Here is a 46,477-nt window from a genome sequence, read left to right on the forward strand (position 1 = left end):
AAGTTGTGGTGACTATATTTTACAAGGACTCAGGCTGTGAGTCTTCTTTTTGATCATTTGTTGCACTTCAATTGTAAATTCGTCCTATAAAAAAACGGCTATCTGCTAAGATAGCCGCACTGAATCTTAAATTATTTTTTCGTCTTATCAGCAGGTAAGTGTGTCTGGTCAATCGCTAACTGCATCACCTTCGTGAACCGTTCATCAAGTTCAGTCCCCTGCATCTTAAAGAAGCCGCCAATCTCTTGGATAATGAATCCGAACAACGTGGAACGGTACAAGGTATTCTCCACCCGCGCCGAATCATCCAATTGTAATGGTTTAAACATATCCTGGTATAACTGCACAATTGCTTTACGAGACCGTGGGATTCTTAGGTTATCATTTAAGTCAAGTAATAACGGTGCCAACCCCCGATGCTGGTTGCAGGCCGCCCGGAATTCTTGAGCAAATGCCATCAAAGCCTCATCACCGTCAACGTCTGAGATTGTTTCAGTTAAACGATCCGCAACATTTTGAACAAATTGGAGGCCAACCTGATCTAATAAATCACTCAAGCTATCAACATAATTATAAATCGATTGCGGCCGCACATCCAAAACTAACGCTAAATCCCGAATTGTTAATCCGTTAATTCCCTTGCTTTCAATTAACTGATTAGCTGTTGCTAATACTTTTGCCTGTGTCAGTGTTCTTCTCTTTACCATCATGCTCCCCCATTTATCGGTTTATTTCGTTTATCATTATAACCCAAACTGGTCAAAAACCGAGATGAAATACATACTTTTATCAAAAGTAATACAATTGATGGTTTTTGTGGGTGTTTTTTGACCAATAAATACAATTATTTAATTTAATACGCTAAATTTGACTCAAACAGCTCCAGTGAACTAGTTTACAGCAATTACAGCGCATTATTTATTAAATTATTTAAAGCAATAATTATAATTATCAATAAACTGTTTTATTAGCCGATTCTAAATGATCTGTCTATTAAAATCGGACGAATTCAAATCAATATCAGCGCTTAAAAACGGTTATTTTGTGCTTCTAATTCAAAGTTAGCCCTCAAGCTGAGTAAAAAAGTGTGTTGGTTGCCCGACAAATAATCAGGCACCCAACACACTTTTCATAATTTCATTAATAATCCAGTTTTAAAATGCTTATTGTTCGCGTTCTAACACCGTTACCGATTCAATATGTGGTGTTTGTGGGAACTGGTCCACGGGTTGGACTGGGGCACTAATATGGTAGCCGTATTCTGCAAACCGTTGGACGTCTCGAACTAAGGTTGATGGGTTACAACTAATGTAAACCACCCGTTTAGGCGCCATTTCACCGGCACTCTTGATAAAGTCGGCGTCCAAGCCCTTACGTGGCGGATCAACGACGATCACGTCCGGCTTAACGCCATCTGCTTGCCATTTAGCCATGGCTTTTTCAGCGCTATCCAAAACAAAGGTCGCGTTCGTAATACCATTCTTATCCGCATTCTGCCGTGCGTTATCGATGGCTGCTGGCACGATTTCAACACCATACACTTGCTTGGCATGTTGGGCCATTGTTAACGAAATCGTTCCGATACCGGAATAAGCATCGATCACTGTCTCATTACCCGTCAAACCAGCTTGATCAATGGCTAACTGATAAAGCTTTTCGGTCTGTTGTGGGTTCACTTGATAGAAGGACTGGGCTGAAATGGCGAATGTCAGGCCCAGTAACTGATCATCGATAGTGGCCTTACCAGCTAACACGTTGTTAACTGGCCCTAAAATCACGTTAGTCTTCTTAGAATTAACGTTTTGAATCACACTGACAACTTCAGGTAACGCTGCTTGAATCTCTTGTGTGACCACGTCAGCCATTGGTAAGTGTTTCGTTCGCGTCACAATAACAACCATCATCTCATGGCTGTAATACCCACGCCGCACCATGATCGTCCGAATCGTCCCACTATGATGGAATTCATCGTAGGCTGCCTCATGATATTTCCGTAAAATGTCGCGCACTACCACGATAGCCTTATCAATTGCAGGATCTTGAATATAATAATCTTCAATTGGCATCAATTGATGACTGTTCTTCTTGTAAAAACCAGTCGTTAGTTGTCCTTGGACTTGTCGTACGGGTACTTGGGCCTTGTTCCGATACTGCGTCGGGTTGGCCATACCAATCGTTGGTAAAACTTCGACATCATCCATGTGGACCTTTGCAAATAATTCGGCCACCTGGTGCTGTTTAAACTTCAATTGTTCACTGTATTCCAAGTGTTGTAGTGGTGCAATCCCGGTTTGACGATAAACGCGCCCTTTAGGATTAACCCGATGAGGACTCACTTGGTTAATCTTTTCCACATCACCAAACGCAAAGTTCTTCGTCGTCTTCGTGACCTTGACCGTAATTTTTTCTTCTGGCAATGCATTTTCGATAAAGATTGGGTAATTATCGACTTTAGCAACACCCATACCCTGATAGGTTAAATCCATGATAGTGACGTCTAAAACTTCACCCTTGTGCACTGGTAAATTAACTTTCATTTGTTTCCTCTTGCTTTCTTTGTTAGTGACTTATTATTTTTTAGTTACTGCCTGGTAGCCACTGCTCCGGGCAGCGAATGATATGGCCATTAATACTGCCACACTTGGCAGTGTCGTTAACATTTACTGATTAAACATGCTATTCAAATTGCTTACTGTGAGTGTCAAAACGCGCGAATTTGAGCTGTCTCATGCTTTGCACCACTGACAAATCATTGCTAAACCGACAAACGATTAAATCGTCAGGCAATGCTCAATCGTGTCCCTGTGACGGTAACACTTTTAAAAAAATTACCGTCCACCATTGTATCGGTAAACGGTAATTTAAGCAAGTTATTCTGTTTTTTCGTCGTCCTCAGTTGCAGCTGGCAACTGATCAACAGCTGAGACAAAGTGTCGCTCAGCGTCTTCCAACTCTGGATCCGTATCCGTGATTGCCTCATCGGGGATCCGATCCGTATCGGCAAACATTTCGATATGTTGCTTCAAATTCCGGAACGTCATCGGTGCATCACCACCGTACTCCCCATCCAAGTTGATCATTAAGCGATCCTTGTCAGCTGGTTTGGCGACGACCTTGCTCGTCTTCACATAAATAATGCTTGGATCATTGATATGCTTGCCACCATTGAGCACTAATGTCATTAAGTGAAGCATTTTAGCAAGGTTGCTCGTCTTCACAATAATCATGGTAAATTTACCATCATCTAATGACGCGTCCGGCACTAACTGCTCAAAGCCACCAACTGAATTAGTCAGCGCTAAGAAAAACATCGAAGCCTTGCCCTGATAATGACCACCATCATATTTCAAATCCATCTCAACTGGTTTTACTCGTGGTAATAACTCAGCACCCTTGGCTAAGTATGCCGCGTACCCAAAAATCGACTTCAATTGTGATGGTACGTCATAGGTCAGCTCCGTTAACATGCCCCCAGCCGCAATGTTAATGAAATACTGTTCACCAGCCTGACCGATATCCATCTTAACCGTCTGGTTCTTTAGGACTACCTTGGCCGCCGCAACCGGATCATTGCGCGGAATCCGCAGTGCCCGGGCATAATCGTTGGTCGTACCCGCCGGAATAATAGCCATCTTAGGTCGCCGCTTTAACCCGGCTAACCCGTTTACTACTTGATTGATGGTCCCATCACCACCAGCTGCTACAATCAGTTCAAACCCGTCCTTGGCACAACGTCGCGCTTCATCAGCCGCCGAATTAGGGGCGGGCGTCGTTGCGAACGCACTGGTCTCATAACCAGCTTGTTCAAAGATACCAAGAATTTCAACTAAATCGTGGGCCAATGCCTCACGTCCAGAAGTCGGGTTATAAATAAGTCGTGCCCGTTTACGCATGTTTCCTATTCCTCCGCTCACACGGTCAAGCGTTCAGCGTCTCATCTCTACCCCAACGCTGGACATGCATCAATCGAGGCTCAACACCTTATCGACCAACGCTTCTACCGTGCTTTTAATGATGTCATTAATAGTTGGTTGACGACTTTCGGGTTAGCTTGACCACGTGTCTTCTTCATGATTTGACCCACGAGGAACCCAACGGCCCGGTCTTTCCCGTTCTTAAAGTCATCAATTGATTGTTGATTATTATCCAATACGTCGTCAACGATTGGTTGTAACTTCGCCGGATCAGACAATTGGACTAAGCCCTTGTCGTTGACCCATTGGACAGGTTCTGAGCCCGCCATAATGGCCTTAAAGACCTTCTTAGCAATCTTACTTGAGATGGTTTCATCTGAAATCATCTTGATCATCCCAGCTAAGTTAGTTGGCGTTAAGTCAGTCGCTAACAAATCAACTTTATGCTCGTTCAAGTACGCGTTAACGTCCCCTTGCAAGTAGTTTGAAGCTAATTTAGGATCCGCACCTTCAGCAACGGTTGCATCAAAGAAGTCAGACATTTCCTTAGTTTGGGTCAACACACCCGCATCATAAGCAGTTAAACCAAATTCATTGATGTAACGTTCACGCCGCGAACCAGGCATTTCTGGAATGGTCTTCTTAACGGATGCAATCCAGTCATCATCGATATCGACTGCTGGAATATCAGGTTCTGGGAAGTAACGGTAATCATCGCTACCTTCCTTGACCCGCATCAAGATCGTTTGGCCCGTTGTTTCATCAAAACGCCGCGTTTCTTGTTGGATCTTGCCACCCGCCATGAGAACTTGTTGTTGGCGTTGTTCTTCATATTCTAACGACTTGCGCACGTAGTTGAAGGAGTTCAAGTTCTTCATTTCGGTCTTCACACCATACTTGTCGGAACCGGCCGGCCGAATTGAAATGTTAACATCGACCCGCATTGAACCTTCTTCCATCTTAACGTCCGAAACGCCCGTAAATTGGATCCGTTGCCGCAACGCTTCACAGTAAGCATAAGCTTCTTCTGGGGAGGCAATGTCAGGCTTAGAAACAATTTCAATTAGCGGTGTCCCTTGCCGGTTCAAATCGACATAGGAATAGTCGTTTTCATGGGTGTTTTTCCCGGCATCTTCTTCAATATGCATCTCTTCGATACCGATTTTTTTCTTTTTACCATCAACTTCGATTTCAATCCAACCATCATGCGCAATTGGTTTTTCATGTTGCGTAATTTGGTAGGCCTTCGGGTTATCCGGGTAAAAATAGTTCTTCCGGTCAAAGTACGTGTGATGTTCGATTTCAGCATGTAAAGCCGTTGCTGCTTTAATCCCAGCTTCGACCACGCCCTTGTTAGGCGTTGGCAATACCCCCGGATACCCCCAGTCGATCACGTTCGTGTTGGCATTTGGTTCGGAACCAAATTGCACGGGTGAAGGACTAAAGATTTTTGAGTTCGTTTTTAATTCAACGTGGACTTCCAAACCAATCGTGGTTACAAAATTCATTAGTTAGCACCTCCGACTTTCGGGGTTTGCTTGTAAACTTGCGTTGCTTGTTCAAAGGCATAGCCCGCTCGATACATTGTGCTTTCATCAAACGCCTTACCAATTAATTGCAAGCCAACTGGTAACCCGTCTGCAAACCCAGCTGGTACTGACATTCCTGGTAACCCAGCCAAGTTGACTGGAATCGTCAAGACATCGTTCATATACATCGTAATTGGATCAGATAATTCGTCACCCAACTTAAAGGCCGGTGTTGGTGCAACTGGTCCCATAATCAAATCGTAATCTTCAAAGACCTTATTAAAGTCATTGATAATCATCGTCCGAACTTGACCAGCTTTGTGGAAGTACGCATCGTAATAACCAGCTGACAAGGAGAAGGTCCCTAACATAATCCGGCGCTTAACTTCATCACCGAAGCCCTCGGAACGACTACGGACATAGACATCTTCCAAATTCTTAACATCGTCAGCCCGGAAACCATAACGAATCCCGTCAAACCGTTGTAAGTTTGAAGAAGCTTCTGAAGACGCAATGATGTAATAAGCAGCCACACCGTAGCGACTGTTTGGTAAGGAGACTTCTTCAACCGTAGCACCTAAGTCTTCAAACTGCTTGACTGCTTGTTGAATGACTTCACGAACTTTAGGATCGATCCCGTCGCCCATGTATTCTTTTGGTAACCCAATCTTCATACCCTTGATATCACCCGTCAAACCAGCCGTAAAGTCTGGTACAGTTTGTTTGGATGACGTGGTATCATGCACATCGTTACCTGCAATCATATTCAAAGCGGCCGCGTTATCCTTGACTGTCCGTGTCATTGGGCCAATTTGATCTAATGAAGATCCAAAGGCAATCAGCCCCCAGCGTGAGACCCGACCGTACGTTGGTTTCATACCGACAATTCCGTTAAATGATGATGGTTGCCGAATCGAACCACCCGTATCAGAACCGAATGCAACTGGCACTTGTCCAGAAGCCACTGCGACAGCTGAGCCACCTGAAGACCCACCGGGCACCCGGCTGATGTCCCAAGGATTACGAGTGACATGGAACGCCGACGTTTCAGTTGACCCTCCCATGGCAAATTCATCCATGTTGGTCTTACCAACGATCAACGCGTTGCTTGCTAATAGTTTGTCAACCACCGTGGCATTATAGACCGGCACGAAGTTTTCCAACATTTTAGAAGCCGCCGTCGTCGTTAGGCCCTTCGTCACAATATTATCCTTGACTGCCATCGGAATCCCAGCAAAAACGTTGTTCGCGTCGATGCCATTCTGATCCAAAGCAGCCGCCTGTTGTAAGGCCTGTTCTTCATTTAAATTCAAGAACGCCCCTAGCTTAGGGTCAACCTGATTCATATTCGCAAAAGTGGCCTTCGCTAGTTCCGTGGCACTGATCTTCTTGGCTACCAAGTCAGCGTGTAGACTAGTTAGATCTTGGTCGAAATAAGTCATTATTCACCGTCCCCACTTTCATCAATAATTGCTGGCACTTTGATCAAGCCATTGGCCGTTTCTGGGGCATTCTTCAGCAATGCTTCCCGGAGTGCTTCATCACTCTTAACTGCCACGTCTTCACGTAGCGTATTCGTATGATCACTCATCCGTGACGTAACGGGTACACCCGTGGTATCAACTGTGCTTAATTCTTCGAACATGCCGATAATTTTTTCTAGTTGCGGTGTGAACATCGCTAATTGGTCTGGTGTAAACTCCAATTTGGCTAAGCTCGCCACGTGTTGCACTTGTTCGGCATTAATTCGTTCTTCAGCCATCAGATTTCCTTCTTTCTCAAATCTTACTCAATATTATTGTTTAATCGTCGCCCTGGTCACTAAAGACATGGGTGTAATACGAACTACCCTTCGCCGTTCTGGCTAAGAAGCTTTGAATGTCACCATTGGCACTCTTAACCGTAATTTCAACCGGTACACCAGATGGCAAGTACCGTTTAGCAGCCGTTGCTAAGTACTGCGTGAAACTGATGATTTCCGTTTCGCTGTAGAACTTAGTCGTGATGTTGACACTTAATTTACTCAACGATTTGTCCTTGTAATGAGCATTCGCCGTTACGCCAGACAAGTTCGGGAAGAAATTCTGCACGTGGGACTTAAACTGACTAAAGTCCGACTCATCATTACTATTCGCACCTGAGTTCTTTGACTCAGAGGTCGCTGGGAAGACATAATTCTTCCAATTCAACGACGTCCAGTTTGAGATCGAAGTGGAGCCGTTCTTAGAAACCGCGTAGGCAATCATGTCGCCCCCAACTAAACTATCATTCGAAGACTGCTTATAGAGTGCCAAGACAATCGGCACATTCTTCAAAGCTGAACGTTGCCGCAACCGCTGTAAGACAGTATTCGCCATCTTCTTACCTTGCGCCGTTAACTCAGTCGTTGAGATGTCCGTTTCGTATGTTGCCCCATATTCGACCTTAGTATAATAATCGGCCGAGTTCATTCCCAAGCCAATCGTGACCCCGCCAAGCGATAACTTACTACCATTTTGAACCATATAATCTTGTTCTTCAAGCTGTTGTAAGTAAATCGGATTCCGAGTATTCGGATCCTTCTTACCGTTATTCTCTGGGTTCAAGCCCTCCGAATTGCTGCTTGATTTCCGTCCGAGCCAATTTTCAACTGTCGATGAGCTCAAATACTGCCCTTCTTGAAAGACATACTTACTCGTTGGAAAGACCTTTTTAGACACGTCCAATAAGCCACTTTCGAAGCTCTTCAAATTCATGACGTTATCATTTTGCGAAACGACCACGCCTCGCGACTTACTCGTCCGATAACGGCCATTTTTGATGACGCCTTGATAGAACTCACTATCAGCAGTTCCAGTGGTGGTCGTTGTTTTCGTTCCGGTCGTTGTGGTGCTACTACTAGTCGACCCAAAGGACGAATTCTTTAAATTACCGCAGGCGGCTAGAACAATGGCAGCTACTGCCACTAAGCCAATCGTGCGTATGCGTTTAACATTCACGCTTGTGCATCCTCCCTCATTGTTTCGCTGAACCGGGCTTCATCCCATACAGTAATGTCCAGCTGCTGTGCTTTTTGCAACTTGCTTCCGGCATCGCTACCTGCAATCACGAGATCCGTCTTTTTAGAGACGCTTCCCGTAACCGTGGCGCCGTGAGCTTGTAGCCATTGAGTCGCATCTGGCCTCGTAAAGCTTTCCAGCTTACCAGTTAACACGACCCGCTTGCCTGCAAACCAACTGTTACTATCTTCTGCCACGGTGGCACTAGGGCCTTGATAAGTGGTATTCACGTTGACTGCTTGCAATTCGCGGATGAGTGTATGAACTTCGTCGCTCTCAAAATATTGAACCACTGCGTTCGCAATCACATCGCCCATCGAATCGATCGCCGCAATCTCTTCTTGGCTAGCTGCCATCAACGCCTCAATCGTCCCAAAATGCTGCGCGATTAACCGCGCCACTTTAGCACCAACGTGCCGAATACCAAGACCGAACAATAACCGTTCAAGTGAATTATCACGGCTACGGTCAATTGCTGTCAAGAGCTTTTCAGCAGATTTATCTTTTATTTTATCTAATGTTAACAGTTGTGCCTTAGTTAATCGGTACAAACCAGCAACGTCACTAACCAGCCGATTTGCATAGAGTTGCGCAATGATTCGTGGTCCCAAGCCATCGATATTCATGGCATTGCGAGAGGCAAAATGAACCAGCCCTTCTTGGACTTGTGCTGGACATTTCGGGTTAATACACCGTAAAGCCACTTCGTCTTCCAAATGAACCAGCGGCGCCCCACAAGACGGACACGTGGTTGGAATAACTAATGGTTGCGCATCCTTGGGTCGTTTGGCTAAATCAACCGATGAAATTTCCGGAATAATATCGCCAGCCTTGTGTAGCAAGACCGTATCACCGATGCGGACATCTTTGGCCGCCACGTAATCGGGATTGTGTAACGAAGCCCGCGCAACCGTCGTCCCAGCTAGTTGAACGGGTTCCATAACCGCAGTTGGCGTAACGACTCCTGTACGGCCAACGGTCCATTCAACATCCTTTAAAAGGGTCGGCTGCTCATCAGGTGGAAACTTAAAGGCAATCGCCCATCGTGGCACCTTGACTGTCGCTCCTAGTGAGCGTTGCAGCGGTAACGGGTTAGCTTTGATCACGATGCCATCAATGCCATATGCTAATTCTGGCCGTTCATTTTGATAATGGTCAATGTAACTAAAGACATCGGCCATCGAATGGGCCACCTTAAAGTCAGGATTGATGGCAAAACCAAGATCTGCGAACTCCGTTAACATGTCACTCTGCGTACGGGCGGTTAACGGTTCGTAGTCGGCAATGTTATACATAAACGTGCTGAGCTGTCGTTCCGCCACGACTCGTGAATCTAGCTGCCGTAACGTACCGGCCGCAGCATTGCGTGGATTCGCAAAGACTGGTTCTCCCGCTGCTTCTCGGCGTTCATTCAAGGCAGCAAACGCTGCCTTAGGCATATAACATTCCCCACGTACATCGATCGTCAGTGGTCGGGTCAACCGTTGTGGAATCGACTTGATTGTCTTAATATTAGCCGTAATATCTTCGCCAACCGTACCGTTACCCCGCGTGGACCCTTGAACGAGCACCCCATCTTCGTAACGTAACGACAGCGCTAAACCATCAATTTTCAACTCACAATTATAATCGACTGGATGACCAACGTTTTGTTCCAAGCGATCAACAAACTCTTGTAACTCAGCTTGTGAAAAGACGTCGCCCAATGACAACATCGGAATCTCATGGGTCACTTTATCAAAGCCTGCTTTAACCGTTCCACCAACTAATTGCGTCGGTGAATCCGGTGTAACGAGCTGTGGAAAAGTTTGTTCGAGTTCGACCAACCGTTCATACTTTTGATCATACACACTATCTTCAACGTTCGGCGCATCTTCGTCATAGTACTGCCGACGCCATTCATTTAACGTTTGCCGTAAAGCAGCCGCTTCATCAGCCGCCTGCTCAACCGTCATTGTGTTGGGTTTGTCCGCCATCAGCCAGTCCTCCTAACTAGTCCTGTACTTTTTGGATCGGTGCAAATGCGGCTAATAACCGCTTGATTCCTTCAGATTTGAAAGCAATGTCTAGTTCAGCATCTTCACCAGCACCGGAGACCTTCACGACCGTTCCGGTTCCCCACTTACGATGCTTGACTTTATCACCGATCGACCAACTATTCTTGTCAGCACCCGTGCCACTAGCCTTCTTGACCGTGGCCCGCGTCCCCACTGGATTCTTTTTATATGAAGGTGTAAAAGCACGCCGTTCACGATCCGCACCAAATGGAACTTTAGGACCAGTGCTACTTGCACCATCCAACGTATTTTCATTTTTGAGTAATTCTGGTTCGATTTCTTCAACGAAACGGGAAGCCGGATTATTCTGCCGCCGACCGTAAAGCATCCGTGAGTATGCATTGGTCAAGTACAGCTTCTTCTCAGCCCGCGTAATCCCAACGTATGCTAACCGCCGTTCTTCTTCCAGCTCGTCTTCATCCATCATTGCCCGGGACAGTGGGAAGATACCTTCTTCCATCCCAATCAAGAAAACAACCGGAAATTCTAGCCCCTTCGCTGCATGTAACGTCATCAGCGTCACGGCTTGGGGTTCTTCCTCAACGTTATCCACATCCGAAACCAGTGCTAAATCCGCTAAGAAGTCCACGAATTTGTCACTATCTTCATCTTCAGGTTGATAACTATCATCGAATTGTTTGGTGACAGACAAGAATTCTTCAATGTTTTCGATACGGGCTTGTGCCTCTAACGATTTCGTTGCCTTAGCATCTTTCAACGCCTTCATGTAACCCGTGCGGTCAAGAATCTCTTGTGTTAAATCCGTCACGGATAAGTATTCCCGCATAGCGCGCAATTCATTCATTGTCGCTGCAAACTTCGCTAAAGCACCCTTCGCTCGTGCTGAAATGCCATTAGCCATATCAACATTGCTAGCTGCTTCCAACATGGAATAACCCGCTTCATCCGCGAACAACCGCAATTTTTCAACACTCGTTTGACCAATGCCGCGCTTAGGTTCATTAACGACCCGTTCAAAGTTCATTGAATCTTGATCGTTCACTGCCAAAGTCAAGTAGGATAAGACGTCCCGAATTTCTTTACGGTCATAGAACTTATTACCACCGACCATTGTATAGGGGATGTTCGCCTTAACGAGTGACTCTTCCATTACCCGGGATTGTGCGTTCGTCCGATAAAGGATCGCAAAATCGCCGTAGTCCATTTTGTCCTGCTGCATGCTTTCTTGAATCTTGGCAATGACAAAGTGAGTTTCATCACTTTCACTCTGACCACGATAATAAGAAATCTTGTCACCCGGTTCATTCTCAGTCCATAATTTCTTCGGCCGCCGCGTTGAATTATTGTTAATAACTGCATTAGCCGCCGACAAAATTGTCTTTGTCGAACGATAGTTTTGCTCCAACATCACCGTGTCAGCTTGCGGATAATCCTTTTCGAAATCGAGAATATTTTCCATGTTGGCACCCCGCCAACCATAGATGGATTGATCCGCATCCCCAACTACACACAAATTTTTATATTTGTCAGCTAACAAGTTGACTAACGTATACTGTGCGTTATTAGTATCTTGATATTCATCCACGTGAATATAATGGAATTTGTTTTGGTACCACGCCAGCGTTTCTGGATTCTGCTTGAATAATTGAATCGTCAGCATGATCAGATCATCAAAGTCAACGGCTTGATCAGCCGCTAATTCACGTTGGTATTGCAAATAAACGTCTGCCACGACACTCTCAAAGGGACTGGCAGCCGATTCTTTATACATCTCCGGCGTTTGTAAGTCATTTTTCGCATTTGAAATTGCGGATAAGATTGACCGTGGATCAAATTTTTTCGAATCGATATTTTGTTCCGTCAAGATTCGTTTGACTAAGGTCCGTTGCTCGCTAGTGCCGGCGATTGTGAACGCTCGGTTATACCCGATTTGTTCAATGTCACGTCGTAAAATTCGGACACACAGGGCATGGAACGTTGAGACCCAGACCTCCTGCGCCGATTCACCTAACAGCTTACCAACCCGTTCACGCATTTCGCGTGCGGCCTTGTTCGTAAACGTAATCGCTAAAACATTCCAGGGGTTGACCCCTTGCTCTTCAATTAAATAAGCTACCCGGTGCGTCAATACACGGGTCTTCCCCGAGCCCGCACCGGCCATAATTAGTAGCGGTCCTTCTGTGTCTAAAACGGCTTCTTGCTGCTTGTCATTCATTCCTGCCAATAGGCTTTCTTTCGACACGCTGTTCGCCACCCTTTCTAAAAATCAGTCACCAAACATTATAGCAAATTTTGGCCGTGATTGCTGTACTTTAAGGTCAGCATCTCATACAAAAATCGCGGTTTTTCCATTGTCAGTGACACCTATGTTAATTTTACAACTTCTACTATTCACGGGAAACGAATTGACGGCAATATTGCGTAACTTTAAGTAATTTTGAGACTCCCTCAATTTCTAACCAAAATACCCGCCACGCCAATCTCAACGATTCCCCCTCAGATAACCGTATCTCGCCATTTGGCTGGCTTCTCCCCAACCGCTAAAAAAATCCAATTCACAAAATGAATTGGATTTCGAACTTTATTTATTCACGACGGTTACCCATAATAGCTGGTCACCCGGTGCGAACAGTACGATTAGTTTAACCGTAATAATCCGTAAAACTAGGTTCTGATCATACACTACTCAGCTTCAGGTTCATTATCAGCCGGCGTCGTTTGCCCAAACTGCCAAATACTTGTGTCTTCGATCTGTTCGAGTGCTTCTTTAACACTTGGTGCTTCGACTAGCACGTGGCCAGCGACTGGTGCCCGGTGCGCTTGTAACAACGTTCGGTGATAGAAATTAAAGAACCAGTTCGTCTTAATCTGCCACTGCGTGCGAATGCCACTCTCCTGAGCCGGTGTAAAGTAAGCAGCAACCACGGGCATCAACTGCTTGACTGGCATTAACGGCAGTCCCGCAATTGCTCGCAAGTGTTGTTCTGCCATACTAATATTCGTAGCACGTTCGAAGACATAACCCGCCTGATGCATCGCAGGGACAATCCGCTTCACGTATAAATTACCACTCTTCGTTAAGAAGAAGGCAACTTCAAAGACACCCGTATAACTCAAGTTATCACTAATTTCCTTTGTGATCCGCAGCATTTCGTCATTCACAGCTGAATCAATTTGAGCTGGCACAATCGAGGCAACTAGCTCATGATTACGATACCGGTTTTCAACGGTTGGGAAGAAAGCTGTCGTATCACCACTCTTAGCGCCAAAAACGGAGAGTTCCTTATCATATGGAATCAATGACTCTAACAAGTATGTGCCCCAATCCAACAGATCAGCCGCCTTGACAATATCCGTCTGCGTCTTAATGACCAGTTGCCGATTTTGACCCAAGCCCTTTTGAATCGGCTTCAAAATACTAGGATATCCAATTGACCCGATCGATTGATAAACATCATCCAAACTGACAATTGTCGCTGACGGTGCTACATTCAAGTTAAGTTGGCTGAAAAACGCCCGTTCCAAAGAGCGGTCCTGTGTAATCTCAAGCGCATCGGCGCCTTGTGGAACCCGGGTATGGGCCGCCAAAAAATTAATGACCGACGCATCAATGGTTTCCGACTCGTAAGTCACCATATCACAACGTTCTGCGAAGTTCTGTAACTGTTGTTGATCATTGAGGGCCCCGACAACGCGAAAATCTGCCAGTTCCATGGTCTCAGTATTTTCGTTATCGCCGTATACCCCGACATTGATGCCAGCATTACGCGCGGCAATTACTAATCCAACACCATTAGTACTACTTCCAATAATGCCAAGCGTACCACCTGGGTTTAAAATCGAGTTGTCCACTTCAGTCCCTACTTTCCTATGCTTTAAATAATTATAATCTGATTATTGAATTATTTTAACGCTCATTATCCTGTAACAATCATACTTGCTGACACGCACAGTTGCAAGTTTATCACTGCTTTTTTCGGCGAGCATTGCGTCGCTTAACTCGCTTGAGCCAAAAGCCACCGGAGATATAGCGTGGTTCATACGCAATCACAAACGCATTGGGCGCCGCGTCTTTGATCAGGCCATACAGCCGCCGTTCGTTCTTCCGTGGGGCCAGAATTTCCAGTTCTAGCCGCTCACCTTCTAAGCCATAAGCAGCGTGTTGTGTGACCCCAAAGCCATTTTCACGGAGCACTCCCGGTAACGACGACTTGGGATCAGGTAAAATGACTGAAATCATTGTATACCCTAACGCTAATCGATCTTCAATTACCATCCCAACATACACCCCGACACCGTAACCTAACGCGTATACGACTAAATTAATCGGATTATTGAGACGATTTAAGACCAATGATAATCCTAGCACATAAATCGTAATCTCAATGACACTTGCAAAAGCTGCAAAATACCGATAACCCCGCATTACAAGCAAAAAACGTACGGTGTTTAACGTAATGTAAGCAAAGTTGATGATGAAAATAAGGACTAGCATCCCCATGTCAATGTGCATCACAATCCCCCGCTTTCTTAACTTAAGCCTGGGTGTCCTCCGATGCAAAGTGCACCCGGTCACCATCAAATGACGTAATCTGTGCTAGTGATTCTAAACGGACACCCCGATCAGCAATCAGTTGATGACCCGTTTGGAAGACTTTTTCAATCACAATACCGACACCCGCAATTTTTACGTGCGCTTTATCACAGATTTCAAACATCCCTTGAACCGCCTGACCATTGGCCAAAAAGTCGTCAATTAACAAGACTTTGTCATCCGCCTGTAAGAACTTCTTGGCAATCGAGATGTGGTTAGACGTCTTCTTCGTGTAAGAATAAACTTCGGCTGTATATAAATCATCAATTAACGTGACTGATTTGTGCTTACGTGCGAACACAACGGGCACGTGCATTGCTAACCCCGCCATGACTGCCGGCGCAATTCCTGATGATTCAACCGTCAAGATTTTCGTTACACCCGCATCTTGAAACAAGTGGGCAAATTCCGTTCCCATGGCAAACATCAGGTCGGGATCAACTTGGTGATTCAAAAAGCCGTCCACTTTCAATACTTCACCGGGAAGTACCCGGCCATCTTTCAAAATGCGTTCTTCAAGTTCTCGCATAGTACCCTCCTAGAATTATAAGCGACATTGAAATACTGCTATTAATTTCATTACTTTCTATCATACCGTTGTAAGTCATATTTTTGAATAATATTAATTAATTTTTGTGCATAACTTGGATCAGTCGCATATCCAGCCGTCTGCAATGCTTGCGCAGCTGTCTGATAATCAGTTGCCTTAATCACCGCAGCGTAGTGCTGAGAATCCCAAGTCGTTCCGTACGCCAATTTCTTGGCATGATCGACCAGCGAAGCGTGCCAGCTATCATAAACGGCGAAGCGCCGTTTGACCGTATGATAGGCCCCGTCATAATACTCCTGCGTCGTCATGAGCCGTCCCGACGTGGACTTAACCCCAAATAAATTATTATTCTCTGTCGCATTGGTACTTTGTCCCCAATCCGATTCCAAAATCGCCTGACTTAGCGTGATACTAGCCAGCACGTGGTATTGCTGATCAAGCTGTTGCGCAGCTGGTACTAGCTTTTTAATAAATGCCGCATGCGTTGTTGTAGGTGCTGTCGCCGTAACCCGCGACTTAACCGCCCAATTATGCTGAATATACCAAACCATCCCCACCATCGCCGCCAACACTAATAAGATATTGACCCACTGAAGGCGGCCCTTCTTCACAAATAATTGTGTCTTTGTCCGTTGCTTCCGGCGCGATTTTCGCCGCTTACCCGCCATCATAGCCGCCTCCTTTCTGGTAATTACCTTACAGATTACACCTGTTCATTTATCATGAATTAGGATTAAAACATGCTGGTTTCTTAGTTCAAAGCTGCCAGCTTAGGCCCGCTGTAAAAAGTTCGAGTTAGCGTAAACGTGCTTAGAATAAGACTCGTATTTGAGATGAAGCGGCTTGGGCGTTAGCTCAAATCGACATCGGCTGCGTTCCAGTAATTGTCACCCGGCCCCGAAAGTCGGCATAAGACGCGCACGTGCTGACGAATAAGAATCCAACTAACCAACATGTTTTAATTCTAAGTAAGCCTAAATCGCAATGAGCATCGGTCATATTACACTCTATTTTACCGACTTTTGAATTAATTTTACATGATTATTGGGCGCCAATTCCTTATTTTTTTGCTAAAATGTAAGTGGTCACATTCGATTAATCCTAGGAGGAACCTATAATGTCGAAAACTTATCGCTGGGCCATTGTTGGCCTTGGTAACATCGCGCACAGTTTCGTTAAATATTTTGATCAACCTGACGGAGAAATCTACGCCGTTTGCTCACGTTCGCAGGAAAAAGCTAACGCCTTTGCTGCCGAACACAACATTCCCAAAGCTTATGGTAATTTAGACGAGCTACTGGCTGATGAACAAGTCGACATCGTTTACGTGGCAACGCCCCATAATTATCACATTGACACGATTTTACCCGCCTTACGTGCTGGCAAACACGTCCTCAGTGAAAAGGCCATCACAATGTCTAGTACCCAACTCGCAATCGCCAAGGAAGTGGCTGCTAGCAACCACCTTATCTTAGCGGAAGCGATGACCCTGTATCACATGCCATTATACGAGAAGCTCCATGATTTTGCGGCAGAACGTCATCTTGGTGATCTGAAAATGATCCAAGCTAGCTTTGGTAGTTTTAAAGAACCAGACCCAACTAATCGCTTCTTTAATCCCGACCTTGCCGGCGGTGCTTTACTGGACATTGGTGTCTATGCCCTAGCCTTCGTGGAAGAATTCTTGACTGCTAAACCATACATTACCGGAACAACCATGCACCGATTCAGCAGTGGCGTCGATGAATCTTCGACAATCACGTTACGAAACGCCAATGATGAACTGGCCACCGTTGCCTTAACGTTCCGAGCTAAAATGCCTAAACGCGGTATCGTCGCGTATGAGAATGGTTACTTTACCGTTGATACCTATCCACGTGCCGACAGTGCCACTTTCACCGACAGCGAAGGCCATACTGAAACCATCACAGCCGGCGATAGCACTAACGCCATGAATTACGAAATTGCTGACATGCAAAAAATGGTTGCTGGCGAATTACACAACACGAGTCTTGCTAAAACGACTGACGTTATGGATATCATGACTGCCGCTCGTGCACAATGGGACTTCCGCTATCCATTTGAAAACTAGTTATGAATAACATCTTTATGTAAATTAAAAAAGCTTAGATACCGTGTGTTTTTTCACACGATATCTAAGCTTTTTTTACCCCCGTGAAATACCATTGAAAAACCCTAAGCCATAAAATCAGAAAGCCAGCTTGGACTCGCTGGGAAAAATACTGCTTAGTATCAACTTGGTTAGTTGGCGCTTTCTCAAAGCCATACTCGTTTATTGAAGGACTAGTTAAAAATCAGTCCTAAGCCCATGAAAACGATAAATGAAAGACAAATCAACGTTGCGTTTTTAATTGAAATCGTGAAAGTTTCTCGTTTGACCTGTTTGTGCAAGAAGACCCGCGTATTTTTCCAAACTGGAATAATACTGAGCAACGTTAGTAAACTAAACTTTGGCAGCACACCCATCAAGACCGCGATCACCAGACAAGCATAACCAGCAACGTAACTCCATGCAAATACCTGAAGCATCACCGGTTTGCCAAGGTAATACAAAATCGTGTGTCGGCCTAACGCAATGTCCTCGTCCATATCACAAATATTATTAGCTAACATAATGTTAAAAATTGCAAAAATGGCCAGACCTGACGCAATTAAAACAGCCAGCGTTGACTGCCAAGTAATGGCTGCCGTGTCATACGTATTAATAAAGACGGCAATCCAGAAGATCATAAAGCCCATCGTAAAGCCCGAGAAAAATTCGCCAAACGGGCCTTGTGAAATTGGCTTCGGACCGCCAGCGTAAAAGTAACCGACCGCATATGAATATAGCCCCATCCACAACAACGGCAACCCGGTTTGTGTTACTAACCATAGTCCGATAATCAATGAGATTCCGGCTAAACCAAACGTAATCGTCCGGGCCTGACCAATGGAAATCTGGTTAACACCGACCACATTAGTCTCTTGCAAAAATTCTTGATTGTCGTCATTACGTGGCGCGTGTAGGAAGTCTTGGTAATTATCATTCGCATTAGTCGCCATATGAAAAAGTGAAGATGCAATGAAAAATAGCAATAAATAACCAAGATGTAACTGATGATAATTATAATAGGCGTACATACTCCCCAAAACGAACGGTAACACGCTCGCAATTAATGATTTAATTTCAACAAATTCAAGAAACACTTTTGGTTTCAATGATTTACACCATCCTTTTGTTTGACAACGAAACAAGTTATTTGTACCTTTAATATAGATTGTATTTTAGAATGTGACTGGCTGCAAGTGTTGGCGTCAAAACGTCCCGGAGCCATCTCTCAAATAAAGCGGGGTATTTTGATTATGATGCAAACCATTTGGCAACCGGAAAGTCTTGTCGCAAAGGAGCTAGCAGCGCTGAAGCCGTATCTAGCTACTAACGTAAAAATTGATAACGCCGCCATTAATGACCGCGTACACGACTTACTCGCTGCGGGTGGTAAGTTTTTACGCCCGGGCTTCTTTTACTTGTTTAGTCAATTTGGACCGGATCATAACACGGCCCGGTTACGTGCTGGCGCAGCGGCTATGGAACTACTACACGTGGCAACACTGATTCACGATGATGTAATTGATGAATCGCCAGAACGCCGCCATGTGACAACGATCCACCAAGACTACGGTCAACGTAATGCTATTTACGCCGGTGATCTGTTGTTTACCTGCTATTTCGATCAAGTCCTGATTGCTGCCAAGACAGCTGACGACGTTAAAATCAATACTGCGGCGATGCGAGCCATCCTCCAAGGCGAACTGGATCAAATGGCACATAACTTCGATCCGACGACCACGGTCGATGACTACTTGGCAATTGCTCGTGGCAAAACGGCCCGTCTGTTCAGCCTCAGTTGTGAACAAGGTGCCCACTTCGCGGGTGCCGACGCAAGCGTCGTTAAACTAGCGCAACAGATTGGTGAAAGGATGGGGTTAGCCTACCAGATGTTAGATGACGTCCTTGACTACGCCGGTGATGAGGCCTTAACTCAAAAGCCGGTGCTTAATGACTTACGGGACGGCGTTTATTCACTGCCACTTATCTACGCCCTGACCGCTGAACCACAATTGGCCGAACAATTACCCCAACCCGGCGACCACATCAGTAATGAACAGCTACTGACAATTCGCGATCAGGTCATTGCTTTGGGGGGCGTTACCCAGGCACAACAATTGGCTACTCACTATACCAAAACCGCACTGAACCTAATCGATCAGCTACCAACTGGTGAAACACAACAAACTTTACGCCGGCTAGTGACTGAATTACTGGTTCGCAACCATTAATACACAAATTAAATCAGCGCGTCAAAGTAACCTATTACTCTGACGCGCTGTTTTTTCAGCTACAACCATTACTCACCCTACACCGCCGCGATTTAGTCAAAATTGTTATCCATTCCGCCGAGATAAATAGTATTATAGTGTTTGTATAAAAATTGTAATAACGGGGCTATTTTTACTAGGAGGGGTTTCATGAAAAAGATTGTTAATTGGTTGCTGGGGAGCGTACTAATGATCGCAGCGGTCACAATGCTAAGTTCAGTATCTGCGAATGCCAGCACTTACTATCATCGCACGCCAACGCGGGCAACGGCTAGAAAGGCCTATTATACGACCGATACCAAATCACATACCTTTAGGGCTAATGGTAATTATAATCGTTGGACATTCAGGGCCAATCATGATTTGAAGAACTATCGCAACACCGTCTGGACAACGACTCAGCAAACTGATATTATCATGCACGGCAAAAAGGTTCGTTACTACTGGGTTCACAATAGCTAGAATGGGGCCACTGGCTGGATTTGGAGTGGCTACTTAAAGCCAGTTAAAGCCAAAGCTGCCACCCCATCCGAAGCAACACTCGTCTCCAGAATGCGCGTGTCCAAAAAGGCTCAGCAAATCGTGACGGTCATTCAAAATGGCTCATCCACGGCCACTCTTAAACTTTGGCAAAAAACCAATCGCGGCTGGAAGAATACACTAACTTCCGCAAGTCGCATCGGGGCCGCTGGCATCGGCAATTCTCACGAAGGCAGCAGTACCACACCCAAAGGCGTTTATCACTTAAGCTTCGCATTTGGTAAAGCTGCCAGTGCAAGAACTAGTGGTATGGCCTATCGACAGATCAACCGGAAATCTTACTGGATTGAAGATCCACATGACCGGCAATATAACACTTGGCAGAACCGAAACTGGGCCAATAATAAGAACGAGCATCTGATCGATTACACGAAGGCCGCGCCCCACAATCAGTATCAATTAGCGATTGTGATGGACAATCACGGTCAGCATAATGGCTCGGGCTTCTTTATTCACGTCAAGAATCAATGGGCAACGGCTGGTTGCGTCTCAATCAATTACAATGATGTACGGACCTTACTCAGCCGCTTAGGCACGAAAGCCTACGTGGTCGACGTTCAGAATCGGGCACAATTACAAAATTACTAACAGGTTAAATCATAACCTGGCGATTAATTGCATATAAAAAGGACTTGGTCACAGCGACCAAGTCCTTTTTACGCTCTAAATCGGCGGTGTAATCAGTAATGGTCATCATGACCACTACATTCGTAGGCTGAATACCCATTCAGCGCAGTAATTAAAAGTCTGTTTCACAAGCCCAAGGTGCACGTGAAGACTGCTATCAACCGGATTACCGATCATTGTTCGCATCATCACGCCCTTGATCCAAATCATAAAGGCGTTTAAACCGCGGTGCGTTCGCATACAATTCGCTCGGCGTACCGGCCATATCGAATTGACCATCTTCCAAGAAGCGAACTTGGTCGACATGGTTGACCCCGGCCAAATGGTGCGTGACCCACAGAATCGTCTTATCATGCAAGACCCGGAACACCGTGGTCAGCAAATGGGCCTCGGTAATCGGATCAAGACTAACTGTCGGTTCATCTAAAATGATGATGGGCGCATCTTGTAATAAGATGCGGGCTAGCGCGAGCCGTTGTCGTTCGCCACCAGAAAAGCGCGCACCGCCCTCTTCTACAACTGTCTCGTAATCATCGGGGAGCGTGTCGATCAAGGGCGCTAACTCGACTGCTGCTAGTGCGGCTTTAACTTGTTCGTCAGTCGCTTGCAAGTTACCCATCCGCACATTGTTCATAATCGTGGTATTGAACAAGTACGGCTGCTGATCCAAGACGCCGAATAACTGGGCGCGCTCATTTTGTAACCGTGTGATGGGCACATCATTCAATTGAACCGTCCCACTATCCGGTGTCAGGTCACCTAAAATCAGCTTGAGCAAGGTACTCTTTCCCGTTCCGGAAGGTCCTAGCAGGGCTAACTTTTCACCGGCTTTTAAAGTCAGATTCAAACCGTCAAAAATCGCGTGACCACCTTCCGCATATTTAAAGTCAAGGTCCGCAATACGCAATACTTGAAATGGCTCCGTTAAGACTGTCTGATCGTGTTCATCTTCAGGCGTGGTGTCTAAGGCGTTGACTCGTTTGATTGACCGTTGATAACTTGGCCACTCACTAACACCCTGACTAACAGACTGCATGGCATCGACCAACGGGAATACGGAGAGGACAAACGCCGCAATCCAATTGGAACTAGCCGCATTCGTTGTCCAGTAAAAACTACTCCAGATCAAGAGCGCCAAACAAATCACCCCGAAAATGATCTGAATCGTAAAATCTCGCCACCACTGAAAGCGATGGTCCTGTTTACGAAGTGCCGCAATTGCTTCGATAGGCTGGGTTTGCCGCTCATAGAAATCCGTTTGACGTCCGGCAATCAACCAATCACCGAGCCCCATTACCGAATCAGTCAGCTGCGTATAAAAGCCCTGTTGAATCTGACGACTGCGTGATTCACGAGCACCATTCAGTAAGACCGACCATAGCGGCATTATCACAACGACCAATCCTAACATCAACAACATCAATAGCCCGAACCACCAGCTAAAGTAGCCCAGACCAATCACAATCACTAGCGTCATCAACCAGGCAATCACCGTTGGAAAAACGGTCCGTAAATATAAATTTTCAATATGGTCAATATCGTCAGCTAAAATGCTCAGGACATCACCAGTCTGGAAATTTTGGCGAATCGCTACGGCGTGCTTGGCGACGGATTGGTACAGTTTCTTACGAAAATCTGACACGATCCGTAGCACCCAGTTATGACTCGTAATTCGCTCCGCATAGCGAAAGGCAGGCCGACCAATCCCAAACGCTCTCGTTAGAACGATTGGCACATAAATCATCAGAATATTATACGGGTGTCGTGCGGCTTTACTGATCAAGTAGCCCGAGTTGAACATCAGCGCTGAACCGCAGAAAAATGTCATTAGACCCAAAAACAGCGTCAGGGCTAGTAACTTTTTATACTTGCGCAAATACGGCATGACCCAAGTATCATTTTTAAAAGTTGCCAAAAAATCTTTCATTAGATCGCACCTACCATTTCATCACGTAACCGAACGTACGCCCCGTCATGCGCGGCCAATTCCGTCGGTGTCCCTTGTTCAACGATTTCCCCATGATCCATCACTAACACGTAATCCATCTGATTAATCCAGTGTAACCGGTGAGTCGCAAAGAAAACTAAGTGATTATCAAGTACGGGTAAAATCGTCGTTTTCAGTTCCGCTTCAGTTTCAATATCCAAGTGGGCAGTTGGTTCATCAAATAACAGAACTCGCCGCGAGTCGTCAAGAAAGGCCCGCGCCAAAGCAATCCGTTGCGCCTGACCACCACTGACACCACGGGAGCCTTCACCAATCGCCGTATCCAACCCCGCTGGTAACGTTGCAATCCAGGCCGTTAATCCGGCGTTTTCAGCAGCTCGTTCAATCGCTTGACGTGAAGCGTCTGGCTGATAAAAAGCGATGTTCTCTGCTAACGTTGCATGGAACAGATATGGGTTTTGCGGAATGTAGAAAAAGCTCTGCTGCCAGGCGTCCTGGCTCAAATGCGAGACTGTTTTCCCGTTGACTTGAATTTTACCCTGATCAGCGACCGGGGTTAGAAAGCCACCTAACAAATTGATCAAAGTTGATTTGCCGGATCCGGATGCCCCAATAATCCCGATCCGTTGGTAACCATGCACATCAATATTAATGTGTTTTAAGGCCAGCTGATCATCATCATACTTAAAATCAACGTCATGTAAACTTAACGTACTATCACTTTGCCATTGCACAGGCTGAGTACCGAGCTGTTGACGTTCAGTTGGCACCGGCAAAGCTAGCATCTTCTGGACATCCGCAAACGCATTCTTGCCATTTAAAGTGGCATGATAATCATTAGCAAATGTTCGTAATGGCAAGAAATAGTCTGGCGATAAGACCAAAATAACCAACGCTGGTAGCAACGTAATCGTGCCGTTAATCAAACCAAAACCAAGGAAGACCGCGACAACCGCAATCGATAAGGTCGTGAAGAAATCCAAGGCGAAAGTCGATAACATCGCAATCTTGATGACCGCCATCGTTTGTTTACGATAACCTTCACTAACCTGATAAACGTTGTCAGCGTACCGTTTGCTCAGTCCTAACTGCTTCAAGGTCGGTAAACCGCGCAGCGTATCAACGAAGTGATTAGACATCCGTTGATAGCCCACGTACTGCTTATCCGCTTTAGCTTGAGCGGCATAGCCCAAAATAATCATAAATAGAATAATTAATGGAAAAATTGCCAGTAGAAAAAGGGCCTCACGCCAACGCAACCACGCGATGTAAATTAAAATGATCCACGGGATAACCATCATGTCGATTACTTTAATCACAACCAACATTAAGTATGTCTGAACTTTATCGATACCTTCAAGCGCTGTCGTCACCACGTTACCAGTCCCAGTCTTAGCTACATAACTTGGGCCGAGTTGGTATAACTTCTGCATCACTTTACGCCGCAAGTCACCCGTCGTCTGTTCGACTAACGGGTACATCACACGATTTTTAATGACGACCAGTAACTGCCGTCCGACCCAAGCTAATGCGAACCATAGCATGGGCTGACTGATCGACGCCAATGAATGCAAGTGCCACAGTCCAACAATCGCCACTGATAGATAGTAGGCCTGAAAGACAATACAAATACCCTCGACGATGGCCAGTAACCCTAAAATCGTGGCTGCTCGGCGCATCCCTGGTAGTTTAAATAATGCCGGATCAAACACATTCGATCACTCCCTACTTAAAATGAACGGGGTCGCACCCTGGCACTTGGCCAAGGTCGCGACCCCGTTGGTGCTGTTAAATTAATTGTACCACCGCACCAGTGATACTGTCGTCATCTGCATTTGAATTACGATGCCAACCGTTTATAGAAGACCCAGTAACTCCAAATAAAGTAGATCAACATAATCGGTAATACCGATAATGAGATTACAGTCATCAGATGCAACGTATATGGTGAATTAGACGCATCTTTAATCAGAATGCTGTATGCAGAATTGTTCGCCACCATGACACGTGGGAATAGTCCATTGAACAGGAGCACGACCACGTCGATCAGTGAGAGACCACTGCTAATAAATGAGAGCCATTCATGATTTCCATAAACACCCCAAGTTGCCAAGACCGTCAAAGCCACTAAGGCGACCACTAAAATCGTGGTTGAGATTGGTTTCTTGGTAAAGAAATCGGTGTTAAAGAACAGCAGAATTGCGAAGACAACTTCACCGGCAAACAGGACCCAGTATAACGGTTTGGCCCACTGAAGCGCCCGTTCACGCAACGTCCCGGTCGTCTTCAGACGAATAAAGTTTAACCCGTGCAAATAGCAGAGTAACGTTACGGCAACCCCACCAACGATTGAGAACAAGTTCACGTAATCGGTGAAGTGGGCAGTCATATCGCCATTGGCATTGATTGGCATCCCTTTGACCAAAGCAGTAAACATCATCCCAAATAGGAAGGCAGCAAAGAAACTACCTAGGGCTGCGGCCCATTCCCAGAAATTCCGGCCGGCGTCACTTTCCATCCGGCTTCTAAATTCAAATGAGACCCCTCGCATAATGAGGGCCACTAGAATCAACAATAAGATAAGATAGAATCCGGAGAATAAGGAAGCATACCACATTGGGAACGACGCAAACATCGCCCCACCAGCAGTGATCAACCACACTTCATTGGCATCCCAATGTGGGCCAATCGTATGAATCACAACATCGCGCTCAGCGCGTGTTTGGGCTAAGCTCTTAATCGTCATCCCAACCCCGAAGTCAAAACCTTCAAGGAAGAAGAAACCACTAAATAGAACGCCCACCAGAATAAACCATAAGAATTGTAGATTACTCATGACTGAACGCCTCCTTACCATAAGGATCGTACGGTGCGTCATCGCTAGCTTGTAACAAATCATCAGGTCCTTGGTGTAAGGCACGCCGTGATAAGACGATCATGACAATGCCTAAGCCACTGAACAAGCAGAAGTACACGATGTTAGAGATCAGCAACGAAGCGACACTAACATTTGGTGAAACGGCATCTGCAATCGTCAGTAAACCATAAACAACCCATGGATAACGACCTAATTCAGTAATCAGCCACCCGGCCGTGTTTGCGGCGAATGGTAAGAACGTACAGATTCCTAGTACCCACAGGAACCAGCGCTGCCGCTCAATCAGCGTTGACTTTGCACGGTTGAAGTATAGACCGATAATGGCAATCAGTGCGAAGAGCCCACCAGCTACCGTCATGACCCGGAAGCTCCAGAAAAGCGTCTTTGTTGGCACGTAGTAGTTCATGTCCTTACCAAATTTCTTGTCATACTTGGCATGAAGTTCCTTGTTAAGGGTATTTTGTCCCTTCACATTACCGGACAACTTATGATAGCTTAAAATATCCAACACATACGGGATTTCAATCGACCAGTTGGCCTTATGGTTCTTAGTATCCATCCCTTCAATAACTGCCCATGAAGCTGGCGAGCCGGAATCCTTATATAAGCCTTCCGTTGCGGCAAACTTCATCGGTTGTTCTTTAATGATGTAACGCGTCTGTAAATCTCCCATTCCAATCACACCGATGGAAGCAACCAGGCCAACGATTAAACTGACCTTGATCGATTTGCGGAAGAACGTGACGTTTTTCTTTTTGAGTAACGCAAACGCCGCCATCCCAGCAACCACAAATGAGCCGGTAACAAACGCCCCAAACAACACATGTGGTAATTCATACCAGAGCTGTTCGTTCTTGACGACTGCTGCAAAGCTCGTCATCTGTGCACGACCAGTCTTGGTATTGATCATGAAACCAACTGGATTTTGCATGAAACTGTTCGCTGCTAAAATCCACATCGCGGAAATCATCGTCCCAATCGACGTTAGCCAGATAAACGCACAGTGGAGCTTGGCATTAAACCGATCCCAACCAAACATCCATAACCCAATAAACGTGGATTCCATAAAGAAGGCAACTAACGCTTCAATCGCTAGTGGCGCCCCAAAAATGTCACCCATAAACCGTGAATAATCAGACCAGTTCATCCCAAATTGGAATTCTTGTATAATCCCTGTCACGACACCAACGGCAAAGCTAAGTAAGAAAATGCGGCCCCAAAATTGTGCCATGTGCTTGTACATGATGTCTTTTTTGACAACATACACCGTTTCCATGATGGCAACAACCAAGGCTAAGCCGATTGATAATGGCACAAAGAAGAAATGAAACACCGTGGTCATCGCGAACTGAAAACGCGCCAAGGATAAAATACTTAATCCGAGATTCATAATGGTCCCCCCTTTATTAATTTATTCCCTACGAAAGCGGAAACACTTTATTCACCTTTCATAATAGCAAGTGATAAGTGAAATTTCAATCAATCTCAACTTTTATTCCCAAAATAGTCAAAGCCGCTAATTTTCAAGGCCACTATTAGTACGCTTATTCGTTTGTAAGTTCACATTTTGCAATCTGGCATCTGCTGGTAAAATCACGCGTGACTCCCGCGAATAACTGAGCTTGTCGCATCATAAAAATCAATCATCGTACTCAATCAGTTAACAAATTAGTTCATACAATAAACAACTGATGCCGTTATTAAAAAAGTACCTCATTTAACAAGTTTAGCCCGCGAAAACGCAAACAAGCCTGGGTTGTCGTGCTATATTTTAAAACGTGCAATAGAATAAAACGTTACGAGGAGTAAATATAATGAAAAGGAATTCACAACAATCAACCACCGTTGATCATTATAAAATGTTCAAAGATGGCAAACATTGGGTTTACGCGGGGATTACCATTGCGGGGCTCGGTAGTACGTTAATGCTGACGACTAACGCCTTAGCAGCAACGGCTACCCCCGTTAGTGCCACGACCACTTCTGCGGCCAACGCCCCAGCTAGCGTTGCCAGTCAACTCAGCCAAGCCGCCGGGGCAACGGCAACCGTGTCAACCACGACAAGTAGCATGACTACTGGTGAAGACAGTAATACCACGTCAAATACCGACAGCAGCGCTACCACTGACACCAATCAAATTACGACTAGTACTAACGCTACTGAGACTAGCGCGACTGAACAAGCCACAAGTGCAGCGTCAGCTACCGACCAAGCTAGTGAGGTTGCTAACAGTGCGAGTGGCACAGTAACTAGTCAGACGACCAGCGCTACTAATTCGACGGCAGACAATACCATAAGTGGTAACGAACAGGCCGCTAGCTCAGCGACGAGTGACGCTACTCAAGTCACGGATATGGCGACAGCCACGACTAAGTCAACGACCGATTCAGCTATTGATTCAGCTATTGATTCAACTGATGATACGAGTACCAACACCGATTCGACCGCTGCGGCAACGCCAACTAGTGTGGCGACGACCAGCGCGGCTAGTGCCGCGACAAGTGACAGCGGTCATGGCTTAATCTACGAAACCAACGACACGACTGGCAATCAAAAGAGTACGGTCACCATTACACAAAGTGGCCCTTACAGTGTGACCTGGAAAAAAGTTACTACCTCTGATAAGACGGACACCACCACGGTCACGTTAGATGCCAGTGATATTGTGGCCGTCGTTAATACGATCAAGGACTTAGCAAATCAAGCAGCGACCCCGTCTGGCCAAGAACAATTAGCAGCAGCCAAAGCCAAACTGACGACAATTCTTGACGAGTTGAAAGAACTCCCCACAGATATCGCCAGCACGATCGTGGGTAATGTACTCTACCCAATCGTCTTCACGGGAACTGGCTCAGAAGCCCTCTCTAATCTACGTACTGAAATGAACCAGCACCGCTATGACATCTCCAATACGTGGACCGGCCTCGATCCAGTCGCTTATGCTGCTGACCGGGCTGCGGCCGAAGAATATTATCCGACAACAGTTACTTGGTGGGATAACGTTACCAAAGAAACCTGGACCCTGCCTGAATACAATGACCCGACGCAGTCTGTCCGTGCTTACTATATTCAAAACGGTGATTCCACCAAGACCGTCATCATCGGCCAAGGTTGGACGGAACATGTTGATTGGATCGGCTACGTTTCAAAGATTTGGTATGACATGGGTTATAACGTCCTCATGCCGAGTCAACGTGGCCAGTTCCTAAGTGACGGTGATAACTTAACGTTTGGTTATCAGGACAAGTATGACTGGCTGAATTGGGTTAAGATGGTCGACGAACGCAATGGCGCCGACAGTCAAGTCGTCTTTTATGGTCAATCATTAGGTGCCGACACCGTGTTAGAAGCAGCCTCAGTTCCTGGACTTTCAAAATCCGTTAAAGCAGTTGTGTCGGACGCCGGGTACGCAACCTTACCAGAACTAGGTAGTTCGCTATACAACAAAGCCATCACCGCCGTTTCAAACGCACTTCAATCCGTTGGTCTGCCAGCCATCACGAGCCTGCCCTTCTTATCCTATGATAAAATTGTGGCCGCGATGAACGCTCGTTTGATCAAGGAACAAGGTTTCAGTGTCGATGACTTATCAGCAACCGATGCAGCTAGCAAAATCACTATCCCGTTACTCTTGATCCACACGCAAGACGACGCCTTCATTCCATATACTCAATCATTGGAATTAGCGGCCGCCAATCATTCTGCCAACCAAGAAGTTTGGATCTTACCAGGGACTGTCGGTGGTCACGCTGCGGCTAATAACGCGATCCTACAATACCGCCAACACTTGTTAGCTTTCTTAACACCATTGCTATCCGTAGCGGATGCTGAAGATGAAGCAGTTGATGTTGATCAAGTAACGGATAATCGTAATCAGGGAGCGGCTGACAACGGTACAACGACCGATTCCACAGCACAGGACAATGTTACCGATGAAACGACGGCTGATGAGGCCATCAGTGACCATCAAACTATCGTGGATAACACGACCACTGACACTACCGACATAACTAGTGATACAACACCGGACACGACCAATCATGCGAAACCTAATGATGATTCAACGACTAGTTACGTTGACTTGAACGACACGGATAACGCAGTGGATAGTGATTCCGACACGGCGGTTGACGCAACACGTGCGACGACCACTGTGAACCAGACAAGCACTATCGATCAGAGCAACGTGATTAAGGGCCAAGTCAGTGATTCAATTATGGTCGGTTCAACCGCCACGACTAACACTGACTGGTTAGTTAATCACGATGACAGCGGTTCGGCCGTCACGGCTAGTCTGCTTCAAGATTATAGTGACCAGGAAGCAAGTGTGACGACGCCAGCCACGGTATCTGCCACAACAACTAATACTGACAGTGCCGACTTAGTTGCCGTCTCCTCACCAGCATCCAAAGCCACAACTGAGCTCCCGCAGACCGACGAAACAACTCAGTCATGGCTCGCAACGCTGGGTACCAGTCTCTTAGCCCTAGCAACGGGAATTTGGGCCCAAGTTCGGCGACGTTTTAATTAGTGAACTTTTACCTGTTACGTCCACTGGTGTGTTATCCTTAATAAAACTATCGTGCGAAAAGAGGCATCATCATGGATATTGGAACACAAGTGACGTTCATTTTGGAAGGCCAGACTTATACCGGGACCATTGCGAAAAGTTACACTAATTCGTATTTAATCACCTTTACAAGTCCTGATCCAGCCATCGTTGATAAGTATCACAACAAAGTAATTATTAGTCAGAAACAAGTTCAAGCCGTTAAATAGCGATTTAAAACAGCCACCCTTGAAATTCAGGAGATTTCAAGGGTGGCTGTTTTAAATTTGAATTGATTCAAGCTAGCTGTCACTTTAGCGACTTATTTTTTAAAACGTAGTAATGGTGTCCCGATCAGTGGTGTGAGAATTCCAGCTAAAATCGCTTCCGGAATCCCATTCGAGGCCACGATCGTTAACAAGTACGGCATTAGTTTGCTCAAATTAACTTGATAAAAGCCGGCTGCTTGATGACTATAGAGTAGCCCAATCAAACCTAAGACTAGAATCGTGTTCGTTAATGCCCCGGCCACGCCCGCCAGCGTCATCCCCAACACTTTTTGATGCCGCTTCTGAAACCAAATAAAGACCCAACCGGCTATCAAACCGACGAGAATCCGGGGTATCACCGAAATCAATGGATTGGTAAATACGATTGGTGCTAAGGGACTCGTCGGTGCGACGAACGCCCGTATCCACGCAATAATTCCCCATGCGCCCCCAATAATTGCCCCATCACGCGGTCCCAAGACCACGGCGGCCAGGATAACCGTCACGTGAATTGTCGTAATACTCAATCCTGGTAATGGAATGTACCCAAAAAACGGAACAATATTCTGAATGATCACGATTGCCATTAGTACCGCTAATACACTGATATGATAGGCGTTTGAACGTCTCTGCATCATCAGCCACCTCAACTCTCTTTACCTTATGAATTATGCGCTTAATTATAGCATATCTCAAAGCTTAGTAGCCGCGAAAAGAATGGGTGCTTACCCGCCCCGGTAAGCACCCACTATTAATTACGATTTTGATTCTTTGGCACGTAACCCTGCTCGAATACGGGAGTGCCGATAACTATAGGCAAAGTAAATCACGATGCCAATAACCAGCCAAATACCAAACATATGCCACGTAAATGCCTGCAAATTAAGCATCAGGTAGACACATGCGAGGAACGAGACAACTGGTAACACTGGATAAAATGGTACTTTAAATGAACTATTGATTTGTTGTAGCGTTTCGTGTCGACGCAGGAAGACAACACCGATGGACACCATAGCGAATGCAAATAGCGTTCCAATATTGACTAACTCCGCAATTTTATCTAATGGAATCACAGCCGCAAATACACTGGCAATAATGCCAAAAATCCAAGTACTCTTAACCGGCACTTTGGTGTGGGGACTGACCGTCCGAAAGACTTTTGGTAACAACCCATCTCGGCTAATCGCAAACAGTAACCGGGTCCCACCATATAACATGACAATCAAAACGGTCGTCATACCGACAACGGCACCCAGTGACACAATCCCCGCCGCCCAGTTTTGATGAATGACGGCTAAGGCATACGCCACGGGATCACCCACGTTAAGCTTACTGTAATGCACGACCCCGACCAGAACGGCGGCCATTGCCACGTATAAAATCGATGCTACGACTAACGAACCGACAATTCCGATTGGCATATTACGCTTAGGATTTTTCACTTCTTCTGAAGCAGTCGACACCGCATCAAACCCAATATACGCGTAGAATGCTAACGACGCGCCTTTGACCAGTCCGCTAACACCATGGGGCATGAACGGATGATAATTGGCAGGTTTCACAAAGAAAATTGCCACGCCAATGAAAAGAACAATCACTAGAATCTTAACGATTACCATAATTGAATTGACCCGTGTTGACTCTTGTAACCCACCGACCAATAACAGTGAGACAGCCAAAACCACGACAAAAGCAATTAAGTTGAATCCAGCACCACTGACACCGGCAGTACCAGCTGCGGCGGTCAGAAATGTTGGTAGTTTTAGGCCAAAGCCGCTCATTAAATTCTGAAAGTACGATGACCAACTTACCGCCACCGAAGATACCGCGAATAAATATTCTGAGATCAGAGACCAACCAAGAATCCACGCTAAGAATTCCCCAAAAACGGTATAAACGTAAGTATAAGCACTCCCCGCCAAGGGAATGGTTGAAGAAAATTCAGCGTAACATAATGCGGCCAGCGAACACACGACCGCAGCAATCACAAATGAGAGCATGGCAGCCGGACCGGCATACTTAGCGGCGATAATTCCGGGGGTGATAAAAATCCCAGAACCCACGATTGCGCCAACACCCATCATGGTTAAACTAAATGCGCTCAACGTCTTTTCGAGGCCACCCTTATTAAAATTAGCTGGATTGACTGATTTTTTAACCAGCAATCGTTGTGATGCTTTCATCCGGTACGCCTCCTAATCTAAATCTTAATAATGCAACGTTGTTAATTCTATTAATTTTTGTGCAATTAGTCAAGTAAATCTAACAATTTCAATCAATTCCTAATTGAATCCTTTCAAGGCAGCACTTTACAGCATTGGTTATTTTAAACAAATTTATTAATAATCCATAAGATTCACTAATTTTAATTTAACCGCATTATTATGGGTTACGACTTAAATTTGTTTCTATCATATTCATCTGTTTAAACGCAATCGCCACAAGCTTGTGTCTTCAAGCACTCCTTTCGTAAAAGATTAAGGTCGGTCAGCTGAAATAATTCGACTGATCGACCTTAATTTTAACCTTTAACATATTTTAATCGGGTTCAACTCAAGCAGTTTTGATCAAAAAAAGAAGCATCCCGTCTCTTTCAACCGGAATACTTCTAAATAAACTTTAAATATATTGGATCAAGGTCATCAAGACTGGCACAACCACGATGAACAACACGGTACTCGTTGTCACGATGTTAGTGGCGTATTCCACGTCACCATGTGCTTCGTTAGCCAAGATTGGTAACACGGCTAGCATTGGCGTTGCTGATTGAACAATCAAGGTTTGCGATGCTAAGGTTGGGAAACTTGCACCGAGATTACCAGCAACCATCAAGACAAGAATCATGATGATTGGTGACAAGATGAAGCGACCAATCAACGCAACAATCGTATCACGGTCAAAGCGAATACTCTTCAGACCAGCGTCGGCTAACACGATCCCGATATAAATCAAGGAAAGTGGTGTTACTAAGTTTCCAACGTAAGTCAACGTTGAACTGACAAATGATACCTTCATGATTGGAATATTTAGCAGTAAGAAAATTAATGCAACTAAGAAACCAACCAATGGCATTGGAATGACTTTCTTCCAATCAATCTTGTTATGCGTCTTTTCCTTGGATTTCGTCGGGTCGTCGTTTGAAATCAAGAAGACCCCAAATGCCCATGTCGAAACGGTATTAACAATATAGTAAACAAGGAAATACGTCATACTCTTGTCACCGAACAACGCAATGTTCAAAGGTAACCCAATGAAAATCGTGTTGGCGTTGACGATCGCATTGATGAAAATCCCCTTACGACCTGGACGGACCCGCATAATTTTAACTAGCGCAAAGGCAATCAAGTAGCCAATAATCACGGCTAGAAATGCATATGCCAAGTAACCTGCAAATGATCCTAATTGCCCACGAGTTAGTCGGCTCAGCACAGATACGAAAATCGATGCTGGCAAAGCGATATTTTTGATAAATTTGGAAATTGTTCCAGCAAACTTATCATCAAACCAACCTGCTCGTCGTAGGACGAAACCTAATATCATGATCAAAACGACAACTAAGACGCTTTGAATTGAATTCCATAAAACTCCCATGTGCTCTTATACCCTCTTACAATTCTCTTATTTTACCGACACTATTTGCTGATGGCCCGGTATTCTGGGACCCACTTCATATCAGCAACCGCTTGTTTAGCATCTGCAATTGGTTCTTTGTTGAGCTTCTGATCGATAACACTTTGTGCCACGACTTCAGCTAATTTTTGTGAAAATTCAGTAATTTTCGCAACTGGTGGCAATACTGCGGCACCCGGCTTCGACGTATCAACGATTCCACCTAATGCGTGGCAGGCTGCTGACAAGGTTTCAGCGTTCAGCACCTTGGCTGTTGAAGCAATCAAACCAAATCCTAAACCAGGGTACATCAAGGCGTTGTTTCCTTGACCGATTTGGTAAGTGACACCTTTGTATTCAACATCATCAGCTGGAATCCCAGTCGCAACTAAGGCCCGGCCGTCAGTCCATTTGATTAAGTCTTCCGCTTTAGCTTCCGCTAACTTGGTTGGGTTAGAAAGTGGGAAGATGATTGGCCGTTCCGTGTGCGCCGCCATTTCCTTAATGATGCTTTCAGTAAAGGTACCAGGCTGAGTCGATGTCCCAATCATAACGGTTGGGTGAACGGCTTTAACAACGGCTTCCAAGTTGGTTAATTCGTCGGCGTTGCTAAATTCACTCCGTTTGCGCGTGAAGGCTTTTTGGGCTGGGGTTAAACTTTCCGTGTCGTCAAATAGTAAACCTTGCTTATCAACAGCGTAGAAGTGTTGTTTAGCTTCTTCTTCTGTTAAACCAGCTTGCATCAATTCATCCAAGATTTGGTTGGCAATTCCCATACCGGCCGTTCCGGCACCAAATGATAAGATTTTTTGGTCCTTGATGCTTTCCTTTGAAATGTTCAATGCGCCTAAGATACCAGCTAAAACAACCATCCCGGTTCCTTGGATATCATCGTTAAAGGTTGCGATTTGATCCTTGTACTTGTCCAAGATTACTTGAGCATTGTCGCGACCGAAATCTTCAAAGTGTAACAATGAATCTGGGAATAATTGTTGTTCAGCAGCAACGAACTTGTCGATCACATCATAGTATTGTTCGCCGGAAACACGCTTGTGCCGGTTACCAAGATACAATGGATCATCTAATAATTTCTGGTTGTTTGTTCCAGCATCGATGCTAACTGGCAGTACTTGTGATGGGTCAATGCCGGCAGCGGCGGTGTAAACCATTAATTTACCAATGGCAATATCAACACCGTTAACACCCCAGTCACCCATACCAAGAATACCTTCAGCATCCGTAACAACGACTAACCGAATATCACGGCCGTCCGCTGCATTCTTCAAAGTTGCTTCAATATCTTCAGGTGCATCTACGGAAACAAAGGCCGCATTTTGTGGGTCCAAGAACAATTCATTATATTGTTCAATGGAATCGGCAACGACGGGATCATAAACGATTGGCATAAATTCAACCACGTGTTCATCCATCAAATGGAAGAATAGTGTCCGGTTTTCGTTAAAGAGATTCATTAAGAAAATCCGTTGTTCCAAACGACTGGGCTTGCTCTTGAATTGGGCATAAGCTTGCGTCGCCTGTTCATCAATTGTTTGAACCTTGCTTGGTAACGTCCCCGTCAAACCAAGTGCTTGACGTTCCTCTTTGGTAAAGGCAGTGCCTTTATTTAAGAATGGGTTATTTAAAATTTCACTTGCAGTTTTTGTCATTACTGCGGCCTCCTAATTAATTTACATTTTCATCAATTTTCATTGCTAGGAAAAACGTCCTATCAATTTACAAGTAATACTGTAACGCCAGTAAAATGTTATAGTCAAAACTATGATATGATATAAATATATTAAATAAGGTCGCTACAAAAGCTGATTTAGAAAGGAATAAAAATGAACACAAAAGACTTAGCTTATTTCGATGAATTAATTTCTCAAAAAAATTTTTCAAAAGTTGCGAAAACATTCGGTGTGAGCCAACCAACTGTGACCACCGCAATCAAACGCCTGGAGTCTGAATTCGGGGCACCACTCGTGATTCGTGACCGTGTTAAAAATACGTTACACGTCACTGCTAGCGGGGCGCAACTTGCTGAACACGCTAAAATCGTTTTACATGAGTTACGCCTCGCCCACCAAGAAATCGACAATCTATCCCAAAATCGACTGATTTTAGGATTACCGCCAATTATTGAAAACCATTATTTTCCAAAAATCGGTGCCCGATTGGCCGCGGAAGGGCTATTAGCCGGTCTCGAAACCATTGAGGGGGGCTCGATTTGGCTACGTAACGCTGTGCGGGACGGTCGCGTTGACATGACCCTACTTGGTTCGGTGGAGCCGCTCGCTTACCAAACGTTGATTGCCGAAGAATTTGACCGTCAGCCCTTCTGTATCTACGTGTCCAAACAACATCCGTTAGCACAACGTAAACGGGTCTACTTTAACGAACTACGACGTGAAAAATTTGTTTTCTTTAATAGTAATTTCATCCATAATACGGCCTTCAACAAACTCACGCGCCGGAATCACTTTCGCCCCAACATCGTCTTTCGTTCCAACGATACCCACGTTTTAATGAAATTGATTGGTGAAAATGTCGGCATCGGTTTCTTTACCAAAATCGTCGATCACTACCGTACTGACGTCGTACGACTGGACTTGATGGACATTGAACCCCCTGAATTCATCACAAGCATCGTCTACCGAACAACCCATATTCTGACCCCCGTGCAGCAACAGCTACTGACCATTTTGCACGAAACATTAGCGGTTGACACTGATCAGACCGATTAAGCAAAACTGCACCACCCTTACAGAATAGTCTGTGAGGGTGGTGCAGTTTTCGTAATCAAGACAAATTGCGATATATCCAAATGAAACAATCGTGAAGACACGTCAATCTCAAAGTAAAAGTTGAACCACTCAAGGAATCGTGCTGTTCACTTAGACAGATGGCTCAGTCGCGACGTTTAAATCTTCATTTTAAGTAATTGATCAATAAACCGTTGTTCATCAGTGGTTGGTAAGTACCCAGCCCGTGTGACCACCGAGATATTGAAGCTGACCGGCAATTGATCTTTGATTTCCAAACATACGACGCCATCATCCGCTTTAACCACATCACGAACCAGTAAGCTAATGCCCAAGTTGGCTTTAACTAAGGCTTTGACCCATGAGATATCGGGGGTCCGGTAGATAACTTCTGGATGTACCCCGGCAAAGTCACAATAGGCTCGGAAGGCTTGTGGGTGCACGTATTTGCCATCTAATCCAATGAACTGTGCCTGACCGAGATCCTTAAAACTAACGGCGGCTTGTTTCGCCAAACTATTTTGAGGACTCACGATAATACTGAATGGCCGTGCCCCTAAGTGAACCGCACTAACTGTCGGCAAATCAAATGGTAAGTAGGACCCTAATAACGCGATGTTGATCTCACCATGCACTAACTTACGCAATAGCTCATCTGAGCCCGTTTCCGTTATTTTTAACTGTTGCAGTAACCCGTTCTGAAGTAACTTTTCCGCAATTTGAGGGAAATATAAAGTGCCAATAATTGGTGGTAAGCCAAAACGAATATCAGTCTGTAACGTACTCTGAATTTCGCGATGAGCAAGTTGCAAACTCGCCTGGATCTGGCGTGCATTCTTGTAAAGCAGCTGACCGGCCCGGGTAATATTTGTCTGTTGATGGCGACGGTCTTGAATCACCAATTTGACTGCAAACTCTTTTTCCAATCGATGAATTGCTTGAGTCACTGCCGGTTGTGAAACCGCAAACTGCTTGGCGACCATCGTATAATTTTGGCAATCAACTAACGCCCGAAAATAATCTAAATCACGTGTATTCATCCGCGCTCACCAAATTCCTTCATATACATCGCCGCAATCTTTTGCTGTAGCTCAGCCACTGAATGCCGCCGTGAACGCGCGCAATCCTTGGCTTCACGGTGACATAATAAGCAACGACGCTTCGGCAGCCCCAAATCCGTCCGCGACAGCGCGCGCTGTGAACCCGCTTGTAAGATATCAATATCATATAAGCGACCTAACGGATCGTGTTCTTCAAAAGCGACCGCCAGCCGTTTGCTAGTCGCAAAGTCAGTCGTCAGAATCAAGAACCGCTCATTACCCGCCGGATGATTCCAATCAGCTGCCACCGTGTATGTCGACAACTCAGCTTCAAACCGCTGGACACCGGCCAAAAACAACCGTCGTAGTGCAGCGTTATTCTTAATCGGTCCCGGAATATTCAACTTAATTGCCGCAATCGTGGCCCGGGGGTTAGTCGCTGTCAACTGTTGCTGATACGCGACCCGTTGATCACGGGCTGCTAGCATTGCCGTGATTGTTTGCGGTTCACCGGTTGTAAAAATCGTCGCCATGCTTGTCACTTTCTTCCTATATGTTTGTTATATTTCCAGCTTAACCGAAATTAGTCGATTTTTAAACTAATTTCTTTGGTCTCTAACTACAGCCCAAATCAAAAATAGCCCACGCACCGATTACTCAAGCGCATGGACTATTGATTTGGGTTAGTCAAAATAACTTATTGTAAATATTTGAACATCTGTTGTCCGGCTTGACGGCCAAAGATTACCGTTTCAGCGATTGAGTTACCACCAATCCGGTTATTGCCGTGGAGACCGCCGACCACTTCACCGGCTGCAAACAGGCCGGCAATTGGTCGTTCGTCCTGATTCAACACTTGGGTTGCTGGATTAATGGCAATCCCACCCATCGTGTAGTGAACAGCTGGCGCAATGTGAATTGAGTAGAACGGTCCCGCCGCAATATCGCGATCCATCCCAGTCGTCCGGTTAAAGGCCGCATCATTATGGTTAGCGACTGCCTGATTCCAGTCAGCCACCGTCTGTTTAAGCGTCGCAGCGTCTAAGCCGGTCGCAGTCGCCAGTGCTTCCAAGTCAGTCCCAGTCTTTACCAGGCCAATGTGATCATAGAATTCAACCGCTTTGACCCGGTCACGAATACCGCGGTCAAAGATCAAGTAGGCACCAGTACCACCCAGTTGGTCGATAGCGGCCGTCACGTTCTTACGCGTGTCGAGTTCATTGACGAAACGAGCCCCCTGGTTATCGACCAAAATCGCACCTTCGCCCCGAACCGCTTCACCGATTAAATAAGCATGATCTGTATTTTGTTGGACCGTCGGATGAACTTGGACTTGGTCCATATCAACCAACTTAGCCCCAATAGCTTGTGCCAACAGAATCCCATCTCCAGTCGCGCCCGGCTGATTGGTCGTCTGATAGTTTTTAAGATCATCACGATACTGGCCTAACAAGGTCTTATTCGCACCGAAGCCACCGGTTGCTAACAAGACGGCTCCAGCCGTAATCGTGACAGCTCCATCTGGGGTTGTTGCCTTGACGCCACTAATTTTGCCGGCTTCGACGAGTAGTTCATCGACTTTGACATCTGTGAAGAGTGGTAACTGGTCAGCCGCCACTTGTTTCAACAACTCAGTGACTAAGAAACCACCAATGGGAGCCATGGAACTTGGCCGATGAGTCCGCATCACACTCATCCCACCAGTAATCGTCAAATCATCCAACTTAATGCCGTGGTCTGCTAACCAGTCAATTGCGAGCGCACTGTGTTCCGTGAAGAATTTCAACAGTGCTTGGTTATTCATACCGCCACCACCTTTAAGGGTTTCGCCGTAGAAATCGCCAAAACTATCAACAATATGGTGATGCAATTGGACGTTCGTCTCCGCCGCATTCATACCGGATGAAGCCCGGGTGGTGTTACCACCGATTTTCGGCATTTTTTCTAAAATAACCGGGTTCAGGCCCAATTCATGTGCCTGGATTGCCGCAGTCAAACCCGCGCCCCCCGATCCAATAATCACTACGTCATAGTTCGGTTTTAGATCCGCTAAGGCGGTTGGTGTAAATGTAAACTTTTCAGCCATTGATTGCCACTTCTCCTCTCAATTCGTCCGGGGTATTCCCCAGGATGGAACCAAAATCTCATTTATTATTGTCGTTAACTGGACACGGGCCACCATTCCAAGTCTAGGAACAATGACCCGTGCCACCTTGATCCACGTTAACGGTTCAACGCCGATCAATACTTATTTTAGCTTAATCATCAATATTCGTCATATCCAGTGGAACCATCCATTCATCGAATTGTTCCGCGGTTACTTTGCCAGACTTGATGGCTGCTTCACGCAATGTCGTCCCCGCTTTTTCAGCTGCTTGAGCAATCATCGCACTATCATGATAGCCAATATGTGGTGACAATGCCGTAACCGTCATCAAGGAACTGTCGACTAACTCTGCCATCCGGTCTTGGTTGACCGTCAAACCAGCAATCATTCGGTCAGTGAAGCCGGTAATCGTTCCAGCTAACAATTCAGCAGATTCAAGGAAGGCATCAATCAAAACGGTCTTGTAAACGTTCATTTCAAAATTACCTTGGCTAGAAGCTAAATCGACGACCACGTCATTCCCCATAACTCGTACCGCTGCCATAGTGATGGCTTCAGCTTGGGTTGGGTTAACTTTCCCAGGCATGATTGATGAGCCGGGTTCGTTAGCCGGAATGTTTAATTCGTCATAACCGGCCCGTGGACCGCTTGCCAAGAACCGCACATCATTGGCAATCTTCATCAAATCGGCTGCTAGGGTCTTGATGGCCCCGTGAACCACGTTTAAGCCAGAATGATGGGCCAAACCATAGAACTTATTGGAATCAGCCGTAAATTCAATCCCATACAATTTGCTCATCGCCGCAGCAATATTTTCAGCAAAATGAGGGGCAGCATTTAGACCAGTCCCAACGGCGGTCCCACCCATTGCAAGCTCGCCTAACGTTGGATTCAACTGTTTTAAGTAGGCAATATCATGTTCAATCGCACTGGCCCAACCACTCACTTCTTGGCCAAAAGTTAATGGCGTTGCATCTTGAAGATGGGTCCGGCCGATCTTTACTACCCGCCAGTACTTCTTTTGTTTGATCTTCAATTCCGCTAATAAGTGTTCCGCTGCGGCAATCAGCTTATCCACGGCAACTGCGGCCGTAATGTTCATCGCCGTTGGGAAGATATCGTTAGAGCTTTGACCATGGTTAACATCGTCGTTCGGCAAGATTTCAATATCAGGATTGATCTTACCAGCCATGTGTGCGACCACTTCATTAACGTTCATATTCGTTTGCGTCCCCGAACCAGTTTGGTAAACAACCAGCGGAAAGTCCTTACGCAAATCTTCATCGTCGAGCGCTAATAACTTATCAATGGCAGCCACGATTAAATCAGCTTTTTCAGCAGTCATTGCTTCAACTTCTTTATTCGCAATCGCTGCGGCCCGCTTAATTTGAAGTAATGCCCGAATCATTTCCAACGGCATCTTCGTACCAGTCGGAAAGTTATGGCGACTCCGTTCTGTCTGAGCACCCCATAAGGCGTTCGCAGGAATTTTAACTTCGCCTAAAGTATCTGATTCAACTCGATATTCTGTCATGTTGATAACCTCCAATTAATGTGTTGGTAAGCGCTTACTAAGTGTGTGAAAAAAATAACATTTAGTTTATAATCCTAGTTTAGCGCCCCCATATAGCTATAGTCAAACTCAGTTTTAGCTATAAGTATTAGTTATGAGGTTTATGTATCAGTATATTAGCATACAAAGATTGCTTAGAATGAGTTCTAGATAAAAATGTTTATTTTTTCACATGTTCTTATTTATTCCTCTTGCTTAATTTTACTCATAATTGTCACTTTTTCTTATTTGTAGACCTAAATATACCAAACCACAAAATATCGAGTCATAGTTGAAAAGAGATGAAATCAGGCAAATCAAAAGAACGACGTATGGTTAACTAGTAAAACTTTTTTATCAAATTCGGTTGCAATCGAGTAGGAGGTAATTGATTATTTCAATTACCGACCTCTCACACCACCGTACGTACGGTTCCGTATACGGCGGTTCAATAATTTAAGCACTCTGTATTTGCTGGAGTGTCTTGGACAGGTTTATTAGTCCAAGACGCTCCAGCTTTTGATTTGTATACGTATAGGTTAGTGTTTTATTATGGGCAATTCGCCAATATCCCTTGCGGGTATTGGCATTAGTCTTGGCCTGTTCCGGTGTCATTCCTAGCTTAATTAGCTCACGATATCGGGTTTTGATTTTCTTCCACCGTTTCCATATCAACTGTCTAATCCTACTTCGCAACCATTGGTCCAGTTGTTGAATAAACGTCTTCATCTTGCCAATCCCATAGTACTGTAGCCATCCTCGCATTTTCTGTTTAATTTTCTTCATCAACATTAACCAACTAATTCCACGACTTCGCCCAGTCATTATCTTAAGGGCTTGTTTGATTCGCTGTTTCACGACCTTGTGCGGTCGTGCATATGCCCCATTACGGTCTACACCGAGCGTAAATCCTAGAAACTTTAGTCGGAGTGGTGAGCCAACCGTCGTTTTATGACAGTTAATTGTTAGTTTCAACTTAATTTCAAGAAAGATTGTGACATTGCGTAAGACTCGTTCTCCCGCTCGCTTACTTCTGGCATAAATATTACAGTCATCGGCATAGCGCACAAATCGGTGGCCCCGCTGGGTCAATAGCTTGTCCAACTCGTTGAGATAAATATTGGCCAGCAGCGGCGACAGGTTCCCACCTTGTGGTGTTCCCTTCGTCGTCTTTCGAAACAGCTCGCCATTCATGACCCCGCTTGTTAGGAAGCGCCGAATTAGGTGGAGTAGCCATGGATCAGTTACTCGTTGTTTGATGAAGTTCATTAGTAAGTCGTGGTTAACCGTATCAAAGTATGCCTTTAAATCGAGGTCTACCACATAGTGGTAGCCTTGATTGTAGAGTTCGGTGACACTTTGAATCGCGTCATGCGCACTCCGACCTGGTCGGAATCCATAGCTATTGTCGGAAAATACTTGTTCGTATATCGGCGAAAGCACCTGTACCACAGCTTATTGGATCATACGATCAACAACTGTAGGTACTCCCAGTTTTCTGGTTGAGCCATCGAGTTTTGGTATCTCTACCCGTCTGACTGGTTGCGGCCGATATATTCCATTACGTAAACTCTCTAGGAGTTCTTCCCGGTTCTTGTAAATATATTCGGCCAGTTGGTCAACGGTCATGCCGTCAATTCCAGCTACGCCCTTATTCCTCCGAACACGCTTAAACGCTAGGTTCAGATTACTACTTGCAAGGAAGGACCCGGTCTACAAATTGAATGCCATCCTGCGCCGTACTTTCACCGTTAGTAGTACGATGCGCCCCAAGATACTCTTTGTCTTCCAGACTATTCATCCCTTGGCGGTCAGCTTGTTCTGTTTTCTGCAATCTTCGCACTACCAACACCTCCAGTATCGGTGAGAATTATTATTGTTCAGTCCTTCATCTGCCATACGGCAGATTACTATGACCTCGGCTGACTAGTTTACTCCTGTAAACCCATATCGGCGTCCTTGTTGGGAGCTTATCCGACAGGCCTCCCCGGGTAAGAATGATAGCTTTCATACCATGCAACCGTTGGCTTTACTAACTTCGACTTCAAGTAGTGTAGGACTTCAGTTTGTGAAGCAACTTCATCCAGTCTAATCAGCCTTGTAGCCACTTCTTGTACATCGGTTCGGTATTTTGTCTTAGGCTTCCTTCAGACTCCGTCTCACGGCGAACGCCCTTGCCCTCAACTCGTGGTTCCGACTACTACGGCCCACAGCGGACTTACACCGCCTAGTTATCACCCATGCCGGGCGCACTTCAAAAAAGAATCCAATTCATAAATGAATTGGATTCTAGATATAACTTCATCGACACTGGTTGACAGAAGCCCCTTATTGATGCTAGCCATGGCATTTCAGAAAAGCACAATGCCTCTTTATAAATCCATTGAAAATGCCGCGTCAGACACTAATCCTGGTATTTTCTTAGCGATTCAACCATAGTCCAAGTACTAAAAGAACAATCATGATACCTAAAATTTTGGCGTGGTTCCAATACTTAAACAGCAAGTCAATAATTGCAATCACAACAAATACAATCAGCACCGACATAAAATACAACCAAACATTGCCATTAACACTAACTGTCACAACAAAGCCAATAACGGCTAGCCATGGTAAATATTTATCAATAAATAGCTTAAAATTTGGGTATTGATCCATAATTAATCCACCCTAACCACCTTATATTTCTTTACAAACGACTGAATACGTGAAGCCTTTTTACGAATGTGTTTCCTAGATTTATTCGTATAAATATGAATAACTGTTTTATATTGTACTACATACTTGTTAGCGCGCTTATACGCCCACGCAGTTAAATAAGTATTTCCTGCAGGAAAATAGCTCCCAAAAAATGTACCCCCGAACATCCAAATTGCTTGTCCGCCATATTTGGACGCAAGCGCCTGTACTACGTAAGTCATGATTGCTGCAGACCCAGACTTCTTTAACTTTTTTGTTATTTTAACAGTTTTTTGAATTTTTTCCTAAGTTTCCATTTTCCCTTAGGCTTAGGTGCAACTCTCTTATACTTGGCTGCCTGTGCATGTATTTCACCTATACTTTCTGAAAAACCATCAAAACTTGAAAATACACTAAGTGAAAGTATCATAGTGGTCAAAATCAGCATAGCAAAAAATTTCTTTAATGTCATCTTTATATTCTCCTCAAAGAGTATATTTATAACTAATCATTATCATATTTAATAAAGGAGCACTATTGAAAAAAGCGCAAAAACATTTTGCAGTATTTATACTTCAGTAGCTCCCAATACACGTTTTTGCTTTTCATAAGATTATCCACCAACAATCCAGCTTAACGTCATAATTCCAAGCATCGGTAAATAGGCTAAAAAAGAATAATATCGTCGTATATGTCTAATCTTCATTAAAAATTCCCTCCTAATACGTATTTATATTCATTTTATTTCATAGTTCAATGATACTGTGAACTTTGTGCAAAACTCGCACAAAATATTAAAATTAGGTGTGAATTCATGAATACAGGAGAAATGATTCATATGTTACGGAAAAACAAAGGAATGTCTCAACTTGAATTAGCAAAAAATATAACAACACGACGTTCCATAGGTGAGGTCGAGCACGGTTATAAAGATTTGCCATATACCACAATGATCAAAATAATTCAGAGATTAGGAATTTCGCTTAGCAATTTTGAGGAGTACAGACAGGGGCACCAATTTTCTGCCGATCAGGCACTGATAAATGAGTTTGAAAGTATCTCAGATACTTCTGAAGTTAAAAAAATGAAATCTATTTTGAAAAAGGCTCGACAGCTGGAAGAAAAATCGACGTTACGCTATATCCATTATATAATTTGTGTTTTAGATGCTCTTATACACGTTGATACGTACAATTGCGATCAACTTACTAACCTTGTCAAACCTGTCTGGAACGAATTGTCTACGGTAAGTGTCTGGAATCATACAGACCTTTTTATTATTAATAATTTACTATATATTTTTGACTTCCAAACTGCACTAAGAATTGGGAAAAAATTATTACTAAACTTAACCAGTATGGAGATAATAATGTTTTACTACAAAATGCTATTTATTCTAATTTAGCATTCATTAACATGACCAACTCCAATGCATTCGGTAAAAGCATAACAATTAACTATTTACAAAAAAGTATCGAGTTAACCAAACACGCTCACCGGTATGATTTACTATTATTGAGTAAGATCCGTTTAGCAATGGTATTGCAACAATACGAAGAAGCAAAAAAAATGTGCTCAATACTTACGCGCATGGGGGCTAATAACATTGTCAATCTGGTCTACCAAGATTTTCCTATTCTTGTAACCTAAATTCACTAATACTATCACTTATAACTTCCCCCGATTTATTCACAAAAATAAATTTAGCGTAGTACAACTGAATTTAAGTTAAAACTTGGGATTAACCGTCTTAGTTTATTATTTTGCCCCATAAACCTCGATGCGAACAAGCGCCACACATGTTGTTAATGACGAATTTACAATTGAAGTGCAACAAGTAAGAAAAAAATAAAAAAGAACTCATAGCCTGAGTCCTATAAAATGAAGTCACCA

Annotated in this window: 36 protein-coding genes and 1 pseudogene; 8 read left to right on the forward strand and 29 right to left on the reverse strand. The window is 44.9% G+C overall.

Features of this window, described 5'->3' with window-relative positions; translation table 11 throughout:
* Nucleotides 1–131: 131 nt before the first annotated feature.
* The 13 genes from ACOV1R_RS11765 to ACOV1R_RS11825 all read right to left on the reverse strand — a co-directional run bounded on the left by ACOV1R_RS11765 (nt 132) and on the right by ACOV1R_RS11825 (nt 16,314).
* Entirely contained in the window at nt 132–710 is a 579-nt protein-coding gene (locus ACOV1R_RS11765; protein ID WP_003641346.1) for a TetR/AcrR family transcriptional regulator, read from the reverse strand.
* Nucleotides 711–1,163: 453 nt separating this feature from the next.
* Nucleotides 1,164–2,537, reverse strand: a complete 1,374-nt coding sequence (gene rlmD / locus ACOV1R_RS11770; RefSeq protein WP_011101269.1) for a 23S rRNA (uracil(1939)-C(5))-methyltransferase RlmD — start codon at nt 2,535–2,537, stop codon at nt 1,164–1,166.
* A gap of 333 nt (nt 2,538–2,870) precedes the next feature.
* Nucleotides 2,871–3,893 carry a diacylglycerol kinase gene (locus ACOV1R_RS11775; protein WP_003641344.1) on the reverse strand — a complete coding sequence of 341 codons (1,023 nt, stop codon included), beginning with the start codon at nt 3,891–3,893 and terminating at the stop codon, nt 2,871–2,873.
* Nucleotides 3,894–3,997: 104 nt separating this feature from the next.
* Nucleotides 3,998–5,422 (reverse strand): Asp-tRNA(Asn)/Glu-tRNA(Gln) amidotransferase subunit GatB, encoded by a 1,425-nt coding sequence (gatB, locus tag ACOV1R_RS11780; RefSeq protein WP_003641343.1) that lies wholly within the window; start codon nt 5,420–5,422, stop codon nt 3,998–4,000.
* Nucleotides 5,422–6,885, reverse strand: a complete 1,464-nt coding sequence (gatA, locus tag ACOV1R_RS11785) for an Asp-tRNA(Asn)/Glu-tRNA(Gln) amidotransferase subunit GatA (protein WP_015380037.1) — start codon at nt 6,883–6,885, stop codon at nt 5,422–5,424. The genes gatB and gatA overlap by 1 nt, the downstream gene beginning before the upstream one ends.
* Nucleotides 6,885–7,205 (reverse strand): Asp-tRNA(Asn)/Glu-tRNA(Gln) amidotransferase subunit GatC, encoded by a 321-nt coding sequence (gene gatC / locus ACOV1R_RS11790; RefSeq protein WP_003641341.1) that lies wholly within the window; start codon nt 7,203–7,205, stop codon nt 6,885–6,887. Before gatC ends, gatA begins: the two co-directional genes overlap by 1 nt.
* A 40-nt stretch (nt 7,206–7,245) precedes the next feature.
* Nucleotides 7,246–8,421: a CamS family sex pheromone protein gene (locus tag ACOV1R_RS11795; RefSeq protein WP_054519082.1), complete on the reverse strand. Its 1,176-nt coding sequence runs from the start codon at nt 8,419–8,421 to the stop codon at nt 7,246–7,248.
* Nucleotides 8,418–10,457, reverse strand: a complete 2,040-nt coding sequence (gene ligA / locus ACOV1R_RS11800) for an NAD-dependent DNA ligase LigA (RefSeq protein WP_003641339.1) — start codon at nt 10,455–10,457, stop codon at nt 8,418–8,420. Before ligA ends, ACOV1R_RS11795 begins: the two co-directional genes overlap by 4 nt.
* A 16-nt stretch (nt 10,458–10,473) precedes the next feature.
* Nucleotides 10,474–12,741, reverse strand: a complete 2,268-nt coding sequence (gene pcrA, locus ACOV1R_RS11805) for a DNA helicase PcrA (protein ID WP_003644128.1) — start codon at nt 12,739–12,741, stop codon at nt 10,474–10,476.
* Nucleotides 12,742–13,181: 440 nt separating this feature from the next.
* Nucleotides 13,182–14,351 carry a 5-(carboxyamino)imidazole ribonucleotide synthase gene (locus ACOV1R_RS11810; protein WP_003641337.1) on the reverse strand — a complete coding sequence of 390 codons (1,170 nt, stop codon included), beginning with the start codon at nt 14,349–14,351 and terminating at the stop codon, nt 13,182–13,184.
* A 112-nt stretch (nt 14,352–14,463) separates the two neighbouring features.
* A complete protein-coding gene (locus ACOV1R_RS11815; protein ID WP_003644127.1) occupies nt 14,464–15,012 on the reverse strand; it encodes a DUF2179 domain-containing protein in 549 nt (182 codons plus the stop codon).
* 22 nt (nt 15,013–15,034) lie between these two features.
* Nucleotides 15,035–15,622: a xanthine phosphoribosyltransferase gene (locus ACOV1R_RS11820; protein WP_015380034.1), complete on the reverse strand. Its 588-nt coding sequence runs from the start codon at nt 15,620–15,622 to the stop codon at nt 15,035–15,037.
* A 50-nt stretch (nt 15,623–15,672) separates the two neighbouring features.
* Nucleotides 15,673–16,314 carry a glycoside hydrolase family 73 protein gene (locus ACOV1R_RS11825; protein WP_015380033.1) on the reverse strand — a complete coding sequence of 214 codons (642 nt, stop codon included), beginning with the start codon at nt 16,312–16,314 and terminating at the stop codon, nt 15,673–15,675.
* 446 nt (nt 16,315–16,760) lie between these two features.
* Between ACOV1R_RS11825 and ACOV1R_RS11830 the strand changes: the two genes are divergently transcribed.
* Entirely contained in the window at nt 16,761–17,735 is a 975-nt protein-coding gene (locus tag ACOV1R_RS11830; protein ID WP_015825313.1) for a Gfo/Idh/MocA family protein, read from the forward strand.
* A 212-nt stretch (nt 17,736–17,947) separates the two neighbouring features.
* Here the strand turns inward: ACOV1R_RS11830 and ACOV1R_RS11835 are convergent, their stop codons facing one another.
* A complete protein-coding gene (locus ACOV1R_RS11835; RefSeq protein WP_015380031.1) occupies nt 17,948–18,862 on the reverse strand; it encodes a prenyltransferase in 915 nt (304 codons plus the stop codon).
* 144 nt (nt 18,863–19,006) lie between these two features.
* On the opposite strand from ACOV1R_RS11835, the gene ACOV1R_RS11840 reads away from it, so the two are divergent.
* The 3 genes from ACOV1R_RS11840 to ACOV1R_RS11850 all read left to right on the forward strand — a co-directional run bounded on the left by ACOV1R_RS11840 (nt 19,007) and on the right by ACOV1R_RS11850 (nt 21,151).
* A complete protein-coding gene (locus ACOV1R_RS11840) occupies nt 19,007–19,984 on the forward strand; it encodes a polyprenyl synthetase family protein (RefSeq protein ID WP_003644123.1) in 978 nt (325 codons plus the stop codon).
* A 189-nt stretch (nt 19,985–20,173) separates the two neighbouring features.
* Complete coding sequence (locus tag ACOV1R_RS11845) at nt 20,174–20,485, forward strand: hypothetical protein (RefSeq protein WP_225914137.1); 312 nt, start codon at nt 20,174–20,176, stop codon at nt 20,483–20,485.
* Nucleotides 20,486–20,575: 90 nt separating this feature from the next.
* The gene (locus tag ACOV1R_RS11850; RefSeq protein WP_024002627.1) at nt 20,576–21,151 is read left to right on the forward strand and encodes a L,D-transpeptidase family protein; all 576 of its coding nucleotides are present in this window, start codon (nt 20,576–20,578) and stop codon (nt 21,149–21,151) included.
* Between the two features lie 205 nt (nt 21,152–21,356).
* On the opposite strand, the gene cydC is transcribed toward ACOV1R_RS11850, so the two are convergent.
* The 4 genes from cydC to ACOV1R_RS11870 form a co-directional block, all read right to left on the reverse strand.
* Nucleotides 21,357–23,117: a thiol reductant ABC exporter subunit CydC gene (cydC, locus tag ACOV1R_RS11855; protein WP_064578307.1), complete on the reverse strand. Its 1,761-nt coding sequence runs from the start codon at nt 23,115–23,117 to the stop codon at nt 21,357–21,359.
* Nucleotides 23,117–24,850: a thiol reductant ABC exporter subunit CydD gene (gene cydD, locus ACOV1R_RS11860; protein ID WP_015380030.1), complete on the reverse strand. Its 1,734-nt coding sequence runs from the start codon at nt 24,848–24,850 to the stop codon at nt 23,117–23,119. Before cydD ends, cydC begins: the two co-directional genes overlap by 1 nt.
* A 128-nt stretch (nt 24,851–24,978) precedes the next feature.
* Nucleotides 24,979–25,974, reverse strand: a complete 996-nt coding sequence (cydB, locus tag ACOV1R_RS11865) for a cytochrome d ubiquinol oxidase subunit II (protein ID WP_003641325.1) — start codon at nt 25,972–25,974, stop codon at nt 24,979–24,981.
* Nucleotides 25,967–27,406: a cytochrome ubiquinol oxidase subunit I gene (locus tag ACOV1R_RS11870; protein ID WP_003641324.1), complete on the reverse strand. Its 1,440-nt coding sequence runs from the start codon at nt 27,404–27,406 to the stop codon at nt 25,967–25,969. Before ACOV1R_RS11870 ends, cydB begins: the two co-directional genes overlap by 8 nt.
* 424 nt (nt 27,407–27,830) lie before the next feature.
* Here ACOV1R_RS11870 and ACOV1R_RS11875 point away from each other — a divergent pair, with 424 nt between their 5' ends.
* A complete protein-coding gene (locus ACOV1R_RS11875) occupies nt 27,831–30,548 on the forward strand; it encodes a serine aminopeptidase domain-containing protein (RefSeq protein WP_064523059.1) in 2,718 nt (905 codons plus the stop codon).
* Between the two features lie 71 nt (nt 30,549–30,619).
* Nucleotides 30,620–30,796 carry a hypothetical protein gene (locus ACOV1R_RS11880; RefSeq protein ID WP_003641322.1) on the forward strand — a complete coding sequence of 59 codons (177 nt, stop codon included), beginning with the start codon at nt 30,620–30,622 and terminating at the stop codon, nt 30,794–30,796.
* A 92-nt stretch (nt 30,797–30,888) separates the two neighbouring features.
* Here ACOV1R_RS11880 and ACOV1R_RS11885 read toward each other — a convergent pair whose 3' ends face one another.
* The 4 genes from ACOV1R_RS11885 to ACOV1R_RS11900 form a co-directional block, all read right to left on the reverse strand.
* Nucleotides 30,889–31,470 carry an ECF transporter S component gene (locus tag ACOV1R_RS11885; protein WP_003644117.1) on the reverse strand — a complete coding sequence of 194 codons (582 nt, stop codon included), beginning with the start codon at nt 31,468–31,470 and terminating at the stop codon, nt 30,889–30,891.
* A gap of 120 nt (nt 31,471–31,590) precedes the next feature.
* Complete coding sequence (locus tag ACOV1R_RS11890; protein ID WP_003641320.1) at nt 31,591–33,018, reverse strand: amino acid permease; 1,428 nt, start codon at nt 33,016–33,018, stop codon at nt 31,591–31,593.
* Between the two features lie 436 nt (nt 33,019–33,454).
* Nucleotides 33,455–34,426 carry an AEC family transporter gene (locus ACOV1R_RS11895; protein WP_003644116.1) on the reverse strand — a complete coding sequence of 324 codons (972 nt, stop codon included), beginning with the start codon at nt 34,424–34,426 and terminating at the stop codon, nt 33,455–33,457.
* Nucleotides 34,427–34,467: 41 nt separating this feature from the next.
* Nucleotides 34,468–36,111, reverse strand: a complete 1,644-nt coding sequence (locus ACOV1R_RS11900) for a malolactic enzyme (RefSeq protein WP_015380027.1) — start codon at nt 36,109–36,111, stop codon at nt 34,468–34,470.
* Nucleotides 36,112–36,285: 174 nt separating this feature from the next.
* Between ACOV1R_RS11900 and ACOV1R_RS11905 the strand changes: the two genes are divergently transcribed.
* Nucleotides 36,286–37,188 (forward strand): LysR family transcriptional regulator, encoded by a 903-nt coding sequence (locus ACOV1R_RS11905; protein WP_003641317.1) that lies wholly within the window; start codon nt 36,286–36,288, stop codon nt 37,186–37,188.
* A gap of 176 nt (nt 37,189–37,364) precedes the next feature.
* On the opposite strand, the gene ACOV1R_RS11910 is transcribed toward ACOV1R_RS11905, so the two are convergent.
* The 7 genes and pseudogenes from ACOV1R_RS11910 to ACOV1R_RS11940 all read right to left on the reverse strand — a co-directional run bounded on the left by ACOV1R_RS11910 (nt 37,365) and on the right by ACOV1R_RS11940 (nt 45,056).
* Nucleotides 37,365–38,246, reverse strand: a complete 882-nt coding sequence (locus ACOV1R_RS11910) for a LysR family transcriptional regulator (protein ID WP_015380026.1) — start codon at nt 38,244–38,246, stop codon at nt 37,365–37,367.
* Nucleotides 38,243–38,779 (reverse strand): citrate lyase holo-[acyl-carrier protein] synthase, encoded by a 537-nt coding sequence (gene citX, locus ACOV1R_RS11915; protein ID WP_003644113.1) that lies wholly within the window; start codon nt 38,777–38,779, stop codon nt 38,243–38,245. The genes ACOV1R_RS11910 and citX overlap by 4 nt, the downstream gene beginning before the upstream one ends.
* 164 nt (nt 38,780–38,943) lie before the next feature.
* Nucleotides 38,944–40,332: a flavocytochrome c gene (locus ACOV1R_RS11920; RefSeq protein ID WP_128485057.1), complete on the reverse strand. Its 1,389-nt coding sequence runs from the start codon at nt 40,330–40,332 to the stop codon at nt 38,944–38,946.
* 172 nt (nt 40,333–40,504) lie between these two features.
* Complete coding sequence (locus tag ACOV1R_RS11925; protein WP_003641313.1) at nt 40,505–41,887, reverse strand: class II fumarate hydratase; 1,383 nt, start codon at nt 41,885–41,887, stop codon at nt 40,505–40,507.
* A 474-nt stretch (nt 41,888–42,361) separates the two neighbouring features.
* A pseudogene (gene ltrA, locus ACOV1R_RS11930) lies at nt 42,362–43,748 on the reverse strand (group II intron reverse transcriptase/maturase).
* A gap of 578 nt (nt 43,749–44,326) precedes the next feature.
* Nucleotides 44,327–44,563: a flagellar biosynthetic protein FlhB gene (locus ACOV1R_RS11935; RefSeq protein WP_003641311.1), complete on the reverse strand. Its 237-nt coding sequence runs from the start codon at nt 44,561–44,563 to the stop codon at nt 44,327–44,329.
* Between the two features lie 298 nt (nt 44,564–44,861).
* Nucleotides 44,862–45,056, reverse strand: coding sequence for a hypothetical protein (locus ACOV1R_RS11940; protein ID WP_054519285.1), 195 nt, complete (start codon nt 45,054–45,056; stop codon nt 44,862–44,864).
* Nucleotides 45,057–45,398: 342 nt separating this feature from the next.
* Here ACOV1R_RS11940 and ACOV1R_RS11945 point away from each other — a divergent pair, with 342 nt between their 5' ends.
* Nucleotides 45,399–45,989, forward strand: coding sequence for a helix-turn-helix domain-containing protein (locus tag ACOV1R_RS11945; RefSeq protein ID WP_064523062.1), 591 nt, complete (start codon nt 45,399–45,401; stop codon nt 45,987–45,989).
* Nucleotides 45,990–46,477: the final 488 nt, after the last annotated feature.

It is taken from the genome of Lactiplantibacillus sp. YT640 (assembly GCF_049745435.1).
Classification (GTDB): Bacteria; Bacillota; Bacilli; order Lactobacillales; family Lactobacillaceae; genus Lactiplantibacillus; species Lactiplantibacillus plantarum.

Excerpts from the sequence above, each read along its gene's own strand:
- ACOV1R_RS11765 (WP_003641346.1), bottom strand. The coding sequence starts at position 710 with ATGATGGTAAAGAGAAGAACACTGACACAGGCAAAAGTATTAGCAACA.
- rlmD (WP_011101269.1), bottom strand. The coding sequence starts at position 2,537 with ATGAAAGTTAATTTACCAGTGCACAAGGGTGAAGTTTTAGACGTCACT.
- ACOV1R_RS11775 (WP_003641344.1), bottom strand. The coding sequence starts at position 3,893 with ATGCGTAAACGGGCACGACTTATTTATAACCCGACTTCTGGACGTGAG.
- gatB (WP_003641343.1), bottom strand. The coding sequence starts at position 5,422 with ATGAATTTTGTAACCACGATTGGTTTGGAAGTCCACGTTGAATTAAAA.
- gatA (WP_015380037.1), bottom strand. The coding sequence starts at position 6,885 with ATGACTTATTTCGACCAAGATCTAACTAGTCTACACGCTGACTTGGTA.
- gatC (WP_003641341.1), bottom strand. The coding sequence starts at position 7,205 with ATGGCTGAAGAACGAATTAATGCCGAACAAGTGCAACACGTGGCGAGC.
- ligA (WP_003641339.1), bottom strand. The coding sequence starts at position 10,457 with ATGGCGGACAAACCCAACACAATGACGGTTGAGCAGGCGGCTGATGAA.
- ACOV1R_RS11815 (WP_003644127.1), bottom strand. The coding sequence starts at position 15,012 with ATGCACATTGACATGGGGATGCTAGTCCTTATTTTCATCATCAACTTT.
- ACOV1R_RS11820 (WP_015380034.1), bottom strand. The coding sequence starts at position 15,622 with ATGCGAGAACTTGAAGAACGCATTTTGAAAGATGGCCGGGTACTTCCC.
- ACOV1R_RS11825 (WP_015380033.1), bottom strand. The coding sequence starts at position 16,314 with ATGATGGCGGGTAAGCGGCGAAAATCGCGCCGGAAGCAACGGACAAAG.
- ACOV1R_RS11830 (WP_015825313.1), top strand. The coding sequence starts at position 16,761 with ATGTCGAAAACTTATCGCTGGGCCATTGTTGGCCTTGGTAACATCGCG.
- ACOV1R_RS11840 (WP_003644123.1), top strand. The coding sequence starts at position 19,007 with ATGATGCAAACCATTTGGCAACCGGAAAGTCTTGTCGCAAAGGAGCTA.
- ACOV1R_RS11845 (WP_225914137.1), top strand. The coding sequence starts at position 20,174 with ATGAAAAAGATTGTTAATTGGTTGCTGGGGAGCGTACTAATGATCGCA.
- ACOV1R_RS11850 (WP_024002627.1), top strand. The coding sequence starts at position 20,576 with ATGCGCGTGTCCAAAAAGGCTCAGCAAATCGTGACGGTCATTCAAAAT.
- cydC (WP_064578307.1), bottom strand. The coding sequence starts at position 23,117 with ATGAAAGATTTTTTGGCAACTTTTAAAAATGATACTTGGGTCATGCCG.
- cydB (WP_003641325.1), bottom strand. The coding sequence starts at position 25,974 with ATGAGTAATCTACAATTCTTATGGTTTATTCTGGTGGGCGTTCTATTT.
- ACOV1R_RS11870 (WP_003641324.1), bottom strand. The coding sequence starts at position 27,406 with ATGAATCTCGGATTAAGTATTTTATCCTTGGCGCGTTTTCAGTTCGCG.
- ACOV1R_RS11875 (WP_064523059.1), top strand. The coding sequence starts at position 27,831 with ATGAAAAGGAATTCACAACAATCAACCACCGTTGATCATTATAAAATG.
- ACOV1R_RS11880 (WP_003641322.1), top strand. The coding sequence starts at position 30,620 with ATGGATATTGGAACACAAGTGACGTTCATTTTGGAAGGCCAGACTTAT.
- ACOV1R_RS11885 (WP_003644117.1), bottom strand. The coding sequence starts at position 31,470 with ATGCAGAGACGTTCAAACGCCTATCATATCAGTGTATTAGCGGTACTA.
- ACOV1R_RS11890 (WP_003641320.1), bottom strand. The coding sequence starts at position 33,018 with ATGAAAGCATCACAACGATTGCTGGTTAAAAAATCAGTCAATCCAGCT.
- ACOV1R_RS11895 (WP_003644116.1), bottom strand. The coding sequence starts at position 34,426 with ATGGGAGTTTTATGGAATTCAATTCAAAGCGTCTTAGTTGTCGTTTTG.
- ACOV1R_RS11900 (WP_015380027.1), bottom strand. The coding sequence starts at position 36,111 with ATGACAAAAACTGCAAGTGAAATTTTAAATAACCCATTCTTAAATAAA.
- ACOV1R_RS11905 (WP_003641317.1), top strand. The coding sequence starts at position 36,286 with ATGAACACAAAAGACTTAGCTTATTTCGATGAATTAATTTCTCAAAAA.
- ACOV1R_RS11910 (WP_015380026.1), bottom strand. The coding sequence starts at position 38,246 with ATGAATACACGTGATTTAGATTATTTTCGGGCGTTAGTTGATTGCCAA.
- citX (WP_003644113.1), bottom strand. The coding sequence starts at position 38,779 with ATGGCGACGATTTTTACAACCGGTGAACCGCAAACAATCACGGCAATG.
- ACOV1R_RS11920 (WP_128485057.1), bottom strand. The coding sequence starts at position 40,332 with ATGGCTGAAAAGTTTACATTTACACCAACCGCCTTAGCGGATCTAAAA.
- ACOV1R_RS11925 (WP_003641313.1), bottom strand. The coding sequence starts at position 41,887 with ATGACAGAATATCGAGTTGAATCAGATACTTTAGGCGAAGTTAAAATT.
- ACOV1R_RS11935 (WP_003641311.1), bottom strand. The coding sequence starts at position 44,563 with ATGGATCAATACCCAAATTTTAAGCTATTTATTGATAAATATTTACCA.
- ACOV1R_RS11940 (WP_054519285.1), bottom strand. The coding sequence starts at position 45,056 with ATGACATTAAAGAAATTTTTTGCTATGCTGATTTTGACCACTATGATA.
- ACOV1R_RS11945 (WP_064523062.1), top strand. The coding sequence starts at position 45,399 with ATGAATACAGGAGAAATGATTCATATGTTACGGAAAAACAAAGGAATG.